Genomic DNA, 48,685 nt, shown 5'->3' on the forward strand with positions numbered 1-48,685 from the left:
AGCATCGGGCATCTTGCCTGTGGATTCAGATCCGATCGCCTCATTTAAGATGAAACAGTCCAGTCGGGTGGGTTAGGTGCCGCGGTAATTTTTCGGAAAAATCCACAACTGTTCATCGGCGCCGTAACCCACCATTTCCCCACCTTCAAGGCGGTTCGGATCTGATTGCCGGTCCGGAGTCCACTTGAGTGGACTTTTGCTATCAGCCTTGAAATTCATTTCAAGGCGGGTCTCAAATTGGCAGATCTGTCCTAACCATTCTGTCGGTTGCTATAACTGATGGGGAGGTAGAAACCGGGTTTCTCTGAGCATTTTGTGGGAGACACAAAGATTGTTGCAGAAACCCGGTTTCTTGCCCACTTTTTCATGGGGAGGAAGAAACCGGGTTTCTAGGGGAGATTTGGATGGGTTGGAGAAATGTTGGTAGAAACCCGGTTTCTAGGTGTCTGTGTGGGGGGTCGGTCATTCTTCACCCCGCGTTCAATTATTATCAACCCGGTTTCTCGCCCGCTTTTTCATGGGGGGAGGAAGAAACCGGGTTTCTAGGGGAGATTTGGGTGGGTTTCAGAGATGTTGGTAGAAACCCGGTTTCTAGGTATCTGTAAAGCCCCCCATGGTGATTAACTTCTCAAATCCACGTCAAATTGTTTGACCAGGGCATCCCGGACTTTTTGTTGCACCGGTTCGATGTCCTCGTCGGTGAGGGTGCGATCGCTCACCCGATACACCAAACGAAATGCCAAACTGCGCTGATTTTCGGGAACATTTTTACCCCGATATTCGTCGAACAATTCCACCGACTCCAACAGCTTTCCGCCGGCTTTGACGATGCAGTTCTCCAAGTCCGCCACGGGGACCGATTCCGATACGAAAAAGGCGATATCGCGATCGGAGGCGGGGAAAGTCGAGTAGGGTTTGAACTGCCGTTTCAGGTTGTCTGCGGCCGTCATCGCCGCCAGCAATACCGCCAGGTCGAACTCGAATAAATAAACCGCTTCTGGAAGTTCCCGTTCCCGCTGCAATTTGGGGTGGAGTTGGCCGAAAACCCCCAAGCGATCGCCGTTTAACCACAGGGAAGCTGTCCGCCCCGGGTGCAGCGTTTCCACATCCGATTCTCGGCGGTATTCTGCCACCAAAGACAGGCGCCCGAATACGGACTCCAGGAGCCCTTTTGCCTCGAACCAACTCGGGGGATTATCGCGACCGCCGCGCACCCAGCGGCCCTCGGCGGGGTCGCCGCCCATCACGCCCGCGATCGCATCTTTTTCGCCGTATTCTTCCCCGTTCCGCCAGAAAATGCGCCCGAGCTCGAATCCGTTTAAGGGTCCGTTGCCGTTTTCCAGGTTGAACACGAAGGCATCGACGAGCCCGGAGAGCATCTCGGTCCGCAAGGCGGAATATTCCACGAACAGGGGATTGCCGAGGACGACCTGATTTTCGCCCTGCCGCTTCACCAGGGAATAGTGCATCAACTCCGTCAGGCCTGCGGCCCGGAACGCCGTCCGCAACTGGCGCCGCGCCTCCTGGTCGGGGGGGAGGTAGCCGGGGACGCTTTTGGTGGGGAGGGTGTCGGAAAAGCGATCGTAACCGTACAGGCGGGCGACTTCTTCGATCAAATCGACTTCCCGTTCCAAGTCCCGCTGGCGGTAGGGGGGCACCGTCACCGTCCAGACGACGGACTCGCCGGTTTTTTCGCGCCGCGTCCCGCATCCCAAAGCGGTGAGGATGTTTTCCACCTCTTCCGGTTGTAAATCGGACTCCATTTCGGTGCCTTCTCCCCGCGTCAGGGGTCCGAGGAGGGCGTTGAGGCGATCGCGCCGTAGGGACACTTCCTGGGTTGCCCCCACCTCGGTGACGCTGCTGGCGGTTTCCTGAAGGGTGGCGGTGCCCCCGGCGAGTTCGGAGATCAACAGGATGGCGCGGCGACAGGCTAAAGCGAGTTCGGCCCGGTTGATTCCCCGTTCGTAGCGGGTGGAGGATTCGGTGCGGAGTCCCCCCTGGGCGCGGGCCGATCGCCGAATCGTAACGGGGGAAAATACCGCCGCTTCCAGCATTAAATTGGTGGTCCCGTCGTGGACTTCCGTTTCCTCGCCCCCCATTACCCCGGCCAAAGCCACGGGTTTATCGTTGGCGGTGATGACCAGATTTTGCTCTTTGAGCTCGCGGGTTTGGCCGTCGAGGGTTTTCAGGGATTCCCCGGGTTTGGCGAAGCGGACGCCGACGGCGAGATCGGAAGATCCGGTCAGGGTGTTGAGACGATCGCGATCGAAGGCGTGGAGGGGCTGTCCCCACTCCAGTAGGATATAATTCGTGACATCGACCACGTTGTTGATGGGGCGAATGCCCGCCGCCTGCAGGCGCCGTTTCAGCCAGTCGGGGGAAGGGGCGATCTTCACGTCCGCGATCGCCGTGCCGATGTAGGTGGGACAGGCCTGGGGTTCGGCGATTTCGACGGCCAACTTCCCGGCGGGATCGCGATCGCCGATCAGCACCCCCGCCGCGTCGGGAATTTTCAAGCTTCCCCCGGTCAGGGCCGCCACTTCCCGGGCGATCCCGACCATACTCAAGCCGTCGGCCCGGTTGGCGGTGGCGGTGACGTCCAAAACCACGTCATCCAATCCCAGTAGGGGTCTGACGTCGCCCCCCAATTCGGGATCGTCCAAATCGAAATGATAAATCCCCTCGGAATCCTTTTCTAACCCCAATTCCGCCAGGGAACAGATCATCCCCTGGGAGGGAACCCCCCGCAACTTGCTCTTTTTCAATTTGAGATCGACGGCGGGGAGGTAGGTGCCGATGGTGGCCACCGGAACGATCAGGTCTGCCGCGGCGTTGGGGGCCCCGCAGACGATGTTCAGGGGGTCTTTGTCGCCGATATCCACCTGACAAACCCGCAATTTGTCGGCGTTGGGGTGGGGTGCGATTTCTACGATTTGGCCGAGAACGACCCCGTCCGCCCAGGTGCTGCGATCTTCAATATCTTCGACCTCAAATCCCGCCACGGTCAGGGTTTCGGCGAGTTCTTCGGGACTGAGGGTGATGTCTACCAGTTCTCGTAACCAATTTAAAGAGATACGCATTATCGTGTTGGTGGTAATTCGTCGTATTCTGTCATCCGCGATCGGGGTGTCGGGAAGGCCGGGAAGGGACACTTCCCAGTCCAACCCCCCATTTTGACATTGCCCGGTTCAAAACGGCGAATCGATTCCGGACTCCCCGTCCCGCCGTCGAATTTTCGGGGGCGATGGCGGGTCGGATTTCCCAATTTGGCCGTCGGTGTGTTGAAATCGAAACTAACGTGATAATAGAAATAGGGGAACCATTCTTTCCTGAGAGGACGTGGGGTGCATCGAATGGCTGTCCGAATCTGCCGGAGGATTCCGATCGCTTCGGAAATCCGTATGATACCGGTGTAGGTAGGCAGCGATCTACAAGTATTTCAGGTCCGGTATCCATTTTAAAGAGAGCGTCTCGAACCACCATGAGTTACTGTACAAATCCGGCTTGTCCCAATCCAGAGAATCCCAATGAGGCCTTGAAGTGTCAGGCCTGTGGTTCGAGACTGCGGTTGAAAAATCGTTACCTTGTCCTGAAGCCACTGGGAAAAGGGGGATTTGGCGCCACGTTTCTGGCCCGAGATTTGTCCCTCCCCGGCTATCCCACCTGCGTGGTGAAACAACTGCGCCCCACCGCCAATTCCAAGCGGGTTCTGGAAATGGCGCGGCAGCTTTTCCAGCGGGAGGCGAAAACCCTCGGTAAAATCGGCGACCACCCCCAAATTCCGCGCCTGTTGGACTATTTTGTGGGGAAACAGCAGTTCTATCTCGTCCAGGAGTTTATCGACGGTTCCACCCTCAAGCAGGAAATTCGCAGCCGCGGACCGTACACGGAAGAACAGACTAAAGATTTTCTGCGGGAGATTCTCTCGGTTCTGGACTATATCCACTCCCAGGAAGTGATTCACCGGGATATCAAACCCGCCAACATCCTCCGCCGCCGTCAGGATAACCGCCTAGTGCTCATCGATTTCGGGGCGGTGAAGGATAAGGTGACGCAGGCGACGATGATGGGGACGGGGGAGACGGCGTTTACTAATTTTGCGATCGGGACTTCGGGATTTGCTCCCATCGAGCAGATGTCCCTGCGCCCCGTCTACGCCAGCGACGTCTACGCGGTGGGGATGACTTGCGTTTATTTGCTCACGGGGAAATCCCCCAGCGCTTTGGAACACGACCCCACTACGGGGGAGGTGCACTGGCGGGAACATACCGACGTGAGCGATTCTTTTGCGCTCATCCTGCAGCGGATGCTGGCTGTGTCGGTGTATCAGCGCTATCAGTCGGCTCAGGACGTGTTGTCGGCTCTGGACAATGAGAGCGATTTTGAGGACTTGTCGGGGAGCATGGCGGTTCAGACTCCCCTGCCGGAAACCCCGGAAGATCCGACGATTTATAACGAAGATCAGACGTCGGTGGTGTTGTCCCCCCGGCAGCAGGAGGCGCAGTTGATCCGGGCGCGGCGGGAACGGCAGCGACAGCCGGATATTACCCAAATTATTGATTCTCGGATGCCGGTGGCGGGGGGACTGAGCGCCTCCCAGGGGGCGCCGGCGGCGATGGTGGACGGTACGGTGCTCCGAACTCGGGGAACTCAGGAGTCCCGCCAGTGGAACGAAAGCAGTTTCAGGGCTGCCTATCGCAAGGGACAGCGGGATTTTGGGGACTGCGAATTGAGTGGTCTGAATTTGGAGGGGGGTACTTGGAAGGGGACGAATTTTTACGAGGCGCGGCTGGCCCGGGTGAATTTCCAGGGGGCGGATTTGCGGGATGCGAATTTCGGGCGGGCGCGGCTGGTCCAGGCGAATTTGCGAAAGGCGAATTTGCAGAATGCGTATCTGAGTACGGCGAATTTGGAGGCGGCGGACCTGCGGGGGGCGAATTTGAGCGGCGCGTGCCTGAGTCGCGCCAACCTGCGGGGGACGAACCTGTGCGGCGCGAATCTGAAGGGGGCGATTGTCGGGGACGAACAGTTGGGGATGGCCCGCACGAACTGGCGGACGATTTTACCCAACGGGAAGCGGGGGTTCGGACTCTAGCGATCGCCTCCTATATCGGGCGGTAGCGATCCTCGGGTTGGACTTCCCCCACCAACCCCGGGTCGGTGTTGATGCAACCGGGCTTTTTGACATATTGGCACACCCGAGCCCACAGTCGGGCGCGGGTTCCGGGGGGTCCGACGGAAAAGAAAACGCGATCGCCTCCGATCGCTTTGACGATCTTCACGCCACAAACCGGGCAGATCTGCTCCTGGGGATTGGTCATGGGAAGTTGTAGTAGGCAACAGGCAACAGGCAACAGGCAACAGCAAGACAAACCGTTCGCCGTCTGGATTTCAGACTCGCTCGATGTCCTGATCGCCCTGGCGGTTGCTATTACAGATATTAACGCGATTTTTTGATTGAGACATTATAGCAGAAGAAGCGGGGGGGAAGAAAGTTGGGAGCCGAGCCGGGACTCTTCCCCCGATCGCATTAAAATCGATGGGATTCGATCCGATCCTGTAGCCATTCCAGCCACCGATTGAGGGTTTGATAAATATTTGTCAATCCCCGAATGTGGGAATATTGCGATCGCCCGTAGAGGAAATCATACAGACTCATTTGATAATTGTCCTGAATGGCTAGATCCAGCCAAAGATTGTTGAACGGTGCGCTACTTTGGTAGTCGGGGATGGATTCTTCGTAGTAGGGAAAGGCTTTCAAACAGGTGTTGAAAAAGTTCTTTCTGCCCCGATATTTTAAATAGTTGAGTCGGGGTTTGAAGGATTTCGGATTTTCCAAGACTTTGTGGATGGTATCGGCTAAGGATTCGGGGTCGAAGGGGGAACACAAACCCGATCCGTCCGGAAAGATGCGATCGCCCCCCCGCGCATATTGGTTGAATTCCTCAAAACAAATGACGGGGACGTTGCAACTCATCGCCTCGCTGAGACTGCGATTTTTTCCCTCCAATAAAGACCCCAACAAATAGGCTCGCGATCGCGAATAATATCGGGGCATTTCTTGATAGTGTTCGGCGGAATATATCACGTCAATGTAATCGGAAGGATCGGTTAAAATCGACCGAACCTCATTCCAAATTTGCCGGACGTGGGGGGCAGCGGATTCCCAGTGATTCCAATCCAGACTCGAACCCGAAATCAAGGTCAGTTTAATTTTATTCCGATATTTTTCTCGGTAAATTTTTAGCGCCTCGGCGATAACGGGCAGGTTCTTTTCTCGGGATACCCTGGAAACGCAAATGATATCGATATCTTTTTTATCGACGGGCTGGGGTGCCATGACATACTCGTTGATGAAGTCGGAATTGTAGCAGGTCATCAGCACTTTATCGGCGCGATCGCGGTTATTTTCTCGAAACCAAGTCGCCCGTTTGGGGTTATTGTAGAGGCAGGAATAGGCATCGGCAGTCTTCGACCACGGATAGGAACAGCCCATCGAATAAGCCAGGGAAAAAAAGTGGCGGGAGAGTTGGGGCAGGACGTGATTTAATAAATCGACGGATTCGCTGTAATAAAATCCTTTGACGAATCGACCCTCGTAAAAAACCGGGGGCAAGACCGTATAAAAACTGACGGTATCAAATCGGTGCGGTTCTGGGTCGGTAATTTCGTAAGAAAAACTGTCCAGATCCCCATAGATTTCCTCGATGGGTTTGTCCACGCGGGGATGATTTAAATATGGATGCTGACGGCTGTAGTCTCCCTGTCCCATCGGTCAAAATCAATCTGACGCCACCGTAATTTTGACACGGGGGACGGCAAACGTCCAGACATTGCCATTCAGTCCGAATTCAATTTCATCTCAGGCAAAACTCAGCTTTATCCCATAGGATTCGACAATTATCAACCCCACTCAATTTTCCAGCCGTGCTCCCCGATGTCAATTCCCCGAATTCTCACCCCGCCGGAAATTCTACCTTTTCCCTCGACGAGGTTCTGGTCATCATCCCCGTCCTCGACGAGGAAGAAACGATCGCGGCGACGGTGCGATCGCTGCGGGGTTTGGGTTTGACCCAGATTCGAGTTGTCGATAACGGCAGTTGCGATCGCAGTGCGATTATCGCCGAGGAGGCCGGCGCCGAGGTGTTGGTGGAACCGATCGCGGGTTACGGTCGCGCCTGCTGGCGGGGGTTGCAAGCCATTCCCGACCCGATCCGGTGGATTTTGTTCTGCGACGGGGACGGCAGCGACGATTTGGCGGAATTGGGGCAATTTTGGGAAGCCGCCCCCACCGCCGATCTGATTTTGGGGGACCGCCGCGCCACCCGCGAGGGACGGCAAGCCATGACCCCGGTGCAGAATTTCGGCAACGGGTTGGCCGCGTTTTTGATTGGGGCTGGCTGGGGCTACCGATATCGCGATTTGGGGCCCCTGCGGCTGATCCGGCGTTCGGCGTTGGAGGCGATCGCGATGCGGGACCGGGGATTCGGTTGGACGGTGGAAATGCAGGCGAGGGCGATCGAATTGGGGTTGAGGGTTCGCGAAATTCCGGTCAACTACTGTCGCCGCCGGGGGGGACGGTCCAAAATTTCCGGGACGCTATCGGGCAGTCTGCGGGCCGGAACCGTGATTTTATCGACGTTGGGGCGGTTGTATTTCCGATATCGGGGCGATGCCGTTTTGACCGGGTTCGCCGCCCTATTTTTGATTTTGGGATGCCTGTGGATGCTGCCTTACGGGGACTTTCGCGCCCCGGGTGCGGTGCCCCAGTTTTGGATCGGCGCGGGACTGATGGGGGTGGGATTCGCCCTCAGTTGGGGGATTGGCCGAATTGACGCGCTCAAATTTTGGGCGATCGCACTTTTGACTCGCCTGCTGCTACTTCCCATGTATCCCGGCGATGACGTTTGGCGATATCTGTGGGAGGGATACATCCAAAATTTCGGTTTCAGTCCCTACCATTTCGCCCCGAGTGCGCCGGAACTCGTGTCGCTGCAAACCCCCTGGTGGTCGCTCATCAACCATCCGGATACGTCCGCGATTTACCCCCCCGTCGCGCAGTTGGGGTTCCGGGGATTGGCCGCGATTGCCCCCTCGGTTTTGCTATTTAAACTGGCGTTTGTGTCGGCGGACTTGGCGGTTTGTTGGCTGCTGGCGCGGCGGTTCGGCGAACAAAAAACCCTGATTTACGCCTGGAATCCCCTGATTATATATTCTTTTGCGGGGGGGGCGCATTATGACAGTTGGTTTATTTTGGCGGTGGTGGCGGCTTGGTTTTGGTGCGATCGCCGGCGTTGGCCCGGGAGTGCGGTGGCGATCGGAGTCGGGGTGGCAATTAAGTGGATGTCCCTGCCGTTATTGGGGATTTTGGCGGGGTTGCAGTGGCCGCGGGTGCGATCGATTTTGATCATTTTCGGGTTGGGAAGTTTGCCGTTAATTTGGACAGCGATTCCCTTTTGTTCGGGTGGGGAATGTCCCCTGATTCCGGCGCGATCGCAGTTCGTTTCTCGGGGCCGCAGCGCGGATTTTTTTCCCTATTTTATCGAGACATGGGGCTGGCATCTTCCCGAAGGAAACTCGATTTACTTGTTGCCATTAGCCGCTGTTTTACTGGTGCTTCTATTGTGGGATTTTCGCAAATATGGCGGCAAGCGAAGCGACCTGAACGCCCGATTTCTGCATTTGTCGGAATCCTATTTTGTCGCCCTGCTGCTGATTAGTCCCATCATTCACGCCTGGTATTTTACCTGGCTGGTGCCGTTTTCGGTGGCGACTCGCAACCTGGGGACTCGCCTGGTTAGCTGTTCGGCTTTCGTTTATTTTGTCTTGCAATATCAGAAGGCGATGGGGAGTTCGAGTTGGTGGATGAGTCGGGAGGATCGGCTGTGGATGTGGTTGCCGTTTGGTGTCGGTTTGGTTTGGCATTGGATGCCTTCTCGGTTGAAAAAATTGTTGCCAAAATCGTCGGTCTGAAATTCGTCGTATTTTCATTATGGAGTCAAATCAAATGCGAAAAATAACTCAAATTTCCCTATCGGTTTCGATGATAGTCTTGATCAGTGGCTGTGCTGGAGGTACGGCTTTAAATGTCGGCGAAAGTTCGATCAACTCCGAACAATCCGCCGCTTTGGTGAGCGATCGCCCCTTCAGTTATGATGATTACGAGACGGTGCTCCAGACCTACGTTGACGATCGCGGACAGGTCGATTATAAAGCCCTGACCGCCAATCCGCAAGCCCTAGAGCAATTCAATGCGGCCCTCGCCCGCCTCTCCCGCGATACCTATGAATCTTGGACGGAGGCGGAACAAATCGCCTTTTGGATTAATGCTTACAATTCCCTGACGCTGCAGGCGATAATCGCCAATTATCCGACTCAAAGTATTCGGGATATTCCGGGGGTTTGGAAGTGGTTGAAGTTTGAGGTGATGGGAGAGGAAATGACGCTGGATGAAATTGAACATGAAGTTTTGCGGAAGGAGTTTGATGAACCCCGAATTCACATGGGGTTGGTCTGTGCTTCCATCGGCTGTCCGATTTTGCTACGGGAACCTTATGTCGGCGGTGAATTGAACCGACAGTTGGACGGACAGACGCTCAAATTTCTCGCCCTGGAACAGAATTTTAAAATTGATCGCGACCAAAATAAGGTTCATTTATCTTCGATTTTTAAGTGGTTCGGGGATGACTTCAAAAATCAATACGGCGGGACGGAAAAATTTGCGGGGACGGAGAAGGAAAAAGCGGTGTTGAATTTCACGAGTCAATATTTGGATGAAAGGAACCGGAAGTATTTGGTTGAAGGGGGCTATGATATCCAGTATTTGGATTACGATTGGTCCTTGAATGAACAGTGAGAGGGTGGGGGGAGATGGCGCCAATTTTCGTCCGATATCTCCCCAATCGCGGCGATTTGCTTTATGGTGGAGAGATCGAAATAGTCTGACCCGAAAATCATATGATGTGGTTGATTCTCTCCCTGCTGACGGCAAGTTTGGAAGCCGGCAAAGATTTGCTGAGTAAGCAAAGTTTGAAAATCTTTGACAGTTACGCGATCGCTTGGATTTTGACGACGTTGACGGCTTTTTTGTTGATCCCCGTGTTGCTGTTGTTGGGAATTCCGACGTTGGGCGATCGCTTTTTGTGGGCGTTGCTGGCTGGGGGGAGTCTAAATATTCTCGCCCTGCTGTTGTACATGAAAGCTTTGGAATCCTCCGATTTATCCCTATCGATTCCGATGATTACATTCACGCCCTTATTTTTGTTAATTACTTCTCCCTTAATTGTGGGGGAAATTCCGACGGTTCGAGATGGGTTCGGGGTATGTTTTATCGTGGGTGGTGCCTATGTTTTAAAGTTGGAGGCGCGACGGCGGGGATATTTGGCGCCGTTTCGGGCACTGTTGAAGGAAAGGGGTCCGAAATTCATGCTGGGGGTGGCGTTCGTCTGGAGTATCACGTCTAATATTGACAAGATCGGCATTCAAAATTCTTCTCCGATCTGTTGGGCGATCGCGATCTTTCTATTTAATTCCCTGATTTTTCTGCCCGTCATGTTATTGTACTCGGACGGAAGTTGGCGATTCATTCCCCGGGAGTGGAGGGGATTACTTCGCCTGGGAATCTGCGGCGCACTGTCCATCTCCTGTCAGACGTGGGCGCTGACTTTGACCTCCGTCGTCCACGTCATTTCCATCAAACGGTTGAGTGCCCCCATCGGCGTTTTGTGCGGGCATTTTATCCTCGGAGAACGGAAAATAGAGGAACGGCTATCGGGGGCGAGCGCGATGGTTTTGGGGGTATTTTTGATCGCGTCATGACCGAAAAATTAATCATTCAAAAAAATTGACCCCAGGCGGCGACAAATCTCTCCGGAGAGAGAGGTAAAAATGTGAAAATTCCGAACGCCCGGTTTCCGAAACGTCTCGGCGTGGCAAATGTCCTTCCCCGGGGGAGATGGGATGCGATCGCGATCATCCGCCCAATTTTTCTTAAATCAATCCGAACAAAATCAGCCGGAAAGGGGAATTAAATTTAATGATTTCTATATTGACATCTTATGGTTCAATCCCCGAAGATCTAAATTAGATTAGGGTACATCCTGAGAACAGTTCCTTTCGGGGTGAGCCGCGATCGCTAACAGAATTGAGTTGACCGGCAAAGTTTGTCAATTGTATCCGGAGACTTTCGGATTTTACACCCGAACCGAAACCCGAGCCAGTTTGAAGCCCGAGATCCCGAAAATCGCAGGTTGAGAGTCCGAGGTCGGATGCCGGGGGAGGTGAAATCGTCCCGTTTTCAGTCGAGAGGATGCTGTTAGCCGAATATCGATGTACGCCCAACACCCAACGATCCATGTCTTCTCCAATTTCTCTCCAAACGCTAATTCGGAGGGTGCCCGTCTGTTTCCGGGGCATCACCCTCGATGCGTTGTGGTTAGTGTTATCGGAAGGCAATCACGATTGCGCCGTCGTCGTCAACGCCGAGCAACATCCCGTCGGACTGGTTCATCTCCGCAGTTTGATGCCTTACATTTCCCCCGGTTCGTCGCGGCGGGGACCCCGGTCAAAACGGGGTCTGGACGATCGCCTGATCGAGCCCCTGCTGCTGGTTCCGGCCCATCTGAGTTGGAAGGATTTTTGGGCCTACTTGCAGCAAATCGGCCAGGATTTGGGGTGGAACCCGATCGCCTCTTTCTCGGGAAATAATGATGAAACCCAGAACCTCTCGCCCATCGCCCTGATCGACGAGACGGGGCAGTTTTTGGGGCTCGTGGATCTGCTGAAACTGCTGCAACTGGCGGTCATGAAGCCCCCCGGCCGACCCAAACGACGCCGGTCTGTCTCCCGGGAGTCGGCGGTGGAGGCGCCCCAAAGCTTTCCCTTCGTGGCGTCCCTGCTGCAACTGTTGGAACCACTGCCCCTGCCGATGATGCTGCAAACGGAAGGGGGGCAGGTGTTGGGTCAAAATCTGGCTTGGCGATCGCAGGTGGGGAACGAACCCGAAGCCGTCCGCGACGCGGCCCGGACGGTGACGAAGTGGGACGGCGGGGAAACCGCTTCTTTCCGGTGTCGGACGGGCTTCCAACCCGGGATGTGCGGGGCTGTCGGTGGCGGCGACCCGACCCGGGACGGCTCCCAAACGGCCGGAGCGATCCTCCTCCAAACCGCCAACGCCCCCGACCCGGAACCCGCCGGCGACGACACCCCCCCTGTCGCTTCTGCCATGCCGCCCTGGTGCCACCTGGGTTCGAGTCCGGACACCTACGTCTGCATTTGTCCGTCCCCCGACAGCCAGGAGCGAGTCTGGCAGTTCGCCCGCCAGCCGTTGCAGGAACCGAACGCCTCCCAAACCCCGAGCGGGCTGTGGCTGATCCTGGCTCAGGATATCACCGAACAGCACCGGGTCGCCCAGGAACTGGCCGCCAAAAATGCCGACCTGATCCAACTCAACCGGCTCAAAGACGAGTTTTTGGCCTGCATCAGCCACGAACTGAAAACCCCCCTGACGGCGGTTTTGGGATTGTCGAGCTTGCTCAAAGACCGCTCTTTGGGGGAACTGAGCGATCGCCAGGCCCGCTACGCCCAACTGATCCACCAGAGCGGGCGCCACCTGATGATGGTGGTCAACGACATTTTAGATCTGACCCGCATCGAAACCGGACAGTTGGAACTGGTCTCGGGAGGGGTGGACATCCGCGCCGCCTGCGATCGCGCTCTGGAAACGGCCCGACAACTGCAACAGCAGGACGGGGGCGGGGGCGGGGGCGAAACCGAATCCCCCGAAACCGGGCAGCCCTTCACCTTGGAGATCGAACCGGACCTCAAGACCATCGAAGCCGACGAACTGCGGCTGCGGCAGATGCTCGTCAACCTGATCTCCAACGCCTTCAAATTCACCCCCGACGGGGGTTCCCTGGGGCTGCGCGTCGGCCGTTGGGAGGACTGGATCGCTTTCACCGTCTGGGATACGGGCATCGGCATCCCCGAGGACAAGCAACACCTGATCTTTGAAAAATTCCAGCAGCTCGAGAGCCCCCTGACCCGCAAATTCGAGGGGACGGGGTTGGGGTTGGTGCTCACCCAGCGGTTGGCCCGACTCCACGGCGGCGACGTCAGCTTCATCTCCAAACACGGGGAAGGCTCCCAATTCACGCTGCTACTGCCCCCGGCTCCCCCCCAAAAGCGCTGGAAATCGGACGCCTTGGATTGGGAGCACAGCCCGTCCCCGACACCCGATTCCCGACGCCCGCCCCCCGCTTCGACCCGGCCGACCCCCCAGGTGCAATCCCGCCTGATCCTGATCGTGGAGGCCGTCCCCCGGTTCATCCACGACCTGAGCGATCGCGTGGCGAGTTTGGGCTACCGGGCGATCGTGGCCCGCACCGGCACGGAGGCGGTGGAAAAGGCGCGGCGGCTGCAACCCCGGGTGATTTTCCTCAACCCCCTGCTGCCCCTGCTCTCCGGTTGGGACGTGCTGACGCTGCTGAAGACGGACGCGGAAACCCGCCAAATTCCGGTGTTCATCACCGCCACCCTCGGGGACAAAAAGCGGGCGGTCCAGGGTTGCTGCGACGGCTTTCTCAGCCTGCCGGTGCACAAGTCGGACCTACAGTCGGCCCTGGCCCAACTCGAACAACGTCCCGAGCCCGAACCCGCCAAGCGGCTGACGGTGCTGTGGTTGAGCCCCGTCGGGGACAGCTACCGCCCCCCGGGGGACAGGCCGGAATCGACGTTTCCCAGACCCTCCCGCGTCCGCGGCAACTTGCAGTTGCCCGGCGGCGGACTCCCCCACCGCCACCGCCACCCCCAGATTTCCCACTGCCGGATTTTGGAGGCCGACGACCTCAACCAGGCGGAACTGCTGGCGCGAATTTGGCATCCGGATGCGATCGTGCTTGACAATACCGACGGCGTGGACGACCGGGTGGCGTTCCTGCAACAGTTCGGCGAACAGGAACATTTGGCGAACATCCCCTTGGTGACGCTGGATTCGGCGACGACGGCCGCGGCGAATCAGGTCGAAACCCTGTCGGTGTTCCCCTGCTTGGCCTCCCAAACTGACCGGAACCGCCCCTCCGACACCGCGACTTCGGCGCTCTTGCAGGTGATTCAGGTCGCCGCCGGGATGAGTTGGAAGCCGAATATTTTGGTGGTCGATCTCTCCACCCTCCCGGATTTTGCCGAGTCGGAGGGGACTCCGATGCCGCGGGAACGGGGCGATGACTCCCCCGCCACATCCTCGAATGACCCCACCGGAAAAATTGAGCGGGCGTTGATTCAATACCTGCAGACGGCGGGGTTCCGGGGGTCCTTGGGGCGGTCGTGGGAGGAAATTCTCCAGCAGTTGCAATTTCTGAGCGTCGATCTGCTGCTGATTTGCGTGCGAGATCCGGCCTCGCCCCTGCTGATGCGGGCTCTGTCCACCCTGCTGCGGGTCGCCTCCCCCCGGGAACATCCCCGGGTCACGCTGCCGCCGATCCTGATTTTGGACCACTCCAGTTTGAAAATTGGCGGGGGTCAAAAATCGCTCCCCGTCTGTCCGGCCCCGGATCTTCCCGCCGACCTGCGGGGACTGATGGAGCGGATGGCGATCGAGTTTTTGTCGGGTCAAATTTCGATCGCGGAGTTGTTGGACCGGATTCGCGATCGCATCTGAGGGGAAAAATGCGGCGACGAATCAACCGGAACAGGTTTTGACCCAAACCGACCGAATCGGGTGGACTCGGCATCGCCCCGGGAATCCGATTCGGTTCGGTTTAGGAAAAGAAGCCAGCCAGAATCAGGGGAATAAATAATAGCGCCACCACGATCGCGGTCAGGGTGATCGGGTCGATTTCGCGATCGTCGGGGGGAGGAGGGTTGTTCATGACAGAAACTCACGTCGCACGTTTGTGCCCACTATAGCAGGGGTCGAGGGTGCCGCAACTTTCAAACGGAATACCGACCGGAACTCGGCCTGCCCCGACGAACTGAAAAACTGCGATCGATTGAATTTCAATTTTGTGGTATAAGCCTTAATAAATTTATCTTTAATGTGAGGAGAAGCACGATTGAACGGTTTGAAATCTATCAAATTGATGGCAATTTCGACGCTGGCGGGAATCGGCGTTTTGGGAATTTTCGTCCCCGCAGCCCGGGCATTTGACCTGATCTGTATGGGTGTCATCCCCGCCGCGCGCCTGTCTTTTACCGTCCCCCACAGTCCGGAGTCCGGCTTCATGCAGCAGGTGGAATTTCGCAACGTGATGACAGGTGCGGGGGTCGCAACATCCGATCATTTGACATTCGATCGCAACAACGAACAGGGTCAGGGAATCTTTCGGGGTAGTGTGCGGGGAATGGCCGATGTGGTTTTAATCGATATGGCGGATTTCCAACCCGAACCGGGAAGCGAAATTTCCGTCGGCTATGACGGCCAGTGGGGTCGCGGAACCTGTGCGCCCTACGACCGCTAATCTTTGGTGTGGGGAATTTTAGATTTTAGATTCCCCGAGTGGGGAGGAGTCAGGAGTGAGAAGTGAGGATTGAGGCGTTTTTCCCTCTTCCCTACTCCCTACGACCGACTCCCCACTCCCCACTTTACCGGTGAATCCAGCCGTTGATCGTAAATCGACTGTCTTCAAACTGTCGGGAAGGACAATAAACCGGAAGCACTTCGTGTTTGAAGCGACTGTCAAAAAAGACGATGCTGTTGTGGCGGGGTTCGACGGTTTTCAATCGATCGCCAATTCCGGCTTTTTCACCGTCGATGTGGGTTTCGTAAAGCCTCAGCTCGCCCCCGTAAAATGCCTTGGGTTCCCGATAAAAATAGTAGACGTAGGACAAAACCCGATTCGCCATTTTGTCGCCGTCCACATCTTGATGGATGCGATAATATTCCCCGTCATTGTGGGCGGTCATCTGCATTTCCAGCCCGGACACCAAAAAAGGGGGGAGGTCGAGTTTTTCGAGGATATCCGGTCTAAATTTAAGAATTTTAAATCTAAATTTTTGATAAAATTTTTCAAAATTTTTCATCAACAAAACGGAAGATTTACGAACTCCTTTTTCTTGTTTTACGACCCCTGACGGCAAAAATTGGTCGCGATTTGCAAAGGCAATTTCGAGGGTTTCTTCCTGCTCTTCGGGGGATAAAAAGTTGTCAATTTGGACGACATTCGGATATAAAATTTCTGAGGTTCCCGAACTTCTGAGAGAACTCGGGTGCCCAGCCAGTTCCAACACTTTCAACGCCATCTCTGCGCGATCGCGCGGCGGGAGTTCCGGGTCGTTCAACGCCGCTTCGATCACATCCAAGGACTGTCCCACCAAACCCGTCAGGCGATGGTCGGGTGCGATCGCGTTTCCGTCATTCCTCCGGCAATCTTGAGCCACAATTTCCCTATCCTAAGCCAAAGCATCTCGATTATTTTATCGCATCTGACCCAATTTTCGATCCGATTCCGAGAATCTAACGGTCAAAGTCGAGACCTATTCAGTCCCCGCGAATGGTTGGCGACCCAAAGGATTCCTTCGTGTAAGGGAAATCGATGTTTTCGATTTTTCCATTTGGTATTTCGATCGCGCCATTTATCAAATTCATAATCTGCAAAACCGGCGGCGATCGCCAATTCTCCCAACCAGCGATCAACGGGAACGTGAATCCCATAGGGTGCGGAATCGCCAATCGCGAAACAGATTTTTGAATCGTCATGACAGACTCTTTTCAGTTCGGACCAGACTTTTGCCATCCCGACAAAATAGGCGGCTATCATCGTATGATAGTGCTTTTTTCCGCCGTGCAATAATCGCTCCGATGACAGGCGATCGCAAACCCCCGCAATTTCTTCTCGGATCGGTCGGAGTTCGGGGGAATTTAAGAGAGTTTCGAGGGACAATCGCGATCGCGATGCGTGTTGGGATGAGGAAACGATCAGATATTGTCTGACTGCCACGTGCAAATCTCCCCAACCGTCAATTTCTCCCCAAAATGACAGTTCAAATCGGGTCGCATCGGCATAATCGTAATTGTTGGCGTAGGGAGGAGAAGTGATGACTAAATCGATGGAGCGATCGGGTATTTCTGGACAATTTCTGGCATCAGATTTGATAATTTTAGCGGCGGGTTGACGGCCGATTTCTTGTAACTCCCTCATGTCGGCTTTCATCATTTCAACCTGTGCCACAAATGCTTCCAAAGGGGGAATGACTTTCTTTTTTGTTTTGTTGGGTAAGATATACTGCCATTGTGCGGTTCCCACGCCGGAACACACTCGGAGAATGGCGGTAATTGCCAGCCAATTCAACTCCGAAGCCGGAGAGCGATCGCTGTAAGATTCCCAAGCCAACTTCAGCTTATTTAACTCCGTAAGTACGTCGGGTGAAAAGCTGCGGATAATTAATGAGGGGTAGTTTTGCGGTATTGCAGAACAGTTTTTTGCAAATTTCAGGATATCAAACGCCCGATTTTCAAATTCTGTAATTGACGATGACCAGAACGTTTTGGCTTTGGCGATTCGACGGACGAATGGATGCGCTTCGATGCCGATGCCGTTGACTCCCAAGCGATCGGCCGCGATCGCAACCGTTCCCGACCCGACAAATGGATCGAGAATTTGAGGGGAATCAAAACCGCAGTTTTCGATGATTTCCTCGACCCATTCCGCCGAAAAACCCGCCGAATACCGAAACCAGCGATGAACGGGCAATTTCATATTATCAGAAAATGTACCCGATCGCCCTTTCTTTTTGGAAACAGTTTCCAACGGAAATAATTCGAGTTGAATCGCCATAAAAATCCTCAAATAATCGATCATAGCCCTCCCCTTGCGAAGGGGAGGGTTGGGTGGGATCAAACTACTTCCCCGCCGCCGCCGGTTGCCGGTTTCGCACTTCCAAATAAATCAACAAGGCGTTGATGTCCGCCGGATTCACCCCGCCAATTCGGGATGCCTGACCGATGGTCAGTGGCTTGACTCGGTTCAACTTTTCCCGAGACTCCATCGACAGGGTTTCGATTTTCATGTAGTCCAAATTTTCGGGAAGTTTGCGGTTGGCGTGGCGGCTGATTTGGTCGATCTGGTTTTTCTGGCGTTCCATGTAGCCGGAATATTTGATCTCGATTTCCGCCCCTTCTTTTTCGGCTAATTCCAACTCCGGACGGCCGAGGCCGTATTGTTCCAATTGGGGATAGTGGAATCCCGGACGCCGCAACAATTCCGCCAGGGTGATCGATCCTTTAATTCGCTGTTGGGTATCGGATGCGATCGCCACCCCCACTTCCTCCCGTTCCTTGACTCGGGTGGTTTCCAACCGTTTTTTTTCGGCGAGAATATTCGCCTGTTTGCGTTGGAACAATTCCCAGCGGCGATCGTCGATCAAACCGATTTCCCGGCCCAACGGCGTCAGCCGCCGGTCGGCATTGTCCGATCGCAGCAACAGCCGATACTCGGAACGACTCGTCAGCATTCGGTAGGGTTCCCGCAGATCTTTCGTACACAAATCGTCAATCAACGTGCCGATATAACTCTGTTCCCGAGGAAAGATTATCGCCTCCTCGCCCCGCACTAATTTAACCGCATTAATTCCGGCGACGATGCCTTGGGCCGCCGCCTCTTCATAGCCGGTGGTTCCGTTGATCTGACCCGCACAAAATAGCCCCTCTATTTTCTTGGTCATCATCGTCGGATAACATTGCGTCGCGGGCAAATAGTCGTATTCCACCGCGTAGGCCGGACGCAGCATCACGCAGTTTTCCAAACCGGGGAGGGTTCGCAACATTTCCAACTGCAATTTCTCCGGCAATCCGGTGGAAAATCCCTGGATGTAAAGTTCGGGAATATTGCGCCCTTCCGGTTCGATAAAAATCTGGTGACTTTCCTTGTCCGCAAACCGGACAATTTTATCTTCGATACTCGGACAGTAGCGGGGTCCTTTCGCGTCCACCCAGCCGCCGTAAACGGGAGATAAATGCAAATTTTCCTGAATTAAACGGTGGGTTTCTGGGGTCGTCCGGGTCAAATAACAGTTCATTTGTTCCCGTTCCACCCACGCTTGGGGGTCGAAACTGAACCACCGCACGCGATCGTCTCCCGGCTGGGGTTCCAAGTGGGTATAATCGACGGAGCGCTTGTCCACCCGCGCCGGAGTTCCGGTTTTCAGGCGCCCGGTTTCAAACCCCAAACGGTTGAGGGTTTCCGTCAATCCCACGGCGGCGAATTCTCCGGCTCGTCCGGCTGGCATGGATTTATTTCCCACCCAAATTACGCCGCCCAAAAAGGTGCCGGTGGTGAGGATGACGGCTCGGCAGCGAAAGGCGACGCCGAAATAGGTTTCGACGCCGATAATTTCGTCGTTATTTCCTAATACTAAATCCGTCACCATCCCTTCGCGGACGGAGAGATTTTCTTGATTTTCGACGATGCCGCGCATCACTGCCGCATATTCCCGCTTGTCGGTTTGTGCCCGCAGCGCCCAGACTGCGGGGCCGCGAGAACTGTTGAGGAGGCGCTTTTGCAGGTAGGTGCGATCGGCCATTTTGCCGATTTCTCCCCCCAACGCATCGACTTCGTGGGTGAGTTGGGATTTAGCCGGCGCCCCGACGGCGGGGTTACAGGGTTGCCACGCGATTTTATCCAGGTTGAGGGTGAGCAGCAAGGTGCGACACCCCAAACGCGCCGAAGCCAATGCCGCTTCACAGCCAGAGTGTCCCGCACCCACCACGATGATGTCAAATTCGTCTTGAAAGTCTACGGGGGAAGTTACTGTCATGGTCGGGATTCGTGCGATGTTCGATTGATTTTTATTTTAGCGATATCGTCTATATTTTACAGGTTTGAATGGGGATCGTGCGATCGCGCCCCTTTAGAATTCCGGATTTCCGAAACTCTCGATCGCTATTGTATCTCAACTCGGGGGCGATCGCCTCAATTTCCCGGCCGTTCTGTTTCGGAAATGGGGGCGAAAGGTGGCGGAGTGCGATCGGGTGGTATAAGACAAAAATTTTCGCCCTGATTGTCGTCGTTATTTTCATCCATATCGAAGAGAAAATAGGTGTTCATTTGACCTTTTCCTTTGACGTAGATCGGCTCTCGCTTCTCGAATAAATACCGGTCTTTTAACAGTTGATATGTCACCTCTGAGACGTGAATTTTTCCGGGTATGCCGTGAGACTCCATCCGAGATGCGGTGTTGACCGTATCCCCCCACAAATCGTAGATAAACTTTTTCAGGCCGATCACCCCTGCCACGACGGGTCCGCTGTGAATGCCGATGCGGATGCTCAATTTTTTGTCCCGTGTACGATTGAACTCGCCCAAAACTTTTTGCATTTTCAGGGCCATTTCGGCGATGGCGATCGCGTGATCGTCCCGCCGGGTGGGCAGGCCACCGACCACCATGTAAGCATCTCCGATCGTTTTTATTTTCTCCAATTCGTAGGCTTCGGTGAGGAGGTCGAAAGCGGAAAAAATTTGATTAAGGAGGTTAACCAAATCCACCGGAGAAAGCTGGGATGCCAACTCCGTAAAACCGACGATATCGGCGAACAAAACTGTCACCTCGGAAAAACTTTCGGCCATGATGCTGGGTTGGCGTTTGAGCTTGTCGGCAATTTTTTTGGGCAATATGTTCAGCAACAGCCGTTCCGTTTGTTCTCGTTCCCGCTGCAAGGCTGCTTCCGACAGCAACCGTGCGGTGATGTCTCTCAAAATCGCCCGGGTGGCGATCGCTTTGCCATCTTTCAATTTGCAATTGATACTGCCTTCGACCGCGATCGTCCGGCGATCTTTTGTGATAAATTCTGACCTCAAAGAATCGATCGCTTCCCCCGATATCAAACGGGAAAAAATTTGCAAAAATTGAAATTTGCTGTCGGGATGAATGATATCAAAAATCGTCAGATCTTTGATTTCCGAGTCCGCATATCCGAGGGTTTCTTTCCAGGCTCTGTTGACGTACATGAAATGACCGTCGGGGCCGAAAGACTGGATCAAATCGCTGGCATTTTCAAACAGATCGCGATATCGTTCTTCGCTTTCCGCCAGAGCATTTAACAAAAGGCTGGTTTCGTTGGTCGCTTGGACTAACTTTTGTTCCAGAACCATCCGTTCTGTCACGTTTGCCAAGAAAATAATGAGCTGCTCTTCCTGGGTTTCTGGATGGCGATGGGGGTTGACAAATAAATCGAAATAAACGGGGGGAGATGCTTCGGAGAAACGACCGATCCCCTTCAATTCAAAGCTGGGCAGTTCTCCCCGCAAAACTTCCGCCAAAATTTCTTCGGTTCCGAACAGTTCCGGGAACCCGTTGCGGACATCCTCGCCGGGAATTAACTGTTCGGGTGGGTCGGCAAAATCCCCCGCCGTCGCCGAAATTTCACGGACGATGAAATTGCCATCCAAAATCAGATATTCTAAGTGATGGGGAACTACAATTTTGGGCCGAACCTGTTTCATGTCGTCCTCGATTTGATTTTCGACACATCTTGACACTCATTAATTATACTGGTTCGAGCTGTCCTTCTCCGGCTCAAATTGCGATCGCGGGTCAAGCGGGTTCCACCATCTTCTCGGCCAATTTTTGAAAAATTTCATCGACATAATCGCCCGTTTTCGCTGAAGTCTGATAAATTCCCACGGCTTTTTCGCAGATTTCGGGCGGGACGCACCGGGTCAGCTTTTGCAGTTGGGACTCGCCCACCAAATCGGATTTGTTCAAAGCGACGATTATTTCTCCCTTGGGATTCACGGATAAAAACAAATTAAAATGTTCGATCAGGCGCTCGATCGTTTCTGGGCGGGTCAGATCCGCGACCAACATCACCCCGGCGGCCCCCCGCAGGTAAGAGGGCGCGATCGCCTTGAATTTCGTGTGTCCTTCGATATCCCAAATTAACAACTGCAAATTCAGCGTTTCTTGCCCTTTTACATCCCGCAATTCGACATTTTTCCGGGAAATTTTGACTCCCACGGTTGATAAATATTGGTCGCTGAATTGGCGATCGACGAATTGCCGGATCAGGCTGGTTTTGCCGACGCTGAAATCGCCGACCATGCACATTTTTTTGGAGATTGTAGACATTTTATTGAGGTTATTCTGCCGATTTTTCTATGATTTCAAATACCACAGTTCTGCCCAACAGGAAAGGTTGATGAGATGCGACATCGGTCGGTGGCTCCGGGTTCCCCACCACTTCCAGGCGGTTCGGGTCGATACCCTGTTGAGTGAGAGCGTCCCGCACGGCTTCGGCTCGCTTGAGGGCCAATTGCTGGTTTTTGGCGGCATTGCCCCTGACATCGGTGTGGCCGATTATTTTGAGGGAGAGTCGGGGATAGCGATGGAGAACGTCTTTGATGCGGGCGATGATGGCGATATCTTTGGGGTTCAATTGGGCCGACCCCCCGTCGAAGTAAATGCGGTTTTCGATGTGTACCGGATCGACTTTTAAGGTGCTGAAAACCGACCGGACTCCGGGAATTTTTTCAAAGGCTTCGGAAATTTTATGGGCATCTTTCATTTGCCTGACTTGACCATCGATCGCGACTTGGCGATCGCGATAATTGGTTTGAATTGAAATGCCGGGAAGTTCGTTAAAGAGGGCGGTCAATCGCTCCACTTCCCCGGCGGTGGCGACGGGATCGGGGGGGACATCGACGGCGATGGTTTGATTGTCCAATTCCAACTCTGGGGCGGTGGATAACGCCAGACTTCCCGCCAAGTTTCGCAGTCTTTCATTGGGAACTTTTCCGGTTAATTTTAAGCGATCGCCGTCCACATCCACGCCGATTTTATAAATCGCTAATTCGGGGGTCGAGTCCAACAATTCGGCGGTTTGGGTTTCGATGCGCCGTTCCCGGGCATTTTGAGCAGAAAAATATCCCCAAGGCACGAGGACGGCTAACCCCAAAAACACCCCCACACCGAGCAGCGCGATCGGGAGCCGATTGGATTTATTTTCGACCGGAAATTGTATCAATTTCTCCAACAGTTGATTGACGGCCGCTGGAATGCTTTCGCGATCGCCGTCAAAGTTTTCGATCGCGTCGCCGTAATCCAAAACGATTGTCCCCATCGTTTTCCGCATTTTGGCAACAAATTTTTGGGTCGGTTCCCCTTTGATGACGACGGCTAAATAGCAGTAACCCGCCACTTCCAGAATAATTTTGGAAGCACCATATTCAATTTCGTTGAGTTCCGAATAATCGTCCGGTTGAACGATGCAGTCGCTGACGAAACTCCGGATCGCCGTCAACATCCCCCCGATCATTTCCGATTCGAGGCTATGGCTGCCGGAGGTTTGCACGTCGGACATAATTAATCCCGAACTTTTATGAATTAAAAATATAGCTTGGATGCTGAACGGCATCGATTCCTGCAGGATCAGTTCAGCTTCCGAAACCCCTTGAAATTTGGCTCGAACTTTTCGGGTGACTCCCTCCACGCTCAAGGCGTTGGCAACTTTTTGGTTGATATTTTGAATGGCTTCGGTCAGGTATTTGCTGATGGTATTGCCGATCACCGGATACAACGCATCCACCATCGCATCCCGTTCCAGGCGAACTTGTTCTTTGATCGCCCTCCCCATTTCCGGCGCCAAGGCGTTGGCGATCGCATCCCGATCCAGTTTTCTTTGCTCCCGAATCGCGATCGCGACTTCGGGCGCCAGGGCTTGGGCCACTTCTTCGGGAGAGTTTTTAATATGCTGAGAAATCGCCCCGGGTAGCAGGTCGGCGATCGCATCGATCATTCCCGATTTATTTTGTCGCTTTTTACTGGTAATGATTTCATCGATGATCGGCACGATTGAAGAAATGACATCTTCTTTAGATGCGGTAATTTCGCGGCTTATAATTTCTTGTATCGCCGGAACCAAGAGCTGAAAAATTTTGTCCGGATCGTCAAAGTTCTCCTGAACCGTTTGGAGTTTCTGATCGGTAGAAGCGATTTTTTCGTGCAGCTTCGGTAACTCAGTTTCAAGACAAGCTTTCGTGATTTCTTCAAATTCTGATAACTTTGAACCGAGCAGTAAATCCTGCAAGGCGTCGAACGGATCGGAAACATCTTCTGCCGGTTTGATTTCTGTATCGGTTTCGTCGCCCCCGGCAGACTCCGAGGCGGTCTGTTTTTGATGCCAACGATCGGAGGAAACATCACCCCCCGAATGGGAGTCCCCATTTCCATCCTCCGTCCATTTCTCCTCCGACTGGCCGCACTCGTCGGGGTCGATTTCAATTAACCGCAGCCTCTCGGTTCGCAATTCCTCACCTTCGGGCACCAATTCCGAGGAGGTGACGGGTGGGTTCGGCAAATGGTCGCGATCGCCGGAAAACCGCTCTTCGAGTCGGACCGCCCGATTTTCCTCGGGCTGATGGGAAAAAGCCTCTACCCTGTTTTCCGGCTCGCTCTTTTCATTCTCAACCCTTGAATTGTCTGCGTCTGGGAATGGCGGCAAATTTTCGGGGATGCGATCGGCGTCGGACTTTCCGATCAAAACATCCACCAACAGATTGACCAATCCTTCCAGTTGTTCTTCCGGCTGGTGGGATTTTAAATCGACATCTTTCTGCCCGTTCATGGTGGCCGTTTTTTTGTTGGATCTGCCCATCGGATGCTACCCCCAATTTTTGAATTGAATTGTCGCGGCCAAAGCATCCCGAATTGACCTCGCCCAATTGATGCCATTTCAAACCGCCCCTTTCCCACGGTCAAAACGGTTTATTTATTCTCGGTCCCTTCCAGCAGTTGAATGTCGGTGTACATATTCGTATCGGCGGCTTCTTGGAGCTGCGGCACGAATTCGGTTCCCTTCAGCTTCATCCCCATTTCAAATAGGATTTCCGCCATGTCATGTTTGGAAACCTTCGTATCTCTGATCATCGACAACCGCTGATCGAGCTGCTCGAACACCTGTTTTTTCAAGTCCCTAAAGTCCTCTTGCAAGCGATCGCGGGTTTCGGTAAATTCTTCCCGGAGCAAGGTGGTCTGACTGTCGAGAGATTCGTCGAGGGCTTCGATGCCGTTGGAAAACTTGCGGTTGAGCCGTTCGAGCTGCTGTCGCAGTTCCGCCGCCTCTTCTTTGCTTTCGCTGCCGAGAGTCTTGATCTTTTTTTCCAAGGATTCGTTGGTCGCCCGGATTTCGGTCGATAAAATACTCTTCACCTGTTGGGCATAATCGTACAGTTCCTGCTGGAGTCGGGACAGGTCGGACTCCATTTTCTCGAAGCGATTATTAAATTCCCGAATATTTGAACCAAAAATTATATCGCGAATTTGCTCGATGTTCGCCAGCCTTTCGCGCATTTCTTCTTTGGTTATATCTGACATAACTTCTCCTTTGACGATCGCCAGTATTCTGGTGACTTTTGGGGTTATTTGGGGGCGACTGTAATTGTCGGTATGACAATCGCCTTTACCATTGCATAGATGCCCGAATAATTTCTTTGATTTTTGTCTGGATAGACCCTCCAATCCTGACACCGAGCTGTCAACTTGTCAAGATCGTTCGCTCCGCGCAATGACCCTTTTTTTACATTTAGCCTTCTTAATATTATATCAGATATATAGTTCCATGTCAATGTTTTGCAATAATTATTTATATTAAACGAGTCAGCCGCCCATCCCGCGTATAATTAATTTCGGAAACCCTTCTCCGACTGTTGATCGCCCCCCGGCATCGGGGTAAGGAAGCGAGGATGAAAAGGGAGATTTTCGCCAGGGAGCCGGTTTTTCAGTTTCGCCGGGGCACAGTCCGGCGAGATCGGCGCGAGGGACGCGGTTGATCGGCTCCCCCGAGCCCCGGAAACCGGGTGTCAATCTTTCGGTAGAATTGTACGGCATCAATTGACGAGATGAATATTCCTTCTCTGCTCAACGTCGCGATCGGTTTGTTTTTAGTTTACCTCATTTTGAGCCTGCTGGTTTCCGACCTGCAAGAACTGATTTCGGCGTACTTATTTGATTGGCGGGCCAAAAACCTGAAATCGTCCATCGAGAGTATTTTGGGAGCGGAAATCGCCCGGAAGTTGTACGAACATCCGTTAATTCGATCGCTGAAAAATTACAAAATGGATCGCGACAAGGGGGCGGCGGGTCCGTCTTACATCCCCGACGAAATCTTCGCCCTGGCGCTGATCGACCTGTTGATGGAAGCGGCGGGGATCGAAGAAAGAATCGTGTCGCTTTCCGTGGAAGACTTCCGGGAAGCGATCGCCTCCGATGAAGTCCAAAAGCTCCTCGACAAAGAGCGGATCGAACTGATGCGATCGCTGGCCAACAAAGCCCAGATCGACGGCGACAAGAAACCCTTTATCAAATCCTTGGAATCCGAGTTGATCGGGTGGTTTAAACAGTCGATGGATCGCGCCTCCGGAGTCTTCAAGCGTCGCGTAAAAGGGATGATTTTGGTGCTCGGTTTCGCCGTCGCCGTCCTGCTGAATGTCGATACTTTAAATCTCGCCACCCGCCTGTCTTTGGAACCCGTCCTCCGCGAACAGGTGAGCCAAAATGTTGACTTCGTTTTGAGCGAAAATGCCCTGTCGAAATATCTCGACTGTTTGGAACGCGCATCTTTAGAACCCAAAGATTGCCAAAGCCTCGTCAGCCCGAATTTTTTAAACGGGGTGGAACGGGAGTTTTTCTCTCTCCCCGTGGGTTGGAACGCCGCCAATTTAAGTTATCAATTCGGGGCCGACTTTTCCAGCTTCAAACTGCTGCGGGCGATTTTAGGTTGGACCCTGACCGCGATCGCGATCTCGATGGGATCATCGTTTTGGTTCGACCTCCTCAACCGGCTGATCGACGTCCGCAACACCGGCAACAAACCCCCCGCCGCGATCGACTTCCAAAGCTCAAAATCCTCGGATTCTTCTCACTCCTAATTAAATCATTTTGAGTTCTTCCGAAATCAACTTCAACGCCGCCGACGGGTTATTCGCCTGGGTGATGGGGCGCCCGATCACCAAATAATTCGCCCCCGCCTTCACCGCTTCCGAAGGGGTGCGCGATCGCCGCTGATCGCCCTTTTCCGCCCAACTCGGACGGACACCGGGACACACCAGCAAAAAATCATCCCCGCAGGTCCGCCGCAACTGTTCCACCTCCTGGGGAGAACAAACCGCCCCCGCCAAACCGCAGTCCTTCGCCAACAATGCCATGTGTAAGGCGTACTCCGGCAGTTCCAGGGGAATTTTGAGGTCGAAAGCCAATTCCCGGGCGTTGAGGCTCGTCAGGAGGGTGATGGCGATCAATTGGGGGGCGGGTACGCCCGCCTCTTTCGCGCCGATCTCCGACGCTTCCTGAGCCGCTCTCAGGGCGACTTTTCCGGCGGTGGCGTGAATGGTAATCAAATCCACCCCGTAACTGGCGGCGGCGCGGCAAGCCCCCGCCACAGTGTTGGGAATGTCGTGAATTTTCAGATCCAAAAAAATGCGTTTGTTGCGCTGTTTGAGCTGCTTTAAAATTTGCGGCCCGCAACTGACGAACAGCTCCAATCCCACCTTCCAAAACGAAACTTGGGGCAGGGTTTCGATCAGGGCGATCGCATCCGCCTGGGTGGGGACATCTAAGGGGACAATAACATTATCGATCGTCATGGTTGTCGAATTGGGGTGTGGGGGGTGGGGTGTGGGGTGTGGGGAAAGTGAAAAATGAAATATGACCGATTCTCTTTCCCTTCTGGGTGGGGGCAACCTTATAGGGTTGCCCAATTCTGGAGAACGTCGGGGATTGGGGGTTTAAACCAACCGGACAAATTTCTTTTTTCCAACTTGCAGGACCCGGCCTTTGAGTTCGTCGGGGGAGTCGAAAGTGAGGTTGGGGTCGGAGACGCGATCGCCGTCGATCCGCACCGCACCGTTCTGAATTTGTCGCCTCGCATCGCTGCCGCTCTTGCACAGGTCGCTGGCACCCAAAATATAGAATAACTTGGCGGGGAACTCCACGGTTTCCAGGGAAAATTCCGGGACGGCTTCGGCCCGTTTCGCATCTCCCTGCACCAAAGTTAAAGCCGCCTTTTGGGCTTCCGAAGCCGCCGCTTCACCGTGGTATTGGGTGACGACATCGAGGGCTAATAATTTTTGGCGATCGCGGGGATTTTCGGGGAGTTTATCCAGGGGGCGATCGGTGAGCAACTCGAAATATTCGGCGATCAAACTGTCGGGGACTTTCTCCAATTTCGAGTACATGGTCAGGGGATCTTCCGAAAGCCCGACGTAATTTCCCAGGGACTTGGACATTTTTTGCACCCCGTCCGTCCCGATCAAAATCGGCATCAATAAACCGAACTGGGGGCGCTGTCCGAAATAGCGCTGCAAATCCCGCCCCACGGCGAGGTTGAATTTCTGATCGGTTCCTCCCAATTCCACGTCCGCTGCCACGGCCACCGAATCGTATCCCTGCATGAGGGGGTAGAGAAATTCGTGCAAATAGATGGGATTTTCCTTTTCAAACCGGAGAGAAAATCCCTCCTTCGCCAACATCTGGCCTACGGTCATCCGGGAGAGCAGGTCCAAGATTTTCGCCAGGTCGAGTTTGGACAGCCATTCCGAATTGCGGCGAATTTCCAGGCGTCCGGGGGTGTCGAAATCCAAAATCGGGCGCAGTTGGTCCAGGTAAGTTTGGGCGTTGCGTTCGACGTCCTCGGCGGTGAGTTGCTTGCGGACCTCGGATTTGCCGGTGGGGTCGCCGATGCGGGCGGTCAAATCGCCGATGATCAGGACCGCCGTGTGTCCCTCGTCCTGGAACGCCCGCAGCTTGCGAAAAATGATGCTGTGTCCGAGGTGGATATCGGAACCCGTGGGGTCGATCCCCAACTTGATCCGCAGGGGGCGATCGCTCTGAGCCAACCGCCGGCCCAAATTCTCCTCGGGGTTGGGAGAATCCGGCAGTTCCGGGAAAACTTCGTTGATGCCCCGGCGCAGTCGGGGAAAATTTTGCAGAGAGGCTCCGGGCGAGCTCTCCGCGACAGGTTGACTCACAATCATGGCAGGATAGAAACTTTTGCGAATGCAGGGCGAGATGCGTTAATCTTGATTCCTGATCAACGAGTGTGGGCATCGTGACCCAACTCACACAGAATCCTATCATTTTCCGATCGTTTTCTGTCGGGATTGGGATGTCGGGTTCCCCCGCCCGTCCGGATCGATCCGAGATGTTGCGGAGGTTCCCACTCACCCGATCGGCAAACGGAAGAAAAAGATTTGAGTCCGGGGATTGTCGCCGATGCGATCGCACAGAAGCAGATGCTATATCCTTGGATTCAGTGGGGTGAGGGCTGACCCGGACCGAACCCCGAAGTCAGATCCCCTGTTACCCTGTTTTCCTGGAGCGGAGTGAAATTAACGTGTCATCAACAAACGCAATCCGACGCCAACGACGGCTCGAATCATCGTCGGGCCTATTTGACTTCATTCAGTCAGTCAGCAAGGTCACGGCCGGAACGCTGCTGGGTACGACCATGTTAGCCAGTTCTGTGGTGGCCGGAGGTTTGGTTGGTCTGGCCGTGAGTTTCCGCAACCTTCCGGACGTGCGGGTGTTGCAGAACTACGTTCCCACCGAAACGACCCACATCTACGACATCAACGGCAAACCCCTGGCCAGCCTCCACGACGAGGCGAACCGGGAGGTGGTTTCCCTCGACGAAATTTCCCCGGACCTGAAGCGGGCGGTGCTGGCGATTGAAGACAGCAATTTTTACTACCACAAGGGGATCTATCCCACGGGGATCGTGCGGGCCTTCGTCGCCAACCTGGAGAGCGGGGAAACGGTGGAGGGGGGTTCGACCCTGACGATGCAGTTGGTCAAGAACCTGTTCCTGTCCCCCAACCGGACGATCAGCCGGAAAGCGGCTGAGGCGGTGATGGCGATTCGCCTGGAACAGATTTTAGAAAAAGATGAGATTTTGGAGCTCTACCTCAACCAGGTGTATTGGGGCCACAACTTGTACGGGGTGGAGACGGCCTCCCAGAGTTATTTCAACAAGCCGGCGTCGGAGCTGAACCTGGCCGAGGCGGCGCTGATGGCGGGATTGATCCCGGCGCCCGAGGATTACAGCCCCTTCGCGAACTACCAGCTCGCCAAACGACGGCAGGCGATCGTTTTGGACCGGATGGCCGAACTGAAGTGGATCACCCCCCAAGAGGCGGCCGAGGCCAAGAAACAGCCACTTTTGGTGGGCACGATCACCTCCTTCCGCACCAGCCAGTTGCCCTACGTCACCGAGGCCGTGGTGCAGGAGTTGACGAAGCAGTTCGGCCGGGACGCGGTGTTGAAAGGGGGGATGCGGGTGCAGACCAGCATCGACCTGAACTTCCAGCGCATGGCCGAGCGGACGGTGAGCGAGTGGCATGACCGCCTCTACTACCGGGGCATCTACCGCGATCGCACCAACGGTCAGATCGCCCTGGCCGCCGTCGATCCGACCACCCACTTCATCAAGGCGATGGTGGGGGGGTCTGACTACAAGACCAGCCAGTACAACCGCGCCATCCAGGCCCGCCGCCAGCCCGGGTCCTCCTTCAAGCCCTTCGTCTACTACACGGCCTTCGCCTCGGGCAAATACGGACCCGATTCCGTCGTCAACGATACCCCCGTCAGCTACCCGGACGGCTACGGCTACTACTCCCCCCGCAACTACGGCGGCGGCTTCTCCGGGGCCGTCTCCATCCGCTCCGCCCTGCAATCCTCCCTCAACATCCCGGCGGTGAAAATCGGTCAGGCCGTGGGACTCAACCAGGTGATCGAAGTCTGCCGCATCCTCGGCTTCACCAGCCCCATCGAGCCGGTGATTTCCCTGCCCTTGGGATCGGTGGACGTCACCCCGATGGAAATGGCCGGGGCCTTCGCCACCTTCGCCAACGACGGCTGGCATTCCGACCCCACCGTTATCGTGCAAGTCACCGACAGCCAGGGTAACGTCCTGCTCGATAACCGGCCCAAACCCCGCCTGGTGCTGAACCAGTGGGCTGTGGCTTCCCTCAATAGCGTCCTGCAAGGGGTGATTACCAGCGGGACGGGAACCCGGGCTAGACTGGGACGGCCGGCGGCGGGCAAGACGGGAACCACCTCCTCGGAGCGGGATGTCTGGTTTGCCGGCTACACGCCACACCTGTCCACCGCCGTTTGGGTGGGCAACGATGACTACACCCCCCTGAGTGCCGGTGCGACGGGGGGAACCGTCGTGGCTCCGATCTGGCGGGACTTCATGAGCCAAGCCCTGGTTGGCAAACCCGAGACGGGCTTCACCTCCCCCTCCCAGTTTGAAGCGCCCTAGCCGGTCCGATCTCATTTCCCGGCGAAGGATGAATCGGACAGAGATCGTACAATGGAAAACAACACCGCCTTCGCCGGGATTTCCGGTCGGGACAGCCCTACGGTGTTCGCTTTCATGCATTAGGATCTTGTCGTCATGAATTTAAATACTTCTTCTTCCTCCAATGCCGCCAGCAAAGTGGAAGTGTCGATCCACATCGATTCCGAGCTGCTCGATCAAGTCAAGCACTTGACGAACGACCCGAGTAAAGTGATCGAAACCGCTCTGCGGCAGTGGCTCCGGGGAGAGCGCCCCGAAGATGATCTGGCCCTCAACCTGCAGCGCAACCCCCCCGTTCCGCCCCGAGGCGAGTGGAATGATTGAACCCCTCCTCCGGGTTCCGGGCTCGGGTGACGACTCGATCGCCCGTCCCCAAAACTTGACGCGATCGTTGCCGTCGCGGACCGCCCGGTCGGGGAAGAATTGGGGTCGCCATCCGGTCGGGTCTGCCCTGGCTGATCGCCCGCAGCTTTCCTGGTATTGGAAATTCCCGGCAATCGATCGGATTCGATTTCCGATTTCTCATTCGAGGTGGAAATAGAGTGCTGCCGAGAGTTCGCCAATGTTGCAGGAAGTAAGCGCCAAAGTCAACAAGTTCTATTGTTGGGTAACTTTGGGTCAGTCTGATTTAACGGGTAACGAAACGCTTTTGCCAATCCTCCGTCGCGAATCCTCATGAATGCTGACACGGATTCCCCGCTCCCCAATTCGGCTTCTGCCGAGCTGTTTTCGGGTTTGGAAGCCGACCTGGTTTTTGTTCAAAATCAATCGGGTCAATATCTATATTTTTCCTGGCGACGGGGCGATCGCCATCCCATTCGTGCCGATCGCATCGTGGGCACTTCCATGGAAGACTCCTTCAAACCGGTCGTCCTCCAGCCCTATCTGGAACGGGTGCGCCGAGTCCTGGAAAGTTCGATCCCGGAACGGTTCAGCTACCCGTTCGGTTACGAAGACCAATATTTCCCCGTCGAATTGATTGTCAGTCCCATCCTCAAATCCGACGGCACCGCCACCGAGATCTTGGTAATGGGACGGCTGCTGGAGAACGTGCAACTGCCCCCCAATTCGGCGGCCGACGAAGTGATCGCCTACCGTTCCCTGCCCTCCAACTTCGACATCCAGCAAAAAATGCTGGTGCAAATTGCCGGGACCCTCTGCCGCACCGTCCCCCCCAGCTCCCAGATTTACCAGACCATCCTCGGCCAAATCGCCCAAAAAATTCGCCGCACCCTCGATTTGAAGCAAATTTGGCAGCAGACCGTTGACAGCCTCGGCCAGGTGTTGGGGGTGAGCCGCTGCATCATCTGCCCCCACCGCCCCGGCCGGGATGACGGGTACAATAACTTGCAAACCCAGGTGGTCGCCGAGTACCGCCAAGAGGGCACCCGGATGATGCTGGGGTTGGACTTGTCCGTCGAGCGCGAATTGGGCTGGGCCCAAGCCGTGAAAACCCTCGAACCCGTGGTCGTCGAGCGCAGCGTCCCGGAAAACGACCCCTACCGCCGCCACTCGATCCTCGTCGTCGCCACCGCCTACCAGGACCAACCCAACGCCCTGATCGCCCTCCACCAGTGCGATCGCTTCCGCCAGTGGACCGCGGCCGAGATCGATTTCGTCCGGGAACTGGCCACCCACGTCGGCACCGCCCTCGCCCACGCCACCCTCTACCAAGAATTGGAAGAGGCCCGGGCCGAAGCCGTCGCCCTCTCCCGCCTCAAAAGCGAATTTCTCGCCAACACCTCCCACGAACTGCGGACCCCCCTTAACGGGATCATCGGCTTTCTCAAACTCGTTTTGGACTGCATGGTGGACGACCCGGAGGAAGAGCGGGAGTTCATACTCGAAGCCCACCGCGCCGCCCTCCATCTCCTCAATTTGATCAACGATGTCCTCGATATCGCCAAGATCGAAGCGGGGAAAATGGAAATCGACCTAGCCCTGGTGAAAGTCGGGGAACTGCTGCGGGAAGTCGAACAGTTCACCCGCCCCCAAGTCCAACAAAAAGGTCTGAATTTCACCATCCAACCCGCCGCTTTGAACGACGAATTGATCGTCTATGCGAACTATCAAAGATTGTTGCAAGTTATGCTAAATTTGGTGGGAAATGCGATCAAATTCACCCACGAGGGCGGCATCAACATCAGCACGGGAATGGTCAAACAAAAAGTGGTCATTCAAAATCAAGAACTGCCGGGATTCATCGAATTTCGCGTCGTCGATACCGGCATCGGCGTCCCCCTGGAAAAACAAGACCGCTTATTCAAGGCATTTTCCCAGGTGGACAGCGGATACACCCGCCAATACGGCGGCACCGGATTGGGTCTGGTCATCTCCCAAAAACTGGTGCAGGCGATGGGCGGTTCCGTCAAGTTTTACAGCTTGGGAGAAGGGCTCGGATCGACGGTGACATTTACGGTTCCCCTGTACCAAGAACCGGTCAACAATTAACAATTAACAATTAATAATTATTAATTTTATTTTTTTTGACGGCTTTCGGGGGGGTGGGGGCTGGGAACCCTTGACCTTGATTTGTTGTGCTGCGATGATTTAATCTGGAAAGATACCCGGCCTCGAACTTTCCCACCTCCGGATGGGAGGGCGGACTCTCGTCTGGGTTCCCCGGCGGAAATGGCGCCCGATTGGGTCGGTCCGTTGGGTATCCAAAAAATCGAGACTTAAATTAACACTCAACCCTAAAATTCCATGCGACCCGGTTCCGAACCCCCCGAAATTCTCCAGCAGCGTCTCTTTTACCGGGGACGCAAATTCAACTTCGACGTCAACCGCCTCCGCCTCCCCAACGGCGTCGAGGGGGACTGGGAGTGCGTCCGCCACCCCGGCGGCGCCCTGGTCATCCCCGTCACCCCGGAGGGCCAATTGGTTTTGGTCAGACAATATCGGTTTGCGGTGCAGGGGCGGACCCTGGAATTTCCGGCGGGCACCGTGGAAGCCGGCGAAGATCCCGCCGATACCGTCAAACGGGAAATTGAAGAAGAAACCGGCTACCGCGCCCGCCAGTGGCGGAAGTTGGGACAATTTATCCTCGCCCCCGGCTACTCCGACGAAATCATCTACGCCTTTTTGGCTGAACATCTGGAAAAACTCGACACCCCCCCGGCCCAAGACGACGACGAAGATATCGAAACGGTATTGATGACCCCCCAAGAGGTGGAAATGGCGATCCAAGCCGGTGAACCTTTGGACGCCAAATCCATCGCCAGTTTTATCCTGGCAAAACCGTTTTTATGACGGGAATCGGGAGACAGCTAAGAAACCGGGTTTCTATTCAGATTGTAGTGGACTGTTTCATCTTAAATGAGGCGATCCGATCTGAATCTACAGGCAAGATGCCCGATGCTCCGTTTTGAATTTTGCCTCATTTTAGCCGAAACGGTCTAGTAGGGGGGAATACGAGATCCTTTGAGAAACCCGGTTTCTGAAATCAACAATTCTCAATTCTCAATTATTTCAATGTCCGATTTAATCCTATTTTGGCACCGTCGCGACCTGCGAATTTCCGACCACCGGGGACTGGCCGAAGCCCGCCGCCGCAGTTCCCAGATCGTGGGGGTGTTTTGCCTCGACCCGAATATTTTGGAGGCGGATGATGTCGCCCCAGCCCGGGTGACTTACCTGATCGGTTGCCTGCGATCGCTGCAAGAACGCTATCGGGAAGCGGGGAGTCAACTGCTAATTCTGCACGATGAACCCGTGCGGGGATGGTGGAACTTGGCAACCGCTTTGGAGGCGAAGGCGGTGTATTGGTGTCGGGATGTGGAACCCTACGCGATCGACCGCGATCGCGCCGTTGCCGAAGCCTTGAATGACGCGGGAATTGAGGTTGAAACCTATTGGGATCAACTGCTACATTCTCCCGAAGAAATCTTCACGAGTTCTAACGAACCTTACAAGGTTTACACCCCCTATTGGCGGAAGTGGAATCAGCAGAAAAAAGATCGCCCCTTCGAGACGCTGGCGGACGTGACGGGACTGACAGACAGCCAGCAGGAGGCGGCGAAACAAGCGGGGGCGATCGCACTCCCGACGGCGAAGGATTTGGGGTTCGTGTGGGAAGAACCGTTGATTTTAGAACCTGGGGAAGAACCGGCCCGCGATCGCCTGGAGGACTTTTGCGATCGCGCTATTTACGAGTACGACGAACAGCGAAATTTTCCCGCCGTGGACGGTACATCTCAGTTGAGTGCGGCGATTAAATTCGGGGCGATCGGCATCCGCACACTGTGGGCGAAAACGGTGGAAATAATGGAAAATACCCGCAGCGACGAAGCCCGAAGTCAAATCCGGGCGTGGCAGCAGGAAATCGCTTGGCGGGAGTTTTACCAGCAGGCATTATATCACTTTCCGGAACTGGCGAACGGGCCCTATCGGGAACCCTTCGATCGCTTTCCTTGGAGTGACAATCAAGAGCATTTTCAAGCCTGGTGCGAGGGTCAAACCGGCTATCCGATCGTGGATGCGGCGATGCGACAGTTGAATGAAACGGCGTGGATGCACAACCGCTGCCGGATGATTGTCGCCAGTTTTTTGACTAAGGATTTGATGATCAATTGGCAGTGGGGCGAAAAGTATTTCATGCAAAAGTTGATTGACGGAGATTTGGCGTCTAATAACGGCGGGTGGCAGTGGAGTGCCTCCAGCGGCATGGACCCGAAACCGTTGCGAATTTTTAATCCGGCATCCCAGGCACAAAAGTACGATCCGGAGGGGGAATACATTCGCCAATGGCTGCCGGAGTTGCGGAATTTGGAGACGGCGGATCTGGTGACGGGGAAAATTTCCTCTCGCGATCGCGAATCCTGCGATTATCCGGAGGCGATCGTCGATCACAAGCAGCAGCAAAAACAATTTAAGGCAATTTATAAAGATTTGAAAGGTTAATTTTTTACATTGCTTCGCTCTGTTCATCCCAGCGATCTGCACAGATTTCAGAATAGCGACAAGTCCGACATTTGGGGGGAGACGGTTGGGCGGGATAGTCTCCTTTCTCCATGTGGCGGACGATGCTTTCCGCTTTTTGGGCGGTCGTTTTTAAGACTTCCGGAGACAGACTGTAAAGTTGTCCGTGTCGCAAGTAGGCGATGTGGGCTTCGGGTACATTTAAAGCTTCCGAATAAGCCCAAAGTTGCAGGTGGTGGTGCTCGGGTTTCAGGTCGCGATCGCTTTTATAATCCAACACCCAATTGTCCCCGACGCGATCGGCTCTGCCGTTAAATCTGATGCCAGCCCAGGTCAAATTGAGCTCAACTTCTCGACGATTTTCCGTTTCCCAAAACTGCCGAAAGACCTCCGTATTATCGAAATCTTTGGCGAGGTTAATTGCCTCAAAAATTAATTCGTCATCGATCCAAGATCCGGCGACATGACGCAATTTTACCACATCTCGGATATCCCAGTCTAAAGCGATATGGACAAGTTTGCCAACTTCCATTCCCCGGTTGGCCTCTTCCGACAAGCCGGGATGCCCGAGAACGTAGTTAAATTCAAACTGCTTCGGACAGCGATCGTATTCTCCCAAAGCCGTGACGGGCAGTTCAAACAAACCGGAACCCATATCCCCAATTAAAAGGGGTCGATTCTCCGACGGATTCGGGGGACTCGGTGGGACGGGCGGGATGAGATTTTTCGGGTTAATTTCAAGGGTTTGAATGGGGATATTTGCCACTTCTAAACCCCGCCGCAACCGCTCTAAACTTTCCCCTTTATCGTCGGCAGCGGTGAGCAATAAATAATCTCGACTGCGGGTCAATGCGACGTAGAGAATCCGCAATTCTTCGTCTTCTTCCCGCCGTTTTTCGAGATGCTGTAAATAGTGATAAAGAATCGGTTTTTTGTTGTTTTCTTCATTTTCCTTACAGTTGATAGCGACCCCATATTCCGGGTCGAAATAAACGGATGCCGAACGGTTTGGAGGTTGCCGCGTCAAGTCCGAGACGACGACGACCGGCCATTCTAATCCTTTGGCGGCAAAAATGGTCATCAATGCGACGGCATTTTCGCTACTGATGGGGGGGCGATCGACTTTTACCTTTTTGTCTCCCAAGCGTTTGAGACGGCGGACGACGCCGAATAAATCGTCGGTTCCCCGTTCCAAGGTTCTGACCAATTCTCGGAAGCCGTTCCAGTCCGCTTCGCGGCGGTTCGACCCCGGTAAATTGGCGATCGCGGCGGTGTATCCGGTGAGGCGATCGGCCCTTTGCAATAAGCGAGAGGGTGTCTCGATATCTCGATATTTTAGCAGTTCTTTTAAAGTGTTGATTGAATGTATAAATTGCCCCGGCGAAGCGTCGGTCAAATGTTGCCACCAACTGAGCTTTTCTGCGGAATTTTGTGTGGAATTATTCTGCAATTTGTCGAGGCTGAATTGGAGGAGGATGCGATCGCTGATGGCAAAAAACGGACTCCGCAAAACCGCCACCAACGCGATGTCATCCCCCGTATCCGCCAAAAACCGCAGCAGGGACCAAGCATCCTTGGCTTCTCGGGTTTCCAACAGGTTCCCACCCCCGGCGGGGGCGACGGGAATTCCGGCGGCGGCTAAAGCCTCTCCGTACACTTCCAGGGGTTCCCAGGTTCGGGTTAAAATGGCGATATCGCCGGCTTCAATCGGCCGCAGTTTTCGCGTCTCTTTGTCAAAAACTGGGGTTTGACTCTCCAGCATTGATTTTAAGGTTGTGGCGATAAAATTTCCTTCGACCATTCGCCTATCATTTTTATTCGTTTCTTGGATTTTTGGAACGACAAAAACTTGCAAGGGTTCCCTCTCCGATGGGGTCTCGGTTCGGGCGGCGTTCAAGTCCTGTCGCCCGTCTCCCAACAGGGGAGAAAAGACGCGATTAATTTGATGCATTAATCTTTGATGGCTGCGAAAACTTTCGCCGAGAATGATTTCGGTTCCTTGTTTTTTGAGGATGCGATCGCGGAATGTTTGAAAGACGCGAATATCCGCCCGCCGAAACCCGTAAATTGACTGTTTGCGATCGCCAACGACTGTCAAATCTGCCGTTTCGGTCAAGATTTCCAACAGTTCGCCCTGGACGGGGTTTGTGTCCTGAAATTCATCGACGAGAAACGCCTGCCAACGTTTTCGATAATACGTTTGGACTTCCGGATCTTGCAAGGCATTTAACGCCCCAATTTCGAGGTCTGGAAAGGTCAAAACCCGGCTTTGCCATTTCAACTGTTGCAGGTGATCCTTAACCTCCCGATAGCTTTCTTTCAACGCCGCCAGCATTTCCGTCAATTGGCGATCGGCTTCTCCGACTTCTAATGTAATTAGATTCTGTTTTAGGGCGGATTTTATCAAATCCTCTCGCAAGGTTCTCAAAGCATCCTTGACCTGACCTAGAACCTCTTCGCCCCAATTTTTTTTACTGCCGACTCTCAGATTAATTTTCTTCAGTTCTTCGAGATTTTCTCGAATATTTTCGCCCCGTTCGAGTTCAAACATGGCGGCGATCGTCGCCTGTCGGATCGCCTCCAATTTGTCGCCGGATTTGCCAATATTTTCGGTCAGGATTTCCTTCGCTTCTTCCCATATGGGATTTTGGGTGAGTTTTTCCAATTCGCGATCGCGCACTTCTGCGGCAAACTCCGACCAGTTCAAGTCTCGATTTAACGCCCGTTCCGCCATCAACGGATCGTCCGAAAATGCTTCCAATATTTTGGACAATAAAGAATAGGGAATTGTCTCAAAAACTTGGATCGGCAACCTTGACAAAGCCGCTTCCAACCCCTCGGACAGCCAAAGTTTTCCTTCCAGATCTTCCAAAACCCGGAAGTCCGCCGTCACCCCGGCAGCTTGGGGATGTTCGCGACAAATTCGACTCGCCAAAGCGTGAATGGTGCTGATGGGGGCGGCTTCCAATTCGGCGAGAATATCGCGGTGCAAGGAGGGTTCCGAAGTGACGCGAGAACGAATCCGCGATCGCAGTTCGGTGGCGGCTTTTTCGGTAAAGGTGACGGCGACAATTTCCAGCGGCGACAGTTTCCGTTCCCGCAAATAATACAAGTATCGTTCCGCCAACATATGGGTTTTTCCGGTTCCCGCCCCCGCCGTTACGACGACACTTTTCGGGGCGTTGGCGGCGGCGGCTTGGGAGGGTGTCAAACTCATGATTTCGTGTTTTATGGTATAATTAAAAAGGATGGTTTTATGATTTATTGTTCCTGTTTTTCCATCGGCGATCGCTTGCGACTGAGGCGGGTTCCCTTCCGGCAAACGGCATCAAACTCGCAGTATTGACAGGCTTTCTGTTCGATATCGGGATCGACGGGATAAGAACCCGTCTCTAAATGCCGTTTCACCTTTTCGGCAAATGCTTCCAACGTCTCCGGATCGGGTTTTGACTTGGACAAATACTTTTGTTTTGTGAGAGAATAGAATTGAGATTCTAATATTTTTTCATTTTCAAAATTTTGAGCGATCGCATTTTCGTAGAGTGCCAGTTGCAGGTCAATTTTGGCCCGCCCCGACTCATCTTTAATGCCTGGGGGAACACTGCCGCTGGTTTTGTAGTCCAACAGGACCAAACCTTCCGGGGTGCGATCGATGCGATCGACAACTCCCCGAACTTTTAAACCGTACCAGTCGGCTTGGAATGAAGTTTCCAATTGCAAAATTTCCGCATTCTCTGGCAAGAAACTCTCCGCCCTCAAATTCAATTCTAACATCTCCAAATGTTCCAAACGCCTGCCCTCCCAATTGGTCAAATTGGGGACTTCGATATCCTGTTCGGCTTCCCCAAAAGTCGCCTCTATTTCCTCTCGTCCCAGGCGCATTAAATCCGCCCTATTTTTAATCTCTTTCAACAGCAATTCCAAACAACGGTGATACAACCGCCCTCTCAAACTCGGACTCAGTTCCGCCTCAGCTTCCGGCAGATCTTTCAAGTGTAACAGATAGTTGGCGAACCACTTGAAGGGACATTGACCGATCGCGGTCAATTGAGAGGCGCTAAACGTGCGTTTTTGGGGGTCAGTTGGAATTCCGATAACGCCATCATACTCGTCCGGAATTTCGGAACTTTCCCGCCGTTCTTCGATCTGCCAAGCTCGAATGGCCTGGGGTGCGATCGCATCATCCGAAGGTAATCTTTCCGGCTGTTGCAAATAATAACGTCTGGCTTCCTCAAGACTCGCCAGGGGAAGGCTATCTGGGGGGGTTGCCGTCAGCCCCAAACGGGTGGCGTAGGAACTGGGAATCAGGGACGCTTTTTGCTGTTGTGAAGGATAAGAAAATGTCAGAGATTTCGTGGGAATTCTGAGCAATTCGTAAAAAGAGAGGGCTTCGCTTCGGGCGACATCCACCGCCGTTTCCAGGGGAACACCTCGCCGTGAAATCTGCTGGCGATCGTAAAAGTCCAAAACTGGGTCATTTTCGATGAGTGCGGGTAGCATTCCCTCCGCAAATCCCAGCAGAAAAACCTGTTCGTAACTCGCCCCTTGCAGGGAAAAAGGCGTGTGAACTTCCACCCCACCTCGTCCCGGTTGGATGGGAGCGGTCAACAATGTCATGATTTCCAGTATTTCCCGACAAAATGCCGGTTTGGAGATGCGATCGCCTTCCGGTCGCGAGAGTTCCACCAGGGATTGATCTAATTTTGAATAGGCGACAATTTCCCGACTCCAAACACCAGCATTTTTTCGGATTTCAAATTTTTTTAAAATCATTTGAATTCGCTCGATCCAATTTCCCCTGGTGTCAGATTCTGGAAATTCCAACACCGATAAATCCAGCCCCAACTGCTGCCAATCGTCCAAATTATTGGGTCGAGTTTGTCGCGCTTTCGCCCACAAATTTGGGGTGAGCTGTCGCGCCAACGGATGGCGGAGTAACTTAGCCGTTTGTTCAAAGGGGAAATTGTTTTGGACGACTTCTAATAACAATTCCATCCACGCCCCAATTTGCGTATCTCGCAAGGGGATTTGATAGAAGATTCGCAAGGGCAAATTGTACTCCCAAGCGATATCCAACAATAAAGGCCCATAAGTGCGTTCGTCCCGGGTGGCGATCGCAATTTCCCGAGCCGACGTTCCCCGTTGAATTAAATCTTTGACTTGGGCGAGAACGCCACGAATTTCTGCTTCTAAATTTGGATAAACATGAAATTGAATAGAATGGGAAATTTTATCCTTTTCCAAAAAACAGCTTTGCAGTCGTTCTCCCAAGGTCAAATGTTCGGAAATTTCCCCCGCATCGACGATCCAACCGCTGTCCTGTAAGGTGGCGATCGCCTGCTGATTCTTCGCCATAAAATCCGCGTCCCCGGAAGGCAAAACCCAGACGCTATTTTCTCCGGCAACGGCATCGATAAACTTCACTTGATCCGGCTGCGGTTGGAAATAGCCGTAAATGAATAGATCTGCGGGTTTCGGACGGTACGAAGCCGCCCACCAAAACAGTTGGGCGCGATCGATATATCCCCGTTCTTTCAATTCCTCTTCATAGCGACGGGTGAGTTCCGCCAGTTCTCTGATCCGTGGCGAATCATAGCCGATCAACTCTTGCAAATCAACTCCCGATCGCAGTAACATTTGACGGGAAGGTATCAGCGTCCTCGCCGTCCCTTCTGGGTCATTGGTCGTCAGATTTTCAGCCACAATTTTTCGCCAGATGCGATCGCCGGTCAGGGGAGGCGCGATCGCAATCTGATGGCGACTCAAAACCGAAATTGCAATCCGATCCAGGGGTCTGTGAGGCACGCCCAGGCGTCGGGCAGCTTGCCGACTGGGAGTAATGGCAGTCAGCGTTTTTTCCGGCTTGTTTGCGGCTGTTGGATTGAGGAGAAGCGATCGCGCCATCGGTCAGTTGAACCCTTCAACAATATCGTGATTGTACGAAAAGACTGCCGATGCCGTCAAATTTTTTTAGCGATCGTCGAGCGCCGCCCTCACCTGTTCGACTTCCAAATCCAAAGCCGTGGCGATCTGTTCCACCGTCAACCCCAATTCCAACAGTCGGGGAATGGATTCTAACTTACCCAAAATTCGCCCTTCCGTGCGCCCTTCTTCTCGTCCTTCCGTGCGACCTTCCGTGCGCCCTTCTTCCAAGGCTTCCTGATAGACTCGGGTTTGTTTCAAATCGCTGAGGCTGAACATGGCTTCAATCTCCTCCCGACTGAGGCGGGGTAATTTGTACATCAAAATGCTTTCGATCAATTGTAATAGTTCTCGCTGCGATCGCCCACCGGTTATTTCCTGGGGAATGCGGCGGAGCAAATCTCTGGCTTTGGTGATCGCCCGTTCCTCCGAGGCGACGATCAATTCCACCGTTTCCAAGCCGATGGAAGCGGGGGATTCGAGTTCATCGAGGTAAATCCGGGATACCCGCTGCGGGTTGAGAAGTTCCCGATAGCGTCGGGTGTCGCCGGTATCGACGCTGCGGTTCGGAAAAATGACCACCCCTCGCCAATCGTTGGCGCGATCGCTTTTATCTAAGTATAAGAAAATTTCGGTGAAAAAGCGAGAATAAAATTTGGAGTCGGGTTGAAATTGTACCTCACCAAAATAAATCGGTGGGTCGGGAGCGTCCGAATTGGGAAGAAATACCCCGTCAATGCGGAACGCCAGTTGTTTGACCTCGACCGATGCAAATTGATACTGGTTGGCTTCTCCCGGGGGGCGATCGATCAATTCAAAGAAAATTCCCGGGAAGGATTGAAAGAGGCGATAAAATATCGTGTCATTTTTCACGGATAGATATCGAATAATATTTCATTTAATTGTATCATATTGATTGAGAAAATCGACCCCACCCGGTCGAACCACTGATCAAAATTAAGATTGAGAAGTGAGTCGTCAAAAAGTTTGACACTCCGGATTGGATTTCTGCTAAAATTAGCTAAAACTGGCGGAGGTTCGATCATGACTCAAGAAACCGCAACTAACCCGCAGGCGATCGGCGATCGCGAACCCATCGCGCCGTCAGATTGGGAGCACCCATCCCCCCCCACGGATTTAATCTTTGATGACGGAGAACCCTTGGAAAGTAACCGCCACCGCATCGCCATGAACGTGCTGATCCGTTCCGCACAGCAGGCCCTCCTGCCCCGTCCCGATAGTTTTGTCGGCGGCAATATGTTCGTCTATTACAGTCGCCACCAGGCGATGAACCGCGACTTTCGGGGTCCCGATTTTTTCGCCGTTTTGGGAGTTGAAGGCGATCGCGAACGCCAAGGTTGGGTGATTTGGGAGGAAGGCGGACGCTATCCCGACGTCATTATCGAGCTGCTTTCTCCGAGTACGGCATCTGTCGATCGAGGTGTAAAAAAAGACCTCTACGAACAGACTTTCAAAACCCCGGATTATTTTATTTTCGACCCCTTCGATCCCGATTCTTTGGCGGGTTGGCGTCTGGATTTAACCCAAGGCTACCAACCCCTGTCTCCCAACGATCGCGGCTGGCTGTGGTGCGAAACGTTGGGGTTGTGGCTGGGAACTTGGGAGGGTGCGATCGACCGCGAACCGATGACCGGAACCTGCCACTGGTTGCGATTTTACGACCCCGAGGGCAATTTGGTTCCGTTGCCGGAAGAGGCGGCTCAACAGCAAGCCGAACGGGAACGGCAGCGGGCCGAACAGGAATCCCAGCGGGCCGAACAGGAACGACAGCGGGCCGATCGCCTAGCCGAACGGTTGCGAGAGTTAGGGATTGACCCGTCTGCGCTTTAATATATTTAAGGTGCGAGATCTGTAACGATTCAATTGGTTTGAATTTTATCCCGGTGCGACGGGTATGCTATCGCCGATCGCCTAAATTTCCCCAAATGATGAATACTGCAATTCCCCCCGGTCAAATTCTCAGAAATCACTATCTCATCGTCCGCGAACTCGGTCATGGCGGATTCGGACGCACCTATTTGGCGAAAGATAAAAATCGATTTGACGAATTGTGCGTGTTGAAAGAATTCGCCCCCCAGGTTCAAGGCAGTTACGGATTGCAAAAATCCCAGGAATTGTTTGAACGGGAAGCGCAAATTCTGTATCAACTCCGACACCCCCAAATCCCCAAATTTCAAGAACTGTTTCGGGAAAAAATCGGCGATCGCGGCTATCTTTTCGTGGTGCAAGATTATGTCGCCGGCTCGACGTACCGGGACTTACTCAAACAGCGACTTCGAGAAGGAAAATGTTTCACAGAGGCAGAAATTATCCGACTTTTAATCGACCTACTTCCGGTTTTAGAATACATTCATTCCCTCGGAGTCATTCACCGCGATATTTCTCCAGACAATATGATTCGGCGGGAATCGGACGGGTTGCCCGTTTTGATCGATTTTGGCGGAGTCAAACAGATCAAAGCGCAGGTGGAGTCGCAATTTTCACCTCGAAATGTTCACGGAAGCCCAGCAACTCGGTTGGGTAAGTTGGGTTACGCGCCGGATGAACAAATGCAGATGGGAATTGTCTATCCCCACAGCGATTTATACGGGTTGGCAGCGACGGCGTTGGTGTTGTTGACGGGGAAAGAACCCCAGCAGCTTATTGACAGTTATAACTTAACTTGGAATTGGCAAAAAGATGTCAGTTTGAGTTCCAAATTAAACCGGATTCTGAGTCGAATGTTGGCGCATCAACCCCGCGATCGCTACCCTTCCGCCCGTCAAGTTCTACAAGCTTTAAATGATACTTCAGAATACTCCAGTCCCTCTCCGACGCTACCGCCCCCGGAGTTGACGACGGCAAATCCCACCCCGACTAAAAACCAGAGTCAGCAGCAAACCCAGAAACAATTAAAACCCTTCAAATTGTCGTTCCGTTTGGGTACGATTATTTGGGTTTCGACATCAGTTTTGGTGATGGGAAGTGTGGGATGGGTTGTCGGAAATTATTGGGCTGATCGCCTGTCTAACTCACCTCAAAATAGCGATGATTTTGGAAAACTATCCGAACCCAAACGACAGGAAATTTTGCGCGATCGCCGTCGGGAATTGGGACTGGATTACAACTTTTTTATCGACCTAGTGAACGAGGAATTTTACTACCGCTATCCCGAACAAAGGGGACGACTGCTGACGCCAGATCCAGCCGATCGCCCCTGGCGAAAGCGGTGGGATGAAACAGCAAATCAAGTCTTAAATCGTCTGGAAACCCTCAGCGACGAATCTCGGCGAGGACTGGGAACTTACACCCAACGGGATCTCAACCGTTGGATCGAAGAAGCCAACGAACTCGACATCAGCACTTCAACGCTATTCGATCGCGCCGACACCGAATTTTATCAACTGTTTCCGGAACGTCGCGACGAGAAACGTTTGGTCGCAGAACCCATCATCCAAGTTTGGCGGGGCATCGTCCACGATCGCCTTTTGGAACTGCAATAATCATCATAAAAATCAGTCAAAATTACCACAAATTAATGGTCCTTAAATCTGTGTAATCTGCGTAATCTGCGGACTCAACCTCCTAATTCTCCGTAGCCGTGAGAACCGCTTCCAACGTTTGGCGATCGGGAAGCGAAGATTGCGCCCCAACTTTTGTGGTAGATAACGCCCCCGTCGCCGCCCCCCACAAAATCGCCTCCCGCAGCGATCGCCCTTCGTCCAAAGCCGCCGCCATCCCCCCGTTAAACGCATCTCCCGCCGCCACGGTATCCACCGCTTTCACTGCAAAGGCGGGGACAAAAAAGGATTCTGATTTTGTCGCCCAAAATACGCCCTTGGCACCCAATTTAATCACCGCAGCTTTCACCCCCCGATCTAATAAAAACGTCGCCGCTTTTTCGGCTGTTTCCGCATCATTAACCGAAAATCCCACCAGTTGGCTGGCTTCCACTTCATTGGGGGTGATGATCTCGATAAGCGGATAAAGTTTGTCGGGAAAACGATCCGGAACCGGGGCGGGATCGAGGATGACGCGGACTCCCGCAGCCTCGGCGGCGCGGACGGCAACTTCGACAGCTTCCCAGGGAATTTCGAGTTGTAATAACAGGGATGTCGCCCCCGAAAATAAAGGTTTCAGGCGATCAACATCTTCGGGACTGACGCAACCGTTCGCCCCCGGAATGATGATAATTTGATTTTCCCCGCTATTGTCAACCGCGATCGTCGCGACGCCGGAATGGGTGCTATTATCACGCAAAACGCCCTCGCAACCCACCGAATTCGCCCGCAACCCTTCCAAAAGGCGATCGGCGAACGTATCGCCCCCGACTCGCCCCACCATGTGGGTTGTCGCCCCCAACCGCGCCGCCGCCACGGCTTGATTGGCGCCCTTTCCCCCCGCGATCGTGATAAAATTGTAGCCCTGAAGGGTTTCTCCCGGCTGAGGAAGTCGCGGCGTTTGCGCCACCAAATCCATATTGATACTGCCAAAAACTAACACACTCATTGTTGATTCTTCCCTCACAATTACTCAAGTTCGTTGTTGGGCTTTAGCCCCATCAATGCGCTAAAGCGCAACAACAACAGTTAAATTCATCCACAATGATAAACCCTCCGCCGCCGTTCCAGTTCCCACACCATAACACGCCCGCCGTCGCCAAGCAAAAACCGGAAGGTGTCCGGGGGGCGCATTCAAATTGAACTGCAATTCTTCGTAATATTTCCAATTGTCTCCATCCCGCCACCCGACGCGATCGCAAAATTGTCCGTAATCTCGATCCGCGCTCTCCCAAATTTCCCGCTGCATTTTCAACCCGAATAATCCGCCACTGTAATACTCCCAATAATAGGCGATCGTGCGAAGATCTGTTGCGGGAAACTGTCCGATATCTTCCCCCGTCAGCCAGCCCTCACCTTCCCGCCCCATCACATATAATAAAATCTGCCAAGTGTACTCGTCCGCCGCCTTCCAATCCCCCGCCGCCAACAATTCCATCAACGGCGTATAATCCATCCCCACCTCAGATAAAGGCGGATTTTCAGTTTCCGTCCGTTCCAACCATCCATCCAGTCGCGAGACAGTCTCCGTCAGCCGTTCCGGGTTGATTGTTTCCAGATAATACAGAACCCATTCCAACTGATTTTGGAGGTTTTCCCGTTCGATTTTTGACGCTTCCAATTCCGATTCTATATTTTGTATTTTCGGCAATAAATCGGCGACTGTGACCCTTTTTTTCTTCGGTTTATTTGATACTTTACTTTGTAGATCCTGAAGTTTTCGCCATGTTTCCTGCGCCCATTCCAACCGCTTTTTATCAATTTCAGACTTGCCATCCGTCAAATCCCAGCCACAAACCTGACAATTTTCCGGGGGATTCCGATCCGAATACTCAAAACTACAAACCGGACATAAAAACATAATCTAAATCGAGAAAAAACCTCTGTAGGGGCGCAAGGCTTGCGCCATCAAAAGCTTGCTTATATCAATAAATACCATATTTTTTGATTTTTATTCTAATGCTGTTCGACAGAATAACCCCGATCGCGCAACATTTCGACCAATCCCTCTTCTCCCACCAAATGCCCCGCACCGACGACGATCAAATAGTCTTCGTCATCTCCCAAAAATCCGTCGATCTTCGCCATCCATTTTTGATTGCGATCGCGGAATATTTTATCCTCCAAAACCGGATAATCTTGAAATCCAGTCAGAATCAAATTCTCGAGAGTTTGCGTATCTCCCGTTTTCCAAGCGACCAGCATATCTTGAAATGAGGTTTCCAAGGTGTCAATTTCTTCGAGAGTCTGCCGCAGCAGTTTGTCCTGTTCTTCCGGGGGAAGTTCGTCGAATAAACTGAGTTGTTCTTCCACCGTTTCCAACGTGAGGATTTGTTTTTGATCCGCGATCGCCTTTTCAAAAAAGTAGCGATCGACCCCGTATTGGGGATCGAAACCGAGCCTTTGCAGTTGCAACGCCACCAGAGAAACGGAGACGAACCAGGGTTCAAAATTGCTAAAAATCTGGATCGGAAATCCCAGATCGTTCATCGTATTTTCGACGACTTGATAGGTTTCCGGCTGGACTAAATCCCGCAGCGTTTGTCCTCCCGGCGGTGTCGCCTTTTCCAACATCACCGACTGCGTTTCCAGGCTTTCCAGTTCATTCAAGTCCAATTCAAATACCACCTTTTCCGCTTCCTCAAAAGCCGTCTCCATCATCGGCGGGAGGGGATAATCATTTTGACTCAAGACGTGAATCGAACCCAACAGATAAACCTGATTTTGGGGCGTTTCAACTTCCCATAAAAATTGTTTGGATTCCGCCGCTTGCGAGTCCGCAACACGCGATCCGGACAGGATATAAATTGTGGAGATCAAGCCGACACTCGTCAAACGTCCGACGGCAGTCCATAAGAATGATTGAATAATTTTCGGCATTGCTGAAAAATATATCGTCAGTGAATCCCAAGGCGCGATCGCACCCCAATTGTAACACTTTCTCCCCCCAATTCTCCCCCCAATTCTCCCCCCAATTCTCCCCCCAATTCTCCCCCCT

32 protein-coding genes and 1 pseudogene are annotated in these 48,685 nt (G+C 53.6%); 14 read left to right on the forward strand and 19 right to left on the reverse strand.

What is annotated here, in order from left to right; translation table 11 throughout:
• Window positions 1–72: 72 nt before the first annotated feature.
• Window positions 73–219, reverse strand: a complete 147-nt coding sequence (locus AC0QHF_RS15620; protein WP_324705154.1) for a hypothetical protein — start codon at window positions 217–219, stop codon at window positions 73–75.
• Between the two features lie 401 nt (window positions 220–620).
• The gene (pheT, locus tag AC0QHF_RS15625; RefSeq protein WP_324705155.1) at window positions 621–3,080 is read right to left on the reverse strand and encodes a phenylalanine--tRNA ligase subunit beta; all 2,460 of its coding nucleotides are present in this window, start codon (window positions 3,078–3,080) and stop codon (window positions 621–623) included.
• Between the two features lie 401 nt (window positions 3,081–3,481).
• On the opposite strand from pheT, the gene AC0QHF_RS15630 reads away from it, so the two are divergent.
• The gene (locus AC0QHF_RS15630) at window positions 3,482–5,095 is read left to right on the forward strand and encodes a serine/threonine-protein kinase (protein WP_324705156.1); all 1,614 of its coding nucleotides are present in this window, start codon (window positions 3,482–3,484) and stop codon (window positions 5,093–5,095) included.
• A 10-nt stretch (window positions 5,096–5,105) separates the two neighbouring features.
• Here the strand turns inward: AC0QHF_RS15630 and nblD are convergent, their stop codons facing one another.
• Both nblD and AC0QHF_RS15640 read right to left on the reverse strand, forming a co-directional pair.
• Window positions 5,106–5,321 (reverse strand): NblD family protein, encoded by a 216-nt coding sequence (gene nblD / locus AC0QHF_RS15635; RefSeq protein ID WP_324705157.1) that lies wholly within the window; start codon window positions 5,319–5,321, stop codon window positions 5,106–5,108.
• Window positions 5,322–5,530: 209 nt separating this feature from the next.
• Window positions 5,531–6,772 (reverse strand): glycosyltransferase, encoded by a 1,242-nt coding sequence (locus AC0QHF_RS15640; RefSeq protein WP_324705158.1) that lies wholly within the window; start codon window positions 6,770–6,772, stop codon window positions 5,531–5,533.
• 155 nt (window positions 6,773–6,927) lie between these two features.
• Here AC0QHF_RS15640 and AC0QHF_RS15645 point away from each other — a divergent pair, with 155 nt between their 5' ends.
• From AC0QHF_RS15645 to AC0QHF_RS15665, 5 genes are all read left to right on the forward strand, one after another.
• On the forward strand, window positions 6,928–8,973 hold the full coding sequence (locus AC0QHF_RS15645; protein ID WP_324705159.1) for a glycosyltransferase family 2 protein: 2,046 nt from the start codon (window positions 6,928–6,930) through the stop codon (window positions 8,971–8,973).
• 70 nt (window positions 8,974–9,043) lie between these two features.
• Complete coding sequence (locus AC0QHF_RS15650; protein ID WP_324705160.1) at window positions 9,044–9,856, forward strand: DUF547 domain-containing protein; 813 nt, start codon at window positions 9,044–9,046, stop codon at window positions 9,854–9,856.
• 101 nt (window positions 9,857–9,957) lie between these two features.
• Entirely contained in the window at window positions 9,958–10,818 is an 861-nt protein-coding gene (locus AC0QHF_RS15655; RefSeq protein ID WP_324705161.1) for a DMT family transporter, read from the forward strand.
• A gap of 535 nt (window positions 10,819–11,353) precedes the next feature.
• A complete protein-coding gene (locus AC0QHF_RS15660) occupies window positions 11,354–14,656 on the forward strand; it encodes an ATP-binding response regulator (protein WP_324705162.1) in 3,303 nt (1,100 codons plus the stop codon).
• A 421-nt stretch (window positions 14,657–15,077) separates the two neighbouring features.
• Window positions 15,078–15,455, forward strand: coding sequence for a hypothetical protein (locus AC0QHF_RS15665; protein WP_324705163.1), 378 nt, complete (start codon window positions 15,078–15,080; stop codon window positions 15,453–15,455).
• A gap of 124 nt (window positions 15,456–15,579) precedes the next feature.
• On the opposite strand, the gene AC0QHF_RS15670 is transcribed toward AC0QHF_RS15665, so the two are convergent.
• The 7 genes and pseudogenes from AC0QHF_RS15670 to AC0QHF_RS15700 form a co-directional block, all read right to left on the reverse strand.
• Window positions 15,580–16,374: a 2OG-Fe(II) oxygenase gene (locus AC0QHF_RS15670; RefSeq protein ID WP_324705164.1), complete on the reverse strand. Its 795-nt coding sequence runs from the start codon at window positions 16,372–16,374 to the stop codon at window positions 15,580–15,582.
• An 83-nt stretch (window positions 16,375–16,457) separates the two neighbouring features.
• Window positions 16,458–17,771: a DNA methyltransferase gene (locus tag AC0QHF_RS15675; protein ID WP_324705165.1), complete on the reverse strand. Its 1,314-nt coding sequence runs from the start codon at window positions 17,769–17,771 to the stop codon at window positions 16,458–16,460.
• Window positions 17,772–17,835: 64 nt separating this feature from the next.
• Window positions 17,836–19,749, reverse strand: coding sequence for a tRNA uridine-5-carboxymethylaminomethyl(34) synthesis enzyme MnmG (mnmG, locus tag AC0QHF_RS15680; RefSeq protein WP_324705166.1), 1,914 nt, complete (start codon window positions 19,747–19,749; stop codon window positions 17,836–17,838).
• Between the two features lie 155 nt (window positions 19,750–19,904).
• Window positions 19,905–21,026: pseudogene (locus AC0QHF_RS15685) on the reverse strand (adenylate/guanylate cyclase domain-containing protein); the annotation flags it as partial.
• 499 nt (window positions 21,027–21,525) lie between these two features.
• A complete protein-coding gene (locus tag AC0QHF_RS15690; protein WP_324705168.1) occupies window positions 21,526–22,059 on the reverse strand; it encodes a Rab family GTPase in 534 nt (177 codons plus the stop codon).
• Window positions 22,060–22,069: 10 nt separating this feature from the next.
• Entirely contained in the window at window positions 22,070–24,583 is a 2,514-nt protein-coding gene (locus AC0QHF_RS15695; protein WP_324705169.1) for an OmpA family protein, read from the reverse strand.
• A gap of 110 nt (window positions 24,584–24,693) precedes the next feature.
• The gene (locus tag AC0QHF_RS15700) at window positions 24,694–25,302 is read right to left on the reverse strand and encodes a hypothetical protein (protein WP_324705170.1); all 609 of its coding nucleotides are present in this window, start codon (window positions 25,300–25,302) and stop codon (window positions 24,694–24,696) included.
• A 524-nt stretch (window positions 25,303–25,826) separates the two neighbouring features.
• On the opposite strand from AC0QHF_RS15700, the gene AC0QHF_RS15705 reads away from it, so the two are divergent.
• Window positions 25,827–26,855 carry a hypothetical protein gene (locus AC0QHF_RS15705; protein WP_324705171.1) on the forward strand — a complete coding sequence of 343 codons (1,029 nt, stop codon included), beginning with the start codon at window positions 25,827–25,829 and terminating at the stop codon, window positions 26,853–26,855.
• Here the strand turns inward: AC0QHF_RS15705 and pyrF are convergent, their stop codons facing one another.
• Both pyrF and tyrS read right to left on the reverse strand, forming a co-directional pair.
• The gene (pyrF, locus tag AC0QHF_RS15710; protein WP_324705172.1) at window positions 26,856–27,569 is read right to left on the reverse strand and encodes an orotidine-5'-phosphate decarboxylase; all 714 of its coding nucleotides are present in this window, start codon (window positions 27,567–27,569) and stop codon (window positions 26,856–26,858) included.
• Window positions 27,570–27,710: 141 nt separating this feature from the next.
• The gene (gene tyrS, locus AC0QHF_RS15715) at window positions 27,711–28,958 is read right to left on the reverse strand and encodes a tyrosine--tRNA ligase (protein WP_324705173.1); all 1,248 of its coding nucleotides are present in this window, start codon (window positions 28,956–28,958) and stop codon (window positions 27,711–27,713) included.
• A 359-nt stretch (window positions 28,959–29,317) separates the two neighbouring features.
• Here tyrS and AC0QHF_RS15720 point away from each other — a divergent pair, with 359 nt between their 5' ends.
• The 5 genes from AC0QHF_RS15720 to AC0QHF_RS15740 all read left to right on the forward strand — a co-directional run bounded on the left by AC0QHF_RS15720 (window position 29,318) and on the right by AC0QHF_RS15740 (window position 36,187).
• On the forward strand, window positions 29,318–31,246 hold the full coding sequence (locus AC0QHF_RS15720) for a transglycosylase domain-containing protein (RefSeq protein ID WP_473113731.1): 1,929 nt from the start codon (window positions 29,318–29,320) through the stop codon (window positions 31,244–31,246).
• A 135-nt stretch (window positions 31,247–31,381) separates the two neighbouring features.
• Window positions 31,382–31,609: a type II toxin-antitoxin system CcdA family antitoxin gene (locus AC0QHF_RS15725; protein ID WP_324705174.1), complete on the forward strand. Its 228-nt coding sequence runs from the start codon at window positions 31,382–31,384 to the stop codon at window positions 31,607–31,609.
• Window positions 31,610–31,960: 351 nt separating this feature from the next.
• On the forward strand, window positions 31,961–33,736 hold the full coding sequence (locus tag AC0QHF_RS15730) for a GAF domain-containing sensor histidine kinase (protein WP_324705175.1): 1,776 nt from the start codon (window positions 31,961–31,963) through the stop codon (window positions 33,734–33,736).
• A 255-nt stretch (window positions 33,737–33,991) separates the two neighbouring features.
• Window positions 33,992–34,537 carry an NUDIX hydrolase gene (locus AC0QHF_RS15735; RefSeq protein WP_324705176.1) on the forward strand — a complete coding sequence of 182 codons (546 nt, stop codon included), beginning with the start codon at window positions 33,992–33,994 and terminating at the stop codon, window positions 34,535–34,537.
• Between the two features lie 222 nt (window positions 34,538–34,759).
• Window positions 34,760–36,187 carry an FAD-binding domain-containing protein gene (locus tag AC0QHF_RS15740; RefSeq protein ID WP_324705177.1) on the forward strand — a complete coding sequence of 476 codons (1,428 nt, stop codon included), beginning with the start codon at window positions 34,760–34,762 and terminating at the stop codon, window positions 36,185–36,187.
• A gap of 4 nt (window positions 36,188–36,191) precedes the next feature.
• On the opposite strand, the gene AC0QHF_RS15745 is transcribed toward AC0QHF_RS15740, so the two are convergent.
• The 3 genes from AC0QHF_RS15745 to AC0QHF_RS15755 form a co-directional block, all read right to left on the reverse strand.
• On the reverse strand, window positions 36,192–39,422 hold the full coding sequence (locus tag AC0QHF_RS15745) for a UvrD-helicase domain-containing protein (RefSeq protein ID WP_324705178.1): 3,231 nt from the start codon (window positions 39,420–39,422) through the stop codon (window positions 36,192–36,194).
• A gap of 44 nt (window positions 39,423–39,466) precedes the next feature.
• Window positions 39,467–42,109, reverse strand: coding sequence for a PD-(D/E)XK nuclease family protein (locus tag AC0QHF_RS15750; protein WP_324705179.1), 2,643 nt, complete (start codon window positions 42,107–42,109; stop codon window positions 39,467–39,469).
• 66 nt (window positions 42,110–42,175) lie between these two features.
• Window positions 42,176–43,000, reverse strand: a complete 825-nt coding sequence (locus tag AC0QHF_RS15755) for an Rpn family recombination-promoting nuclease/putative transposase (RefSeq protein ID WP_324705180.1) — start codon at window positions 42,998–43,000, stop codon at window positions 42,176–42,178.
• A 171-nt stretch (window positions 43,001–43,171) separates the two neighbouring features.
• Between AC0QHF_RS15755 and AC0QHF_RS15760 the strand changes: the two genes are divergently transcribed.
• Together AC0QHF_RS15760 and AC0QHF_RS15765 are read left to right on the forward strand one after the other, a co-directional pair.
• Complete coding sequence (locus AC0QHF_RS15760) at window positions 43,172–43,978, forward strand: Uma2 family endonuclease (protein WP_324705181.1); 807 nt, start codon at window positions 43,172–43,174, stop codon at window positions 43,976–43,978.
• A gap of 95 nt (window positions 43,979–44,073) precedes the next feature.
• A complete protein-coding gene (locus AC0QHF_RS15765; RefSeq protein WP_324705182.1) occupies window positions 44,074–45,630 on the forward strand; it encodes a serine/threonine-protein kinase in 1,557 nt (518 codons plus the stop codon).
• A gap of 82 nt (window positions 45,631–45,712) precedes the next feature.
• Here AC0QHF_RS15765 and rbsK read toward each other — a convergent pair whose 3' ends face one another.
• The 3 genes from rbsK to AC0QHF_RS15780 form a co-directional block, all read right to left on the reverse strand.
• Window positions 45,713–46,636: a ribokinase gene (gene rbsK / locus AC0QHF_RS15770; RefSeq protein WP_324705183.1), complete on the reverse strand. Its 924-nt coding sequence runs from the start codon at window positions 46,634–46,636 to the stop codon at window positions 45,713–45,715.
• 60 nt (window positions 46,637–46,696) lie between these two features.
• A complete protein-coding gene (locus tag AC0QHF_RS15775) occupies window positions 46,697–47,338 on the reverse strand; it encodes a GUN4 domain-containing protein (protein ID WP_324705184.1) in 642 nt (213 codons plus the stop codon).
• A gap of 305 nt (window positions 47,339–47,643) precedes the next feature.
• A complete protein-coding gene (locus tag AC0QHF_RS15780) occupies window positions 47,644–48,567 on the reverse strand; it encodes a TraB/GumN family protein (protein WP_324705185.1) in 924 nt (307 codons plus the stop codon).
• Between the last annotated feature and the right edge of the window lie 118 nt (window positions 48,568–48,685).

The organism is Lyngbya sp. CCY1209 (assembly GCF_055795065.1).

Excerpts from the sequence above, each read along its gene's own strand:
- AC0QHF_RS15620 (WP_324705154.1), bottom strand. The coding sequence starts at position 219 with ATGAATTTCAAGGCTGATAGCAAAAGTCCACTCAAGTGGACTCCGGAC.
- pheT (WP_324705155.1), bottom strand. The coding sequence starts at position 3,080 with ATGCGTATCTCTTTAAATTGGTTACGAGAACTGGTAGACATCACCCTC.
- AC0QHF_RS15630 (WP_324705156.1), top strand. The coding sequence starts at position 3,482 with ATGAGTTACTGTACAAATCCGGCTTGTCCCAATCCAGAGAATCCCAAT.
- nblD (WP_324705157.1), bottom strand. The coding sequence starts at position 5,321 with ATGACCAATCCCCAGGAGCAGATCTGCCCGGTTTGTGGCGTGAAGATC.
- AC0QHF_RS15640 (WP_324705158.1), bottom strand. The coding sequence starts at position 6,772 with ATGGGACAGGGAGACTACAGCCGTCAGCATCCATATTTAAATCATCCC.
- AC0QHF_RS15650 (WP_324705160.1), top strand. The coding sequence starts at position 9,044 with ATGATAGTCTTGATCAGTGGCTGTGCTGGAGGTACGGCTTTAAATGTC.
- AC0QHF_RS15655 (WP_324705161.1), top strand. The coding sequence starts at position 9,958 with ATGATGTGGTTGATTCTCTCCCTGCTGACGGCAAGTTTGGAAGCCGGC.
- AC0QHF_RS15660 (WP_324705162.1), top strand. The coding sequence starts at position 11,354 with ATGTCTTCTCCAATTTCTCTCCAAACGCTAATTCGGAGGGTGCCCGTC.
- AC0QHF_RS15665 (WP_324705163.1), top strand. The coding sequence starts at position 15,078 with ATGGCAATTTCGACGCTGGCGGGAATCGGCGTTTTGGGAATTTTCGTC.
- AC0QHF_RS15675 (WP_324705165.1), bottom strand. The coding sequence starts at position 17,771 with ATGGCGATTCAACTCGAATTATTTCCGTTGGAAACTGTTTCCAAAAAG.
- mnmG (WP_324705166.1), bottom strand. The coding sequence starts at position 19,749 with ATGACAGTAACTTCCCCCGTAGACTTTCAAGACGAATTTGACATCATC.
- AC0QHF_RS15690 (WP_324705168.1), bottom strand. The coding sequence starts at position 22,059 with ATGTCTACAATCTCCAAAAAAATGTGCATGGTCGGCGATTTCAGCGTC.
- AC0QHF_RS15695 (WP_324705169.1), bottom strand. The coding sequence starts at position 24,583 with ATGGGCAGATCCAACAAAAAAACGGCCACCATGAACGGGCAGAAAGAT.
- AC0QHF_RS15700 (WP_324705170.1), bottom strand. The coding sequence starts at position 25,302 with ATGTCAGATATAACCAAAGAAGAAATGCGCGAAAGGCTGGCGAACATC.
- AC0QHF_RS15705 (WP_324705171.1), top strand. The coding sequence starts at position 25,827 with ATGAATATTCCTTCTCTGCTCAACGTCGCGATCGGTTTGTTTTTAGTT.
- pyrF (WP_324705172.1), bottom strand. The coding sequence starts at position 27,569 with ATGACGATCGATAATGTTATTGTCCCCTTAGATGTCCCCACCCAGGCG.
- tyrS (WP_324705173.1), bottom strand. The coding sequence starts at position 28,958 with ATGATTGTGAGTCAACCTGTCGCGGAGAGCTCGCCCGGAGCCTCTCTG.
- AC0QHF_RS15725 (WP_324705174.1), top strand. The coding sequence starts at position 31,382 with ATGAATTTAAATACTTCTTCTTCCTCCAATGCCGCCAGCAAAGTGGAA.
- AC0QHF_RS15730 (WP_324705175.1), top strand. The coding sequence starts at position 31,961 with ATGAATGCTGACACGGATTCCCCGCTCCCCAATTCGGCTTCTGCCGAG.
- AC0QHF_RS15735 (WP_324705176.1), top strand. The coding sequence starts at position 33,992 with ATGCGACCCGGTTCCGAACCCCCCGAAATTCTCCAGCAGCGTCTCTTT.
- AC0QHF_RS15740 (WP_324705177.1), top strand. The coding sequence starts at position 34,760 with ATGTCCGATTTAATCCTATTTTGGCACCGTCGCGACCTGCGAATTTCC.
- AC0QHF_RS15745 (WP_324705178.1), bottom strand. The coding sequence starts at position 39,422 with ATGAGTTTGACACCCTCCCAAGCCGCCGCCGCCAACGCCCCGAAAAGT.
- AC0QHF_RS15750 (WP_324705179.1), bottom strand. The coding sequence starts at position 42,109 with ATGGCGCGATCGCTTCTCCTCAATCCAACAGCCGCAAACAAGCCGGAA.
- AC0QHF_RS15760 (WP_324705181.1), top strand. The coding sequence starts at position 43,172 with ATGACTCAAGAAACCGCAACTAACCCGCAGGCGATCGGCGATCGCGAA.
- AC0QHF_RS15765 (WP_324705182.1), top strand. The coding sequence starts at position 44,074 with ATGATGAATACTGCAATTCCCCCCGGTCAAATTCTCAGAAATCACTAT.
- rbsK (WP_324705183.1), bottom strand. The coding sequence starts at position 46,636 with ATGAGTGTGTTAGTTTTTGGCAGTATCAATATGGATTTGGTGGCGCAA.
- AC0QHF_RS15780 (WP_324705185.1), bottom strand. The coding sequence starts at position 48,567 with ATGCCGAAAATTATTCAATCATTCTTATGGACTGCCGTCGGACGTTTG.